Annotated in this window: 54 protein-coding genes (1 of these 54 running past the window's edge); 37 read left to right on the plus strand and 17 right to left on the minus strand. The window is 67.7% G+C overall.

What is annotated here, in order from left to right; genetic code table 11:
* Both gph and rpe read right to left on the minus strand, forming a co-directional pair.
* On the minus strand, positions 1-119 hold the 5' end (the start) of the coding sequence (gene gph, locus BW990_RS03855) for a phosphoglycolate phosphatase (protein ID WP_076445259.1). Its footprint begins 538 nt before the window's first position; only the first 119 of its 657 coding nucleotides appear in the window; its start codon is at positions 117-119; its stop codon lies off the left edge, out of view.
* Positions 119-808 (minus strand): ribulose-phosphate 3-epimerase, encoded by a 690-nt coding sequence (rpe, locus tag BW990_RS03860; protein ID WP_076445261.1) that lies wholly within the window; start codon positions 806-808, stop codon positions 119-121. The genes gph and rpe overlap by 1 nt, the downstream gene beginning before the upstream one ends.
* 385 nt (positions 809-1,193) lie before the next feature.
* Here rpe and aroQ point away from each other — a divergent pair, with 385 nt between their 5' ends.
* From aroQ to BW990_RS03925, 13 genes are all read left to right on the plus strand, one after another.
* Positions 1,194-1,634: a type II 3-dehydroquinate dehydratase gene (aroQ, locus tag BW990_RS03865; RefSeq protein ID WP_076445264.1), complete on the plus strand. Its 441-nt coding sequence runs from the start codon at positions 1,194-1,196 to the stop codon at positions 1,632-1,634.
* Positions 1,635-1,788: 154 nt separating this feature from the next.
* Positions 1,789-2,868 carry a C4-dicarboxylate TRAP transporter substrate-binding protein gene (locus BW990_RS03870; protein WP_076445267.1) on the plus strand — a complete coding sequence of 360 codons (1,080 nt, stop codon included), beginning with the start codon at positions 1,789-1,791 and terminating at the stop codon, positions 2,866-2,868.
* Between the two features lie 85 nt (positions 2,869-2,953).
* Positions 2,954-3,475: a TRAP transporter small permease gene (locus BW990_RS03875; RefSeq protein WP_076445269.1), complete on the plus strand. Its 522-nt coding sequence runs from the start codon at positions 2,954-2,956 to the stop codon at positions 3,473-3,475.
* Between the two features lie 3 nt (positions 3,476-3,478).
* On the plus strand, positions 3,479-4,816 hold the full coding sequence (locus tag BW990_RS03880) for a TRAP transporter large permease (RefSeq protein WP_076445271.1): 1,338 nt from the start codon (positions 3,479-3,481) through the stop codon (positions 4,814-4,816).
* 11 nt (positions 4,817-4,827) lie between these two features.
* The gene (locus BW990_RS03885; protein WP_076445273.1) at positions 4,828-5,658 is read left to right on the plus strand and encodes an IclR family transcriptional regulator; all 831 of its coding nucleotides are present in this window, start codon (positions 4,828-4,830) and stop codon (positions 5,656-5,658) included.
* Positions 5,659-5,694: 36 nt separating this feature from the next.
* Entirely contained in the window at positions 5,695-7,791 is a 2,097-nt protein-coding gene (locus BW990_RS03890; protein ID WP_076445275.1) for a 3-hydroxyacyl-CoA dehydrogenase NAD-binding domain-containing protein, read from the plus strand.
* Positions 7,792-7,803: 12 nt separating this feature from the next.
* Entirely contained in the window at positions 7,804-8,982 is a 1,179-nt protein-coding gene (locus BW990_RS03895; protein WP_076445277.1) for an acetyl-CoA C-acyltransferase, read from the plus strand.
* A gap of 43 nt (positions 8,983-9,025) precedes the next feature.
* Entirely contained in the window at positions 9,026-10,222 is a 1,197-nt protein-coding gene (locus BW990_RS03900; protein ID WP_076445279.1) for an acyl-CoA dehydrogenase family protein, read from the plus strand.
* A gap of 208 nt (positions 10,223-10,430) precedes the next feature.
* Positions 10,431-11,561, plus strand: a complete 1,131-nt coding sequence (locus tag BW990_RS03905; RefSeq protein ID WP_076445281.1) for an acyl-CoA dehydrogenase family protein — start codon at positions 10,431-10,433, stop codon at positions 11,559-11,561.
* A 3-nt stretch (positions 11,562-11,564) separates the two neighbouring features.
* Positions 11,565-11,990, plus strand: coding sequence for a PaaI family thioesterase (locus BW990_RS03910; protein WP_076445283.1), 426 nt, complete (start codon positions 11,565-11,567; stop codon positions 11,988-11,990).
* Positions 11,987-12,775, plus strand: coding sequence for an oxepin-CoA hydrolase, alternative type (locus tag BW990_RS03915; RefSeq protein WP_076445285.1), 789 nt, complete (start codon positions 11,987-11,989; stop codon positions 12,773-12,775). The genes BW990_RS03910 and BW990_RS03915 overlap by 4 nt, the downstream gene beginning before the upstream one ends.
* On the plus strand, positions 12,772-13,761 hold the full coding sequence (locus BW990_RS03920; protein WP_076445287.1) for an NAD(P)H-dependent flavin oxidoreductase: 990 nt from the start codon (positions 12,772-12,774) through the stop codon (positions 13,759-13,761). Before BW990_RS03915 ends, BW990_RS03920 begins: the two co-directional genes overlap by 4 nt.
* A 36-nt stretch (positions 13,762-13,797) precedes the next feature.
* Positions 13,798-15,318, plus strand: a complete 1,521-nt coding sequence (locus tag BW990_RS03925) for a class I adenylate-forming enzyme family protein (RefSeq protein ID WP_076445289.1) — start codon at positions 13,798-13,800, stop codon at positions 15,316-15,318.
* A gap of 64 nt (positions 15,319-15,382) precedes the next feature.
* Here BW990_RS03925 and BW990_RS21735 read toward each other — a convergent pair whose 3' ends face one another.
* Genes BW990_RS21735 through BW990_RS03935 form a run of 3 tightly spaced genes read right to left on the minus strand, consistent with a single transcriptional unit; the run spans position 15,383 to position 17,625 of the window.
* On the minus strand, positions 15,383-15,553 hold the full coding sequence (locus BW990_RS21735) for a hypothetical protein (RefSeq protein ID WP_159441602.1): 171 nt from the start codon (positions 15,551-15,553) through the stop codon (positions 15,383-15,385).
* Positions 15,550-16,680 (minus strand): YeeE/YedE family protein, encoded by a 1,131-nt coding sequence (locus BW990_RS03930; RefSeq protein ID WP_076446316.1) that lies wholly within the window; start codon positions 16,678-16,680, stop codon positions 15,550-15,552. The genes BW990_RS21735 and BW990_RS03930 overlap by 4 nt, the downstream gene beginning before the upstream one ends.
* A gap of 12 nt (positions 16,681-16,692) precedes the next feature.
* Complete coding sequence (locus BW990_RS03935) at positions 16,693-17,625, minus strand: sulfurtransferase (RefSeq protein WP_076445291.1); 933 nt, start codon at positions 17,623-17,625, stop codon at positions 16,693-16,695.
* 367 nt (positions 17,626-17,992) lie between these two features.
* Between BW990_RS03935 and BW990_RS03940 the strand changes: the two genes are divergently transcribed.
* From BW990_RS03940 to BW990_RS03975, 8 genes are all read left to right on the plus strand, one after another.
* Positions 17,993-20,851, plus strand: a complete 2,859-nt coding sequence (locus BW990_RS03940) for a monovalent cation/H+ antiporter subunit A (RefSeq protein ID WP_076445293.1) — start codon at positions 17,993-17,995, stop codon at positions 20,849-20,851.
* A 1-nt stretch (position 20,852) separates the two neighbouring features.
* Positions 20,853-21,221, plus strand: coding sequence for a Na+/H+ antiporter subunit C (locus tag BW990_RS03945; RefSeq protein ID WP_076445295.1), 369 nt, complete (start codon positions 20,853-20,855; stop codon positions 21,219-21,221).
* On the plus strand, positions 21,218-22,915 hold the full coding sequence (locus tag BW990_RS03950) for a monovalent cation/H+ antiporter subunit D (protein ID WP_076445297.1): 1,698 nt from the start codon (positions 21,218-21,220) through the stop codon (positions 22,913-22,915). Before BW990_RS03945 ends, BW990_RS03950 begins: the two co-directional genes overlap by 4 nt.
* Positions 22,916-22,917: 2 nt before the next feature.
* Entirely contained in the window at positions 22,918-23,442 is a 525-nt protein-coding gene (locus BW990_RS03955; RefSeq protein WP_076445299.1) for a Na+/H+ antiporter subunit E, read from the plus strand.
* Positions 23,439-23,726, plus strand: a complete 288-nt coding sequence (locus BW990_RS03960) for a K+/H+ antiporter subunit F (protein WP_076445301.1) — start codon at positions 23,439-23,441, stop codon at positions 23,724-23,726. The genes BW990_RS03955 and BW990_RS03960 overlap by 4 nt, the downstream gene beginning before the upstream one ends.
* Complete coding sequence (locus BW990_RS03965) at positions 23,723-24,085, plus strand: Na+/H+ antiporter subunit G (protein ID WP_076445303.1); 363 nt, start codon at positions 23,723-23,725, stop codon at positions 24,083-24,085. The genes BW990_RS03960 and BW990_RS03965 overlap by 4 nt, the downstream gene beginning before the upstream one ends.
* A 123-nt stretch (positions 24,086-24,208) precedes the next feature.
* A complete protein-coding gene (locus tag BW990_RS03970) occupies positions 24,209-25,156 on the plus strand; it encodes a lipid A-modifier LpxR family protein (RefSeq protein ID WP_083950467.1) in 948 nt (315 codons plus the stop codon).
* 160 nt (positions 25,157-25,316) lie between these two features.
* Entirely contained in the window at positions 25,317-26,381 is a 1,065-nt protein-coding gene (locus tag BW990_RS03975) for a Hint domain-containing protein (RefSeq protein WP_076445307.1), read from the plus strand.
* Positions 26,382-26,464: 83 nt separating this feature from the next.
* On the opposite strand, the gene BW990_RS03980 is transcribed toward BW990_RS03975, so the two are convergent.
* Positions 26,465-26,986, minus strand: a complete 522-nt coding sequence (locus BW990_RS03980) for an SH3 domain-containing protein (RefSeq protein ID WP_076445308.1) — start codon at positions 26,984-26,986, stop codon at positions 26,465-26,467.
* 86 nt (positions 26,987-27,072) lie between these two features.
* Between BW990_RS03980 and BW990_RS03985 the strand changes: the two genes are divergently transcribed.
* Together BW990_RS03985 and ggt are read left to right on the plus strand one after the other, a co-directional pair.
* Positions 27,073-28,059 carry a 2-hydroxyacid dehydrogenase gene (locus BW990_RS03985; protein ID WP_076445310.1) on the plus strand — a complete coding sequence of 329 codons (987 nt, stop codon included), beginning with the start codon at positions 27,073-27,075 and terminating at the stop codon, positions 28,057-28,059.
* 185 nt (positions 28,060-28,244) lie between these two features.
* Positions 28,245-30,035, plus strand: coding sequence for a gamma-glutamyltransferase (ggt, locus tag BW990_RS03990; RefSeq protein ID WP_076445312.1), 1,791 nt, complete (start codon positions 28,245-28,247; stop codon positions 30,033-30,035).
* A gap of 99 nt (positions 30,036-30,134) precedes the next feature.
* Here ggt and BW990_RS03995 read toward each other — a convergent pair whose 3' ends face one another.
* A complete protein-coding gene (locus BW990_RS03995; RefSeq protein WP_234990158.1) occupies positions 30,135-31,451 on the minus strand; it encodes a serine hydrolase domain-containing protein in 1,317 nt (438 codons plus the stop codon).
* Between the two features lies 1 nt (position 31,452).
* Positions 31,453-32,967 carry an alginate export family protein gene (locus BW990_RS04000; RefSeq protein ID WP_083950469.1) on the minus strand — a complete coding sequence of 505 codons (1,515 nt, stop codon included), beginning with the start codon at positions 32,965-32,967 and terminating at the stop codon, positions 31,453-31,455.
* A 359-nt stretch (positions 32,968-33,326) separates the two neighbouring features.
* Between BW990_RS04000 and BW990_RS04005 the strand changes: the two genes are divergently transcribed.
* The gene (locus BW990_RS04005) at positions 33,327-34,130 is read left to right on the plus strand and encodes a class I SAM-dependent methyltransferase (RefSeq protein WP_076445314.1); all 804 of its coding nucleotides are present in this window, start codon (positions 33,327-33,329) and stop codon (positions 34,128-34,130) included.
* Positions 34,131-34,134: 4 nt separating this feature from the next.
* The gene (locus BW990_RS04010; RefSeq protein WP_076445316.1) at positions 34,135-34,659 is read left to right on the plus strand and encodes a cupin domain-containing protein; all 525 of its coding nucleotides are present in this window, start codon (positions 34,135-34,137) and stop codon (positions 34,657-34,659) included.
* 205 nt (positions 34,660-34,864) lie between these two features.
* Here the strand turns inward: BW990_RS04010 and BW990_RS04015 are convergent, their stop codons facing one another.
* A complete protein-coding gene (locus BW990_RS04015) occupies positions 34,865-36,439 on the minus strand; it encodes a 2-isopropylmalate synthase (protein ID WP_076445317.1) in 1,575 nt (524 codons plus the stop codon).
* Between the two features lie 353 nt (positions 36,440-36,792).
* Positions 36,793-37,902, minus strand: coding sequence for a hypothetical protein (locus BW990_RS21225; protein ID WP_143526072.1), 1,110 nt, complete (start codon positions 37,900-37,902; stop codon positions 36,793-36,795).
* Positions 37,903-38,187: 285 nt separating this feature from the next.
* Between BW990_RS21225 and BW990_RS04025 the strand changes: the two genes are divergently transcribed.
* The 5 genes from BW990_RS04025 to rpmB all read left to right on the plus strand — a co-directional run bounded on the left by BW990_RS04025 (position 38,188) and on the right by rpmB (position 44,464).
* Positions 38,188-39,369, plus strand: coding sequence for an aspartate aminotransferase family protein (locus BW990_RS04025; RefSeq protein WP_076445322.1), 1,182 nt, complete (start codon positions 38,188-38,190; stop codon positions 39,367-39,369).
* A 61-nt stretch (positions 39,370-39,430) separates the two neighbouring features.
* A complete protein-coding gene (argF, locus tag BW990_RS04030; protein ID WP_076445324.1) occupies positions 39,431-40,357 on the plus strand; it encodes an ornithine carbamoyltransferase in 927 nt (308 codons plus the stop codon).
* A gap of 43 nt (positions 40,358-40,400) precedes the next feature.
* Complete coding sequence (gene hrpB / locus BW990_RS04035) at positions 40,401-42,836, plus strand: ATP-dependent helicase HrpB (RefSeq protein WP_076446322.1); 2,436 nt, start codon at positions 40,401-40,403, stop codon at positions 42,834-42,836.
* 185 nt (positions 42,837-43,021) lie between these two features.
* Positions 43,022-44,032, plus strand: coding sequence for a methylmalonyl Co-A mutase-associated GTPase MeaB (meaB, locus tag BW990_RS04040; protein WP_076445326.1), 1,011 nt, complete (start codon positions 43,022-43,024; stop codon positions 44,030-44,032).
* Between the two features lie 132 nt (positions 44,033-44,164).
* Complete coding sequence (gene rpmB, locus BW990_RS04045; RefSeq protein WP_076445328.1) at positions 44,165-44,464, plus strand: 50S ribosomal protein L28; 300 nt, start codon at positions 44,165-44,167, stop codon at positions 44,462-44,464.
* Between the two features lie 83 nt (positions 44,465-44,547).
* Here rpmB and BW990_RS04050 read toward each other — a convergent pair whose 3' ends face one another.
* On the minus strand, positions 44,548-45,324 hold the full coding sequence (locus BW990_RS04050; RefSeq protein ID WP_076445331.1) for a DUF2189 domain-containing protein: 777 nt from the start codon (positions 45,322-45,324) through the stop codon (positions 44,548-44,550).
* 171 nt (positions 45,325-45,495) lie between these two features.
* On the opposite strand from BW990_RS04050, the gene BW990_RS04055 reads away from it, so the two are divergent.
* Positions 45,496-45,954: a copper chaperone PCu(A)C gene (locus BW990_RS04055; RefSeq protein ID WP_076445333.1), complete on the plus strand. Its 459-nt coding sequence runs from the start codon at positions 45,496-45,498 to the stop codon at positions 45,952-45,954.
* Here BW990_RS04055 and BW990_RS04060 read toward each other — a convergent pair.
* Complete coding sequence (locus tag BW990_RS04060; protein WP_076445335.1) at positions 45,951-46,655, minus strand: NAD-dependent deacylase; 705 nt, start codon at positions 46,653-46,655, stop codon at positions 45,951-45,953. The two genes, BW990_RS04055 and BW990_RS04060, sit on opposite strands and share 4 nt — an antisense overlap.
* Positions 46,656-46,711: 56 nt before the next feature.
* Between BW990_RS04060 and BW990_RS04065 the strand changes: the two genes are divergently transcribed.
* Positions 46,712-47,170: a low molecular weight protein-tyrosine-phosphatase gene (locus BW990_RS04065; RefSeq protein ID WP_076445337.1), complete on the plus strand. Its 459-nt coding sequence runs from the start codon at positions 46,712-46,714 to the stop codon at positions 47,168-47,170.
* Here BW990_RS04065 and BW990_RS04070 read toward each other — a convergent pair.
* Entirely contained in the window at positions 47,167-47,505 is a 339-nt protein-coding gene (locus tag BW990_RS04070; RefSeq protein WP_076445339.1) for a hypothetical protein, read from the minus strand. The two genes, BW990_RS04065 and BW990_RS04070, sit on opposite strands and share 4 nt — an antisense overlap.
* A 265-nt stretch (positions 47,506-47,770) precedes the next feature.
* Positions 47,771-49,576: a translation elongation factor 4 gene (gene lepA, locus BW990_RS04075; protein ID WP_076445340.1), complete on the minus strand. Its 1,806-nt coding sequence runs from the start codon at positions 49,574-49,576 to the stop codon at positions 47,771-47,773.
* A 157-nt stretch (positions 49,577-49,733) separates the two neighbouring features.
* Between lepA and BW990_RS21740 the strand changes: the two genes are divergently transcribed.
* The 3 genes from BW990_RS21740 to BW990_RS04090 all read left to right on the plus strand — a co-directional run bounded on the left by BW990_RS21740 (position 49,734) and on the right by BW990_RS04090 (position 51,759).
* Entirely contained in the window at positions 49,734-50,990 is a 1,257-nt protein-coding gene (locus BW990_RS21740) for a hypothetical protein (protein WP_159441603.1), read from the plus strand.
* On the plus strand, positions 50,983-51,264 hold the full coding sequence (locus BW990_RS04085) for an acylphosphatase (RefSeq protein WP_076445343.1): 282 nt from the start codon (positions 50,983-50,985) through the stop codon (positions 51,262-51,264). The genes BW990_RS21740 and BW990_RS04085 overlap by 8 nt, the downstream gene beginning before the upstream one ends.
* 141 nt (positions 51,265-51,405) lie before the next feature.
* Positions 51,406-51,759 carry a hypothetical protein gene (locus BW990_RS04090; protein WP_076445345.1) on the plus strand — a complete coding sequence of 118 codons (354 nt, stop codon included), beginning with the start codon at positions 51,406-51,408 and terminating at the stop codon, positions 51,757-51,759.
* A gap of 50 nt (positions 51,760-51,809) precedes the next feature.
* Here BW990_RS04090 and BW990_RS04095 read toward each other — a convergent pair whose 3' ends face one another.
* Complete coding sequence (locus tag BW990_RS04095) at positions 51,810-52,574, minus strand: alpha/beta fold hydrolase (RefSeq protein ID WP_076445347.1); 765 nt, start codon at positions 52,572-52,574, stop codon at positions 51,810-51,812.
* A gap of 129 nt (positions 52,575-52,703) precedes the next feature.
* On the opposite strand from BW990_RS04095, the gene BW990_RS04100 reads away from it, so the two are divergent.
* The gene (locus BW990_RS04100) at positions 52,704-53,078 is read left to right on the plus strand and encodes a hypothetical protein (RefSeq protein WP_083950471.1); all 375 of its coding nucleotides are present in this window, start codon (positions 52,704-52,706) and stop codon (positions 53,076-53,078) included.
* 17 nt (positions 53,079-53,095) lie between these two features.
* On the opposite strand, the gene BW990_RS04105 is transcribed toward BW990_RS04100, so the two are convergent.
* On the minus strand, positions 53,096-53,500 hold the full coding sequence (locus tag BW990_RS04105; protein WP_076445349.1) for a (R)-mandelonitrile lyase: 405 nt from the start codon (positions 53,498-53,500) through the stop codon (positions 53,096-53,098).
* A gap of 255 nt (positions 53,501-53,755) precedes the next feature.
* Positions 53,756-55,051 (minus strand): serine hydroxymethyltransferase, encoded by a 1,296-nt coding sequence (gene glyA / locus BW990_RS04110; protein ID WP_076445350.1) that lies wholly within the window; start codon positions 55,049-55,051, stop codon positions 53,756-53,758.
* 189 nt (positions 55,052-55,240) lie between these two features.
* Here glyA and BW990_RS04115 point away from each other — a divergent pair, with 189 nt between their 5' ends.
* Positions 55,241-56,002 carry an NAD kinase gene (locus BW990_RS04115; RefSeq protein WP_076445352.1) on the plus strand — a complete coding sequence of 254 codons (762 nt, stop codon included), beginning with the start codon at positions 55,241-55,243 and terminating at the stop codon, positions 56,000-56,002.
* Positions 56,003-56,047: the final 45 nt, after the last annotated feature.

A 56,047-nucleotide genomic window follows, 5' to 3' on the forward strand; every position in this document is an offset into this window, starting at 1 on the left:
TCCTCGAGGCTCAGCGCCGCGGCGCCTTCCCCGGCCAGCACCGCATTGGCCACGGCCTGGATGTCGGGCGCCGAATGGACCAGCGTGCCGTCGAGATCGAAGACGATCCGCGCGGGCATCAGGCCCAGACGCCGCTTGCGGCTTCGCGGATGGCGCGGATGTTCCGGCCATAGACCTCCGGGTCGTCGACCGAGCCGCCCTTGAACACCGCGGAGCCCGCCACCAGCACGTCCGCGCCCGCCGCCACGACCTTGGGCGCGGTCTTGGGATCGACCCCGCCATCGATCTCGATATGCACGGGCCGGTCGCCAATAATGGCGTGCAACTCGGCGATCTTGCCGGTCATGTCGATGAAGCTCTGCCCGCCGAAGCCGGGATTCACCGTCATCACGCAGACCAGATCCGCGAGGTCCAGCACATGCGCCACCGCCGAGGCCGGCGTGCCGGGATTGAGCGCGACGCCCGCCTTCATGCCCGCGCCCCGGATCGCCTGCAGGGTGCGGTGGATATGCGGGCCCGCCTCCACATGCGCGGTCAGGATATCCGCGCCCGCCTCGGCATAGGCCTCGATATAGGGATCGACGGGCGCGATCATCAGATGCACGTCCATGACCGTCTTCACGTGGCGGCGGAAGGCCTTCACGGCGGGCGGGCCGAAGGTCAGGTTGGGCACGAAATGCCCGTCCATCACGTCCACATGGACCCAATCGGCGCCCTGATCCTCGATGGCGCGAATCTCGCGTCCGAAATCGGCGAAATCCGCCGACAGGATGGAGGGGGCGATCTTGACGGACCGGCGCTGGGACATCGGGGCATTCCTTTGCGAACGAAATCTGGCGCGCTTCTGCCATGCCGCCGCCTGCCCGTCGAGAGGCGATGGGACCGGCGCCGCGCCCGGACCGTCATGCCCCTGTCATCGAGAGCCGCTAGCAGGCGGACGACGCTGACGCATCCGATGCCGGAGGCTTTGAAAGATGATGCAACTCGATCCGCTGCGCTACGTGCTCAGCTGCTGTTTCGGGGCCTCGCGCTCCGGCCCGATTTCGCGCCTGACGCGCCGCGCCTGGCGTCCCGCGCTGGAGTGAGCCGCGGGCTTTTGCGCCACATCCCAGGGGGGCTGCGCGCGCGGGCCTTGCCCGCAGGCCGCCACGCGCCGCACAAAGGCGCGAGCATTGCGCGTCGGAGCCGCCCTCATGACCCAGACGATCACCCTTTTGAACGGGCCGAACCTGAACCTGCTCGGGCAGCGCCAGCCCGAGATCTACGGCCACGAGACGCTGGCGGACGTGGCGCGCGACTGCACCGCCCTCGCCGAGGCGGGCGGCTTTGCCCTGACCGCGCTGCAATCGAACCACGAGGGCCAGATCGTCGACTGGATCCACGAAGCGCGCCACGCGGCGGCGGGCATCGTCATCAATCCCGGCGCCTATTCGCATACCTCGGTGGCGATCCTCGATGCGCTCAACGCCTATGACGGGCCAGTGATGGAGGTGCATATCTCCAACATTCACAAGCGCGAAAGCTTCCGGCATCACTCCTACGTCTCGGCGCGGGCCGATGCGGTCTTCGCGGGGGCGGGCACCGATGGCTACCGCTTCGCGGTGATGCGGCTGCTGACGCTTCTGAAGGGTTGACACCGCCCGGACGGGTTACGGCCACCGGCAAAGTTTCGCGGCTAGGCAGGGGTTTGGGCAAATCCCCCGCAGACGGGGATTGACCGGTTTCTCGTTTCCTGTATCCATCTAGTGAAATTCAATTCTGCATAGTAAAACTCAGGGAGGAGATACGATGCATTTCATGAAGGCCGCGCTGACCAGTGCAATGATCCTTGGCGGAGGCACCACCGGTGCGCTCACGCTCGGGGCGACCGGTGCCGAGGCACAGCAGCTTTTCGTCGGCGAGGCGGGTCCGAACCGCGGCGCCCGGGGCGAATCGCTCAATTATTTCGCCCAGCAGGTCGAAGAGATGTCGGGCGGCGACGTGTCGCTCAACATCCAGTGGGGCGGGGCGCTCTTCAAGGCCGGTGCGGCGCTGTCGGGCATTTCCGACGGGGTGGCCGACATGGGCACGATCATCGCCGTCTACTTCCCCAAGGAGATGGCCGCCTACCGCGTCGCCGACATGCCGCTCGAGAACGCCGATGCCTGGGTCGGCATGAAGGCCACCGACGAGATCATGCGCTCGAACGAGGCGATCCAGGCCAATCTCGCCGCGCAGAACCTCGTCTATCTCGGCACCTTCACCACCTCGGCGGTGCATATCGGCTGCAAGGGCACCGCGATCCGGTCGGTCGAGGATATCGACGGGCTGAAGATCCGCGGCGTCGGCGCTTACGGCGACACGTTCGGCGATTTCGGCGCGAACATGGTGCCGATGTCGATCTACGACGCCTATCAGGGCCTCGATACCGGGCTCATCGACTGCTCGCAGACCTACAGCTACGCGACCGCCGCGCTGAAGCAGCAGGAAGTCATCGACAGCTACACGCTGCTGAACTGGGGCCAGACCGGCGCGCTCGGCGTCTTCGCCAACAAGCAGATCTTCGACGGGCTGCCCGCCGAAACGCAGCAGGTGCTGCTCGAGGCCGGCCGCAAGATGTCCGACGAGCTGGGCCGCCTGATCACCGCCGATAACGAGGCCGCCATCGAGACGATGAAGGAAGCGGGCGTCGAGATCATCGAACTGCCCGAGGCCGAGCGCGCGAAGCTCGTCTCCGAAGGCGCCAAGTATGTCGACGAATGGGTCGCGCAGATGGGCGAGCTGGGCCTCGACGGCGCCGCCATCCTCGAGGAGTACAAGGGCCTGCTGGCCAAGTACGCCCAAGAGCGCGACGAAATGGGCTACCCCTGGGAGCGCGAGCAGGGCTGAGCCCCGCCGCGCGCCGCGCCCGGTAGCCTCGCCGGGCGTGGCCCCGCCGCCTTTCCATCCCCCGAACTTCCCTGAAGGTGTCACCATGCTGCGCCGTATCGAGCAATTGCTCGTCGATCTGGCTATTGTCTCCGTCCTGGGCCTCGGCTTCCTGATCACCCTGACGGTGGTCCTGCGGGCGGGCTTCAATTCGAACGTGCCGGACGCCATCGTCATGGTCCGCGAACTGATGGTCGCCGCGGTGATCCTGCCGCTGGCCGCGACCACCGCAAACCGCGCCCATATCGTCGTGGAATTCGTGTCGAACCGGATGCCGCCGCGGATGCGCGACAGCCTCATCGTCTTCGGGTCGGTCTTCGGCCTTCTGGCACTGGCGCCGCTCCTTTGGGCGGGCTGGCGCGAGGTCACCCATACCATCGCCTCGGGCGGGTATTTCTTCGGCGATCTGCAGCTGCCGAAATGGCCGGGCCGGGTGATCTTCCTCGTGGGCATTTCCTTCTGCTGGCTGCGCCTCGCCATCATGGTCTGGCGCGACGTGGGCGCGATGCGCGCTGGTCGTCCCCTGCCCGAGACGGGCTACGGCCCCACCGCGAACGGGGAGGGCTGAGCCATGGACGGAACCATCGTCGGACTCGTCGCCTTCGCCGCCGTGATCGTGCTTCTGGGCCTTCGCGTGCCCATCGCCTTCGCGCTTGCGGGCGTTGCCACCGTCGGCACCTTCGTGATCTTTGCCTTCCGCACCGGCAGCTTCATGCCCGAGCGGGCCTTCACGCCGACCTCGAGCCTCGTCTTCTCGAATTCCTTCGACCTCGTGCACAGCTACGATCTGTCGATGATCCCGCTTTTCGTGGCTTTGGGCCACATCGCCTATCGCGCCGAGATCACCACCAAGATCTACCATGCCGCCCGCGTCTGGCTCGCCTCGATCCCGGGCGGGGTCGCGATGGCCTCGGTCGTGGGCTGCGGCGGCTTCTCGGCGATCACCGGATCCTCCATCGCCTGCGCCTCGACAATGGGCCGCATCTGCAGCCCCGAGATGCTGCGCATGGGGTATGACAAGCGCCTCGCCACGGCCTCGGTCGCCGCGGGCGGCACGCTGGGCTCGCTCATTCCGCCCTCGGTGCTGTTCATCATCTACGGCATCTTCACCGAGACCTCGATTTCCGCGCTGTTCCTCGCGGGCATCATCCCGGGCATCCTGTCGCTGCTGGGCTTCCTGCTGGTGATATGGATCTGGGTGCTGCGCGATCCCGCCGCGGCCCCGGCCTTCACCGGCACGATCTCGGGCCGCGAACGCGCGGAGGCCGCGCTCGAAGCCTGGCCCGCGGTTGCCCTCTTCGTCATCATCGTGGGCGGCATCTACGGCGGTATCTTCACCGCCACCGAAGCCGCGGCGGTCTGCGTCTCGGCGGCGATCCTCATCGGCTTCGCGCAGCGCAAGCTGACCTTCGCCGCCCTCTGGGAAAGTCTGCGCGAGACCGTGGTGCAGACCACCTCCATCTTCATCATCGCCGCGGGTGCCAAGATCTTCGTGGCCTTCATCGCGCTCACGGGCGTCGCGGGCGAGATCGTGGGCTTCGTGACCGATGCGAACCTCTCGGTCCTCGTGCTCTTGATTGCCATCGCGATCATCTACCTCGTGCTCGGCATGTTCCTCGACCCGATCGGGATCATGGTGCTGACGCTGCCGCTGATGGTGCCGCTGGTGGAAAGCTATGGCTGGGACCTGATCTGGTTCGGCGTCGTCGTCATCAAGCTGCTGGAGATTGGCCTCATCACGCCGCCGGTGGGTCTCAATGTCTTCGTGATCTCGGGCGTGGTCGGCAAGGAAGTCCCCATCGACCGCATCTTCTCGGGCATCCTGCGCTTCCTGACGGTCGACGTGATCGTGCTGGGCCTCATCATGGCCTTCCCGATATTGTCCCTGCTGATCCCGATGTCGATGTGAGGAGGGAGCCCATGCGCGACGACAGCGATATCCGCATCCTGCCCAAGGACGAGAACGACCGCCGCTTCGCCACGACGCTGGCACGCGGGCTGGCGGTGCTGCGCGCCTTCCGGCCCTCGGACGACGGGCTTGGCAATGCGGAGATCTCCGAACGCACGGGCATCCCGAAATCCACCGTGTCGCGGCTCACCTTCACGCTGCAATCGCTGGGCTATCTGAACCACGCTCGCCGGCACGACCGCTACCGTCCCGGCCCGGCGCTTCTGGCGCTCGGCAATGTCGCGGCCTCGTCCATCTCCTTCGTGGAACTTGCAGGCCCGATCATGCAGCGGCTCGCGGACGAGACCGGCACGCTGTCGCTTCTTTTGGTGCGCGACGACACCAAGCTTCTGATCCTGAAGACCTGGCGGCCCACGGGCGTCTCCTCGCTCTGGCTCGAGACCGGGCACCGGCTGCCCTTCAACGGCACGTCGTCGGGCCATGCGCTGTTGGCGGCGATGACCGAAGAGGTCTTCGAGAAGACCGTCGCCAACGTCGCGGGCGCGCAGGGCCTCACGCCCGAACGCGCGGCCGAGGTGCGCCGCGAGGCCTGGGGCCAGCTGATCGGGCAGGGCTTTTCCATCACCGATCCCGACGAATACTACACCCCCAGCATCCACGCCGTCGCGCGCCCCTTCCACTCGCGCGACCTGTCCGAACCCGTGGTCTTCACCTGCGGCGCGCTGCCCTCGGATCTCAGCGTCGAACGGATGCGCACCGAGGTCGGCCCCAGGCTCAACGCCGCCGTGCAGGAGCTGGAGCGGATCATGGGGCAGGGCTCCGCCATGACGATGCGGGGCTGACGAGATGAATTCACCAATCACGCAGAGAGGTGCGGCATGACCGACATGGTCACTTATGAGCTCGAGGACGGCATCGCCGTCATCACCGTGGCGAACCCGCCGGTCAACGCGCTGGGCCATGCGGTCCGCAAGGGCCTGTGGGACGCGATCGACCGGTTCAACGCCGAGCCCGAGGCAAAGGCCGCGCTGATCCTCGGCGCGGGCAAGATCTTCCTTGGCGGCGCGGATATCTCCGAATTCGGCAAGCCGCCGAAAGACCCGTGGCTGCCCGAGGTCTGCAACCATATCGAGGCGGCAACGAAGCCCGTGGTCTGCGCCATCCAGGGCGCGGCGCTGGGCGGCGGGCTCGAAGTGGCGCTGGGCTGTCATTACCGCGTCGCGCTCAAGGGCGCGAAGCTGGGCCTGCCGGAGGTCAATCTCGGCATCATCCCCGGCGCGGGCGGCACGCAGCGCACGCCGCGCGTGATCGGTGTGAAAGCCGCGCTGGAGATCATCCCGGCAGGCGGCACCGTCTCCGCCGAGCGCGCGGTCGAGATGGGCCTCGCCGACCGGCTGGCGACAGGCGATCCGCGCGCCGCGGGTCTCGCTTTCGCGCAGGAGCTTGTCGCCGAAGGTGCTGCTCCGCGCCCCGTGGGGCAGATGCCGTGCCCCGACCATGACGCCGAGGCGCTCGCGGAGGCGCGCGCGCTCTGGTCGAAGAAGAACCGCGGCGAGGTGGCGCGTCTGGCGTCTATCGACGCGGTCGAGGCCGCGACGCGCCTCGAGATCATGCCCGGCCTCGAGGAAGAGCGCCGCATCTTCTCCGAAATGATGGACACGCCCCAGCGAGCAGGTCTCATCCATGCCTTCTTCATCGAGCGCAAGACCGCGAAAATCCCCGAGATCGCAGGCGTCGATCCGCGCCCCGTCGCAAGGATCGGCGTGATCGGCGGCGGCACGATGGGCGCGGGCATCGCCACCGCGGCCCTGACCCGTGGCCTCGACGTGACGCTGATCGAACGCGACGACGCCTCTGCCGACAAGGCCCGTGCGACCATCGCGAAGAACCTCGACGGGGCCGTGAAGCGCGGCAAGCTGGGTGCGGCGCAGAAGGACGCGATCCTGTCGGACACGTTCCGCACCGCGACCGGCTACGACGCGCTGTCTGACTCCGACCTCGCAATCGAGGCCGTGTTCGAGGACATGGACGTCAAGAAAGCCGTCTTCGCCGAGCTCGACCGCGTCATGAAGCCGGGTGCGATCCTCGCCACGAACACCTCCTATCTTGACGTGAACGAGATCGCGGCCAGCACATCGCGCCCCGCGGACGTGATCGGGCTGCATTTCTTCTCGCCCGCCCATGTGATGAAGCTGCTGGAGGTGGTCGTCGCCGACAAGACCGCGAACGACGTCACTGCCACGGCCTTCGCGCTGGCCAAGACGCTCGGCAAGACCGCCGTGCGGGCAGGCGTCTGCGACGGCTTCATCGGCAACCGCATCCTCGCGAAATATCGCGCGGCGGCGGACCGGATGGTCCTGCAGGGCGCGAGCCCCTACCAGGTCGACCGCGCCATCAAGGCCTTCGGCTGGCCCATGGGCCCCTACGAGATGGGCGACCTCGCGGGCCTCGACATCGGCTACATGACCCGTAAGCGGAAGGCCGCGACCCGCGATCCGCGCGACATCGTGCCGAGCTGGGCCGATGCGCTCTATGATCTGGGCCGTCTCGGCCAGAAGACGGGCCGCGGCTATTACATCTACGAAGAGGGCACGCGCGGCGGCAAGGAAGACCCCGAGGTCGAAGAGCTGGTCGCCAAGGCCCGTGCCGAGGCGGGCATCGACCCCCGCGACTTCACCGACGACGAGATCCAGCGCCGTTACATGGCCGCCCTCGTGAACGAGGCCGCGGACGTGGTCGAGGAAGGCATCGCGCATCGTCCGCTCGATGTGGATGTGACCTTCCTCTACGGCTACGGCTTCCCGCGCTTCCGCGGCGGCCCGATGCACTGGGCCGACCATGTGGGCCTCGCGGGGCTCCTGTCGGATATCGAGGACTACGCGCAGGAAGACGATTTCTTCTGGCAGCCCTCCGCGCTCCTCAAGCGCCTCGTCCAAGACAACGCCACTTTTGCCAGCCTGAACGACAAGGGCTGAGGGAGGACATCCATGAACGATCCCGTCATCGTCTCCGTCGCACGCACGCCCATCGGCAAGGCGGCCCGCGGCAGCTTCAACATCACCCACGGCGCGGACCTTTCGGGCCATGCCGCCGAACACGCCGTGGCGCGGGCGGGCATCGACCCCGCGCTGATCGAGGATTCGATCTGGGGCTGCGGCTATCCGCAGGGCGTCACGGGGCGCAACATCGCCCGGCAGGCGGTCATTCGCGCAGGCCTCCCGGTCAGCATCGCGGGCACCACCGTGAACCGTTTCTGCGCCTCCGGCCTGCAGGCCATCGCCATGGGCGGGCACATGATCGCCGCCGAGGGCGCGAAGGCCGTTCTGGTCGGCGGCGTCGAGTCGATCTCGGGCGTGCAGCCGCCTCCCGACGAGGCCCCGAACAAGTGGATCATGGAGCACAAGCCCGACCTCTACCTGCCGATGATCGACACCGCCGACAACGTCGCCGCGCGCTACGGCATCTCCCGCGCGGCGCAGGACGCGCTGGGCTACCAGTCCCAGATGCGCACCGCCGAGGCGCAGGAGGCGGGCCGCTTCGACGCCGAGATCGCGCCGATGACAGTCACCATGGCCAAGAAGGACAAGGAGACCGGCGAGGTGACCCACCACGAGGTCACCATCGCGCAGGACGAGTGCAACCGTCCCTCCACCACGCTCGAGGCGCTTCAGGGGCTGAAGCCCGTGCGCCAGGGCGAGAACAAGTTCGTCACCGCCGGCAATGCCTCGCAGCTTTCCGACGGCGCGGCGGCGCTGGTGATGATGGACGCGAAAGAGGCCGAACGCGCGGGCGTCGAGCCGCTGGGCCGGTTCCGGGGCTTCGCCGTCGCGGGCTGCGAGCCCGACGAGATGGGCATCGGCCCGGTCTTCGCCGTGCCGCGCCTTCTGGAACGCGCGGGCCTCACCGTCGACGACATCGACCTCTGGGAGCTGAACGAGGCCTTCGCCTCCCAGGCGCTCTACTGCCGCGACACGCTCGGCATCGACAACGACAAGATGAACGTCTCGGGCGGCTCGATCTCGGTCGGCCATCCCTTCGGCATGACCGGTGCGCGCATGGCGGGTCACCTGATGTTCGAGGGCAAGCGCCGCGGCGCGAAGCTCGGCGTCGTCACCATGTGCGTGGGCGGCGGCCAGGGCGCCGCGGGCCTTTTCGAGATTTTCTGAGACGCGCGGACGCGCCTCGCAACCCAATGAAGGAGAGACGACAATGGATCTCACCTATACCGACGACCAGAAAGCCTTCCGCGACGAGGTTCGCGCCTTTCTGGATGAAAAACTCCCCAAGCGCCTGTCGGACAAGGTCGCGGGCGGCAAGCGCCTGACCAAGGAAGATTACGAGGACTGGCACGCCATCCTCAACGCGCAGGGCTGGCTTGGCGTGAACTGGCCGAAAGAGCATGGCGGCACCGGCTGGGACGCCGTGCAGCGGCACATCTTCGAGGAGGAAACCACCCGCGCACACGCCCCCCGCATCGTGCCCTTCGGCCTCAACATGCTGGGGCCGGTGCTGATGAAGTTCGGCTCGAAGGAACAGCAGGCGCATTACCTGCCGCGCATCCTGAACGGCGACGATTGGTGGTGCCAGGGCTATTCCGAACCGGGCGCGGGCTCCGATCTGGCCTCGGTCAAGACCACTGCCGTGCGCGAGGGCGAGCACTACATCGTCAACGGCCAGAAGACCTGGACGACGCTCGGCCAGTACGCGAACATGATCTTCTGCCTCGTGCGCACGTCGAAGGACGGCAAGCCGCAGGAGGGCATCTCCTTCCTTCTGATCGACATGGACACGCCCGGCGTCACCGTGCGCCCCATCGTGCTGATCGACGGAGAGGCCGAGGTGAACGAGGTCTGGTTCGAGGATGTGAAGGTCCCCGCCGAGAACCTCGTGGGCGAGGAGAACAAGGGCTGGACCTATGCCAAGTACCTCCTGACCCATGAGCGCACCAACATCGCGGGTGTCGGCTTCGCCACCTCGGCGCTGGCGAACCTCAAGCGCATCGCGGGGCTCGAGCAATCGGGCGGCAAGCCGCTCATCCAGAACCCGTTCTTCGCCGCCAAGATGGCGCAGGTGGAGATCGACCTGATGGCGATGGCCACGACGAACCTGCGCACCATTGCCGCCGCCGCGGCGGGCAATGCGCCGGGGGCGGAAAGCTCGATGCTGAAGATCAAGGGCACGGTGATCCGCCAGGAGATCAACGCGCTGACCCGTCAGGCGGTCGGACCCTACGCGATGCCCTTCGTGTCCGAGGCGCTGGACGAGGGGGCCAACGTGGAACCCGTCGGCCCCGGCTACGCGCTGCCCGCCACGCAGAGCTATTTCAACAACCGCAAGCTCTCGATCTATGGCGGCTCGAACGAGGTGCAGCGGCAGATCATCTCCAAGGCGATCCTGGAGCTGTGATCCGGACCGCAACACATGACGCGCCCAATCCCGGCACCCTGTGCCGGGCAGCGCCTGCCTGCCCCCCGGCAGGCGCCGTTGACCTCTCAGCAAGCGAGACGGTCGGCACGCTGCGCGGCGTCACGCCAACTTCATCCATGTCGCAAGCGCCCGCCCAGGCAGGCGCTGCCCGGCACAGTCATCCCACGCGAACAGCGAGGACACACACATGAATTTCGACCTCACCGAAGAACGCCAGATGCTGCAGGACGGCCTGCGCCGCTACCTGCGCGAGAACGTCACCCCCGAGGGTCTCAACGAGGCCACCGACAGCGACACAGGTCATTCCGAGAAAGTCTGGGAAGGCCTCACCGAGATGGGCGTCATCGGCGCGCTTTTCTCCGAAGACGATGGCGGCTTCGGCGGCGCGGGCTTCGATCTGACCGTGGTCTTCGAGGAAATGGGCCGCGCGGGCGTCTTCGAGCCGCTGCTCGAGACCGGCGTGCTCGCGGGCGGGCTCATCGCCGCGCTCGGCTCCGACGCCCAGAAGGCCCAGATCGAGGAGATCATCGGCGGCAAGGTCCTGAGCTTTGCCCATTCCGAACCCCGCGCGCGGTATGACCTCAACCACGTCGAGACCAAAGCCACCGGGGGCGGCGACGGCTGGACCCTCTCGGGCACCAAGACCGTCGTCGGTCACGCCGCCATCGCCGAGGCCTTCGTCGTCTCGGCCCGCACCGCGGGCGACGCGGCGGATGAGGACGGCATCTCGCTCTTCATCGTGCCCGCCGATGCGGAGGGTCTCACGATCCGCGACTACCCGCTGAACGGCGGCGGTCGCGCGGGCGAGGTCTTCCTCGAGGACGTGACCGTCCCCGCGGACGCGCTTCTTGGCGAGGCGGGCCAGGCCTTTCCCGCGATCGAGAAGGCCGCCGCACGGGCCACCGCCGCCATTTCCGCCGAGGCGCTGGGCCTGATGGAGACCATCCGCGCGCTGACCGTCGGCTACCTCCAGCAGCGCCGCCAGTTCGGCCAGCCCATCGGCAAGTTCCAGGCGCTGCAGCACCGCATGGCCGATGTGCTGATCGAGATCGAACAGGCGCGCTCCGCCGTCATCAACCTCGCGGGGCACCTCGAAAGCCCGCGCGCGGAGCGCGAGCGGCACGTGAGCGCCACCAAGAACCTCATCGGCCGGGCCGGGCGGCTCGTGGCCGAGGAATCGATCCAGATGCATGGCGGCATCGGCATGACGCAGGAATATGCACTGGGTCACCTCGCCAAGCGCCTGACCATGGTGGATCACCGCTTCGGCGACTCTGATTTCCACCTCGAACGCTTCATCCGGCTGAGCGCGGCCTGAGCCATGACGCTCATCCACGGTGAAACCGGCGCGCAGCGCACGCTCGGCTATGTCCTCGATGTGCGCGGGGGCGATGGCCGCGCGCGCTGCATGCTCGACGTGACCGGGGCCCATGCGAACCGCCACGGCGTGCTGCATGGCGGCATCGCCGGCGTGATCCTCGACAACGCGATGGGCGCCACGGCGAGCCTCACGGTGGACGAGACCGGCCGCGCGCCGTTTCTCACCGTCTCGCTGTCGGTGAATTTCGTGGCGGCGGGGCGCGTGGGCCAGACGCTCACCGCGACTGGGCGGGTCGTGGGCGGCGGGCGGTCGCTGCTCTTCATCGACGGCGAGCTGCGCGACGCGGACGACACGCTCATCGCCACCGCGCATGGCGTCTTCAAGCGTGTCCCGCGCGAGAAACTGCCCGAGGGAGGCGACGCATGAGCCTGGCCTATCTCGAGGAGCGGGGCGACCGGCTGGTGGTCGTGAACGACAACGCGGCCAAGCGCAACGCGCTCTCGCCCGATCTCTACGCCACGCTGGCCGAGGCGGCAGCGCGCGCCGAGGATCCGCGTATCACCTCGGTCACGCTCTGGGGCAAGGGCGGGTTCTTCTGCGCGGGCGGCGATCTGACCATGCTCGCCACACGGCGCGATCTTCCCGAGGACGCGCGCAAAGCGCGGATCGAGGAGCTGCACCGTCTCATCCGCGCGATCCGCGCCTCCCCGGTACCCTGGATCGCCGCCGTCGAAGGCGGGGCCGCCGGGGCCGGGGCCTCCTTCGCCTTCGCCTGCGATTTCGTCCTCGCCGCGCGCGGGGCCAGGTTCACCGCCGCCTATGTCAAGGCGGGCCTCACCCCCGATGGCGGGCTCACATCGACGCTCTCCGAACGCCTGCCGCGCGCGCTCGTCTCCGAGATGCTGCTTTTGGGCACGCCCGTGCCCGCCGAACGGCTGGCCGAGCTCGGCGCGATCAACGGCCTGACCGCCGAGGGCGGCAGCCTTGCCGCCGCGATGGACCTCGCCGACTGCATCGCCGCGGGCCCTGCGGCCACGCAATCCCGCATCAAGCGCCTCATCGCCAGCACCGATCAGCCCTTCGCCGACCAGCTCGACGCCGAGCGCGACGCCATGGCCGCCGCCGTCGCCGCGCCCGAGGCCGCCGAGGGCATCGGCGCGTTCCTCGACAAGCGCCGCCCCGATTTCACCAAGCTCGGAGGCCGCGCATGACCCCCGCCGACCGCGCCCTCGCAACGCCGCTCGCCGCGCGCTTCGACCTGAGCCTGCCGGTTGTCGCGGGCGGGCTCATGTGGCTTGCCGACGCGCAATATTGCGCCGCCGCCGCCCGCGCGGGCGTGCTGCCCTTCATCACCGCCGCGAGCTTTCCCGAACCGGACGACCTGCGCGCCGAGATCGCCCGCTGCCGCGCACTGGCCCCGGGCCGGCCCTTCGGCGTCAACGTCTCGATGCTGCCGAAACTCGTGCCCGGCGAGAAGACCGAGGACGTCTTCCGCCTCGTCATCGACGAGGGCATCGACGTGGTCGAGACCGCGGGCCGCAACCCCGAACCCTACCTGCCCCTGCTGAAAGAGGCGGGCGTCACGGTCATCCACAAGGTCCCCTCCGTCCGCTTTGCCGAGAAGGCCCAAAGCGTGGGCGTCGACGTGGTCTCCATCGTGGGCGCCGAATGCGGCGGCCATCCGGGCATGGACCTCGTGGGCTCCCTCGTGAACATCGCGCTTGCCGAACGCCGCCTCGACATCCCCTTCCTGATCGGCGGCGGCATCGGCGCGGGCAGCCAGATCGTCGCGGCGCTTGCGGGCGGGGCGGCAGGCGTCGTGATCGGCACCCGCTTTCTCGCCGCCCGGGAAGTGCAGGCCCATGACGGCTACAAGCAGGCGCTGGTTGCCGCCAGCGAACGCGACACCGCGCTCACCATGGGCAGCGTCCGCAACACGATCCGCACGCTCCGGAACGAGACGACCGAGATCGTCGCCGAGATGGAGCGCGCCAATCCCGGGATCGGCATCGAAGAGCTGATGCCCTACGTCTCGGGCAAGATCGGGCGGCAGGCCTACCGGACCGGCGATGTCTCGCGCGGCATGCTGTCGGCCGGGCAGTCGCTCGGCCTGCTCGACCGCTCCGAACCCTTCACCGACATCGTGGCCCGCCTCGAGGCCGAAGCGCTGACCGCGCTGGCCCGGCTCAGGCCCTGATCCATTCATGCGCAACCAAAGGGAGGAGGCGCAGACATGAAAGACGTCACCCGGATACACCAGATGGTCGCCCGTCACGCGGCCGAACGGCCGACCGCCCCCGCGATGATCGACGCCGACGGCACCCGGTACGATTGGGCGGGCTATGCCGCCGCCATCGACGCGGCCGCGGCGCTGCTGGCCGCCCAGGGCGTCGGCGCGGGCGACCGCGTCCTCATCGTGGCCGAGAACTGCTTTGCCGTGGCCGCCACGGTCATGGCCTGCTCGGCGCTCGACGCCTGGGCGCTGCCGGTCAATGCCCGTATGTCGCCCGCCGAGATCGACCGCATCGCCGCCCATGCCGAACCGCGCGCCGCGCTCTATACCAGCGCCGTCTCGAAAGAGGCCGCGGCCCATGCCGAGGCCGCAGGCGCGCAGGCCATGGCCACCGCCTTCGGAAATGTGCATGTCGCGGCCCTGCCGGGCGGTGCGCCCGAGCCCGTCGAGGAGGGCCCGGGCCAGGTCGCCGTCATCCTCTACACGACCGGGACCACGGGCGCGCCCAAGGGCGTGATGCTGACCCATGGCAACCTGATCTTCGCCGCCGGGGCCAGCCGCGATCTGCGCAACCTCGTGCCCGACGATCACGTCTACGGCGCGTTGCCGCTCACCCATGTCTTCGGGCTCGCCTCGATGCTCATGGCCTCAGCCATGACCGGCTGCCAGGTGGAGCTCGCCACCCGCTTTTCCGCCGAGGCGCTCTACCAGGCGCTCAAGCGCGGCGCGACCGTGCTGCCCGCCGTGCCGCAGATGCACGCGGTGCTGATGGCCTATGCGGCCCAGCACGGCCATGAGACCCTGGGCTCGGACCGGCTGCGCTACGTCTCCTCGGGGGCGGCGCCGCTCGATCCCGCGTGGAAGCGCAAGGCCGAGGCCTTCTACGGCCTGCCCCTGCAGAACGGCTACGGCATGACCGAGACCACGGCGGGCGTCTCGGGCACCCGCAACGCCATCGGCGATCCCGACACCTCGGTCGGCCCGCCGCTGCCGGGCGTGACCGTCCGGCTCGACGAGAGCGTCGGCAACGAGCCCGGCGTCGGCGAGGTGCTGACCGCCGGTCCGCACATCATGAAGGGCTATTACAAGAATCCCGAGGCCACGGCGCAGGCGCTGACCGCGGACGGGTTCATGCGCACTGGCGATCTGGGGCGTCTCGATGCCGAGGGCCGGCTGCACATCGTCGGGCGCTCGAAAGAGCTCATCATCCGCGGCGGCTTCAACGTCTATCCGCCCGAGGTGGAGGCGGCGCTCAACGACCATCCGGCGGTGGTGCAATCGGCGGTGATCGGGCGCAAGGTCGCGGGCGGCAACGAAGAGGTGCTGGCCTTCTGCCAGATCACCGCACCGGGCGCGGTGGAGGCCGAGACGCTGGGCCGATTCGTGGCCGAGCGGCTGTCGGGGTACAAGCGCCCGTCGCGCATCCTGATCGTCGATGCGCTGCCCGCGGCGGCGACGGGCAAGATCCTCAAGCACAAGCTTCTGGAGACCTTCGCCGAAGCGCTGGACGAGACCGCCTGAGGCCCTGCGATCCGAGGCCGGGCGATGCGGGCGTCGGTCAACCCCGCCGCCCGCCTCGCCTGCATCATCGCGGCAGCGCCGCGCAATGCGCCCCGCCCGCCGCCTGTCCGCTGCCCCAGGCGATGAGCGGCGGCGCGTCGAAACGGTTGAGCCCGCCGCTCTGCACCTGATCGAACAGCAGGAGTCCGAACAGAAGCAGCATGGTCAGCCCGGCGGTCAGTCTGCGGGTTCTCATTTGCGCCCCTCCAGCCCGAGCCGCGGACGCAACCAGACACCGACGAAGGCGCCGCCGAAGGCCGCGACGAACCAGGACCAGCCATGCAGGCTGCCCGTGGAGATGCCCGAAAAGAACGCGCCCACGTTGCAGCCGAAGGCCAGCCGGGAGGAATAGCCCAGAAGAAAGCCCGCGATCACCGTCGCGATCCAGGCGCGCGCGGGCAGATCGGGCAGGCCCTGACCCAGCCCCGACCGCCAGACCGCGACCAGGAAGGCGCCGCCGATGATGCCGAGATTGGTCAGCGACGTGACGTCGGTCAGCAGGCTTTCGGTGACGCGCTCGACATTGCCGGGCGTGCTCCAGAACGCCGATGCGGAGAGATCAGCGCCAAAGGCCGATGCACCCTTCGCCGCCCACAGGCCGAGGCCGTAGACCACGCCCCAGGGCTGCCCCGCGACCAGCAGGTTCAGCACCGCCAGCCCCGCCAGCAGCGCGGCGGCGATCCACAGCCGGCGCGGGATGGCCCGCGTGCCCGGCGCGGCCATCGCCAGAAGCCCGACCGCCACGGCCGCGAGCAGCCCGAGCGTGATGGCGAGCCCGGACATCCCCTCGAAGACGATGACCGGCAGCGTGCCGAGATTGGTCCACCACAGCAGGTGATAGGCGCCCGCGAAACTGCCCAATGCGAAGAAGGGCAGGGCCAGCAGGCTGACCGGGTTGCCCGATCCCGCGTTCACCAGCGTGCCCGAGCCGCAGCCCATCACCACCTGCATCGCCGCGCCGAAGACGAAGGCGCCCGCGATCATCGCGAAGCCGATCGGGGCATGCGCGCCGATCATCGTGCCGCCCGCGCCGTTCAGCACCGGAAAGGCCACCAGCGCCACGAGCCCGATGGACAGAAGCTGCGCCAGCGTCCCGCGCGGATCCCGCTTGGTGATGAGCGCGCGCCACGGCCCCGCGAAGCCGAAGCGGAACCCCTCCAGCACGATGCCGAAGCCGAGCCCGATCAGCAGCAGCAGGCCGAACCGCCCGCCCGCATAGCCCGCGACCAGCAATGTCGCGACCAGCATGGCCGCGACCAGAACGGCCCGGGTCAGAAAGGACGAAACCGGGGCGGTGGCCGCCCCGGCGCTTGTATCCTGCACGCTCGACATGGATCAGAACACGTTCTTGATCTGGATCCACAGATAGCGCAGCGGCCCGGGCACGTTGGCCATCTCGTAGCCCGCATTCGACCAGCCGACCATGCTCTCGGGGAAGAGCTTCACGTTCTCGATCCCCGCCAGTTCCGAAAGCGCGAACCAGTTGGTCGCCGCCCAGTGGCCGGTATTGCAGAACGAGATCAGGTTCTCCGAACCGGTCAGGCCGTTCTCCTCCGCCAGCGATTGCGCGGCGCTCGCGTCGATGATGGTCGGGCCGTTGCCGAACCAGCTGTCATGCACGAAATACTGCGACTGGGGCAGGGTGCCCGGCTGTGCGGCGGCGGGATGCGCCTGCTCGCCGTTCCAGAAGCTTTCGGGCCGCGCATCGAGCAAAAGCGTGTCGCTCTCGCCGGAAATCGCCGCCTGCACGTCCTCGACGCTCGCCGTCCAGCTGTCGTCCCAGCGCACGGTGATGTCCGAGGCCTCGGGCGTCACCGCGTCCTTCGACAGCGCGTAGCCCGCTTCGGTCCAGGCGTTGATGCCGCCGTTCAGGATCGCGATTTCCTCGAAGCCCGAGGATTTCAGCGTCCAGTAGACCCGCGCCGCGGCGCCGAAATCGGTGACGTTGGCACCCTGGTAGGTCACCACCACCGGCCGGTCCGTCTCGAGCCCGAGGCTGCGGAACGTCTCGGTCAGGGCATCGGCGGGCACCATCTGGCCCGGATTGTCCTCGGGGCCGCGGAACAAGCCGTAAGGCGCGTTCACGGCGCCCGCGATATGGCCGCCGCCATAACCCTTGTCGTCGCCGGCGCGGATATCGAGCACCTGCAACTCCGGATCGGACAGTTCGGCCTGCAGATCGGCGGCCGAGATGAGCGGGCCCTCGATCGCGGCGAAGGCGGGCCAGGCCGCGAGGCTGAGCGCGATTGCGGAAAGTGTCGTCTTCATCGGTGTGACCTCATGGTTGAGCGTGGGGCGCCGCAAACCGCGCGCGCTTTGCCGTGGAGGTGGCGCGTTCGGGGCCCTTGGGCAAGGGCCGATCCGCATCGCGCCGCACTGCCCGATAATCGGGCATTTGTCCGACGGGGGAGGGGGCGGAACAACGTTCCGATCGCCGCCGCCGGACCGAAAAACCGTTTTTAAATGACCAATCATTCAATACCACACTTCCTTTTTCGGATCCCGACACCATTTCGTGCTGAAAATCTGCGCCCCGGCGGGGGCCAGCCGGTCCGGTCCGCGGCTTCGGGTTGAGCATCGGTGAAAAACCCCGCACAAGTGGGCGCACCACGATCGGGACCAGTGGGGGGATCACGTGTCGCTCTTTGTCATCGTTGCGCTACCATTTCTCGGGGCCCTGTTGCCGGGCCTCATGTACGGGGCCGGACGCAAGGCCTGCGCGGGAGTTACGCTCGCGGTCACGCTGACCGCGCTGGTGGGGCTTCTGTCCCGGCTCCCGGAGATGTGGCGCGGCGAGACGCTGTATGCACGGGTCGAATGGCTGCCCGCCCTCGGCCTCAATGTCGAGCTCTGGCTCGATCCGCTGGGCTTCTTTTTCGCGCTGCTGATCCTCGGCATCGGCGCGCTGATCATCATGTACGGTCGGCATTACCTGTCGCGCGACGACCATATGGGCGAGTTCTTCACCTACCTGCTGCTGTTCCAGGGCGCGATGGTGGGCATCGTGCTGTCCGACAACATCCTGCTCCTGCTCATCTTCTGGGAGCTGACCTCGCTCTCGTCCTTCCTGCTGATCGGCTATTGGAAACACCTGCCCGAAGGCCGCCAGGGCGCGCGCATGGCGCTGACCGTGACCGGCATGGGCGGGCTCGCGATGATCGGTGGCGCGCTCATCCTCGGCGATATCGCGGGCAGCTACCGGATCTCGGACATCCTGCAGGCGCGCGAGGCGATCCAGGCCAGCCCGCTCTACACGCCCGCGCTGATCCTGATCCTTCTGGGCTGCTTCACCAAATCCGCGCAATTCCCGTTCCATTTCTGGCTGCCGCACGCCATGGCCGCGCCGACGCCGGTCTCGGCCTACCTGCACTCGGCGACCATGGTGAAGGCGGGCATCTTCCTGATGGCGCGGCTCTGGCCGGCGCTCTCGGGCACGCCCGAATGGTTTTACCTCGTCACCGGGGCGGGGCTCATCACCATGGTGCTCGGCGCGGTGATCGCGCTCTTCAAACATGACCTGAAGGCGCTTCTGGCCTTCTCGACCGTGTCGCATCTGGGGCTCATTACGATGCTTCTGGGCACCGGCACCGCCTTCGGCGTGCTGACGGCGGTCTTTCACATTCTCAACCACGCGACCTTCAAGGCCGCGCTCTTCATGTCGGCGGGCATCGTCGACCATGAGGCGCATACCCGCGACATCCGGCGGCTGGGCGGGCTGCGCCACCTGATGCCGGTGACCGCGACCATCGCGATCATCGCGGCGCTGTCGATGGCGGGCATTCCGCTGATGAACGGCTTCATCTCGAAGGAGATGATGCTGAAGGAGGCGCTCTCGACCGAGCTTTACGGACCCTATTGGCTGGTGCCCGCGCTCGCGACCTTCGGCGCGCTCTTCTCGGCGGCCTATTCCTTCCGCTTCATCGGGCATACCTTCCTCGGGCCCAAGCGCGACGATTACCCGGCGCATCCGCACGATCCCAATCCCGGAATGTGGCTGCCGCCCGCCTTCCTCGCGGCTTTGGTGATCGGCATCGGCATCCTGCCTTTCGCGGTGGAGCCCTTCGTGAAATTCGTCACCGGCGCGGTGCTCGGCAATGTGGCCGAGGTGCCCACCTATCACCTCGCGATCTGGCACGGCGTGAACGTGCCGCTGATGATGTCGGCGGTCGCGGTGGTGGGCGGTCTGATCCTGCTGGCGCTGCACCGGCCCTTCCAGGCGGGCTGGGACGCCGCCCCCCGCCCCGAGGCCAAGACCATCTTCGAGGCTGTGATCGCCGGGGCGCTCAGCCTTGCGCGCGTCCTCACGGGCGCCTTCCACGACGGCGCCTTCACCCGCTACGCGGCGATCCTCGCGCTGACCATCGTCGCGGCGGCGGGCCATGCCTGGATGACCGGGCAGACGGCGCAGCCCATGGCGATGGGCGAATGGCCGGGCTTCGCGCCGAGCGCGGGCTGGGTCATGCTGGTCGCGGCGGCCGGTGCGCTGGTCATGTTCCACCACAACCGCCTGATCGCGCTGATCCTGATGGGGATCGTCGGCACGATGGTGTCGGTGGGCTTTGCCTTCTTCTCGGCGCCCGATCTCGCCATGACACAGATCTCGGTCGAGGTGGTGACGATCATCCTGATGCTGCTCGCGCTGAATTTCCTGCCCGATTTCACGCCGAAGGAAAGCACCGCGATGCAGCGGGTCTTCGATGGCGGCGTCGCGGTCCTGGGCGGGCTTGGCGCGGGCCTTCTGGCCTACCACCTGCTCACCGGCTCGGCCATCGCGCCGCCGATTTCGGGCTATCACCTCGAGAATTCCTATCTCGGCGGCGGCGGCACCAACGTCGTCAACGTGATCCTGGTGGATTTCCGGGGCTTCGACACCTTCGGCGAGATCATCGTCCTCGGCATCGCAGCGCTGGTGATCTACGCGCTGACCGAGACGCTGCTCTTCGGTCCGGTGCGCGCCCGGCTGCTCAACCGCACGCCCGACAAGCCGCTTTCCGGCGACCGGCACCCGCTGATGATGGTGGTGATGACCCGGGTCATCATGCCGCTCGCGCTGATGGTCGGCATCTACATCTTCCTGCGTGGCCATAACGAGCCCGGCGGCGGTTTCATCGCGGGCCTCGTCGTCGCCGTTGCGGTGGTGATGCAATACATGGCGTCGGGCTTTGCCTGGGCCTCGGCGCGCCAGCGCTATCCCTATCACGGCATCATCGGGTCGGGCGTTCTGGTCGCGGGCCTGACCGGAATCGGCGCCTGGTTCACCGGCACGGAGTTCCTGACATCCAGCTTCGGCTACGTGAAGCTGCCCGGGCTCGAGGCCTTCGAGGTGGCCTCGGCGCTCTTCTTCGATGTGGGCGTGTTCCTCGCCGTCGTCGGCGCGGTGATGCTGTCGCTCGAAAGTTTCTCGAGGCTCGCGCGGCGGGCCGACATGCCGGATTCGGAGTATCCCATGGATATCGACCCGTCCCGCGACACCCGGACCGAGGGAGGCGCCTGACATGGAAATGCTTGTCGCCAGTGCCATCGGCATCCTGACCGCCGCGGGCCTCTTTCTCGTGATGCGGCTCAGGACCTTCCCGGTCATCCTCGGGATCGGGCTCTTGACCTATGCGGTCAACGTCTTCCTTTTTGCCAGCGGCCGCCTGACCCTCGGCGCGGCCCCGATCCTGCGCGACGGGATCGACACCTATGCCGATCCGCTGCCGCAGGCGCTTGTGCTGACGGCGATCGTGATCTCCTTCGGCATGACCGCCGTGGTCGTGGTGATCGCCCTCGGCGCCTATCTCAGCGGCGATGACGACCGGGTGAACGACACGCTGCCGGATGCGCAGCCCGCGCCCCGCGCGGACGGGGAGGCGCAGAAATGACCCACTGGATCGTCCTGCCCATCATCATCCCGGCGATGCTTGCCTCCTTCGTGATCCTCGCGGCGCGCTATCACCGCGACATCCAGCGCGTGGCCTCGGTCGCGGGCACGCTGGCGAGCCTCGCGGTCTCCATCGGGCTCTTCTGGCAGGCCTTCGACGGCACGCTCTCGATCTACCAGCTCGGCAACTGGGCCGCGCCCTTCGGCATCGTGCTGGTGGCCGACCGGCTCGCCACGACGATGCTGGTGCTGACCGGCATACTGGCCGTGGCGGTGCTGCTCTATGCCATCGGCACCGATTGGGACAAACGCGGGCGGCATTTCCACGCGCTTTTCCAGTTCCAGATCATGGGCATCAACGGCGCGTTCCTGACGGGCGACCTCTTCAACCTCTTCGTCTTCTTCGAGGTGCTGCTCATCGCCTCCTACGGCCTGATGATCCATGGCGGCGGGGCCAAGCGGCTGAAGGCGGGCACGCAATACGTGCTCTACAACCTCTTGGGCTCGACGCTGTTCCTCTTCGCGCTGGGCGCGCTCTATGCCCAGACCGGGACGCTCAACATGGCCGATCTCGCGGCCCGCGTGGCGATGATCCCGGCCGAGGACAGCGCCGGCATCCGCGTCGCCGCGGTGCTTCTGATCCTCGTCTTCGCGATCAAGGCCGCCATCGCGCCGGTGCATTTCTGGCTGCCCTCCTCCTATGCCGAGGCGCCAGGCCCGGTGGCAGCACTCTTCGCGATCATGACCAAGGTGGGCGCCTATTCGATCCTGCGCAGCTACACGCTGATCTTCCCGCCGGACCTGGAACTGACGGCGGGGCTGCACGGCTGGTGGCTCCTGCCGGTGGGCATGATCGGCCTTGCCATCGGCATGATCGGCGTGCTCGGCGCTTGGCGCATGGACCGGCTCGTGGCCTTCTCGGTCATCGGCTCGATGGGCATGGTCACGATCGGCATTTCGGTCTTCACCGAGGCGGGGATCAGCGCGGGGCTCTACTACATCGTGCATTCGACGCTGGCCACGGCGGCGCTCTTCCTGATCGTCGATCTGGTGCTCAGCCATCGCGGCGGCGCGGGGCTGCGGCTTTACGCGTCGATGCCGCTGCCCGGAAACGCGATGATCGCCGGGCTGTTCTTCGTGGCGGCCATTTCGATGACCGGTCTGCCGCCGCTCTCGGGGTTCCTCGGCAAGCTGCTGATCCTCGATGCGACCTATGACAGCCCGCTCGTGGTCTGGGCCTGGGCGATCATCCTCGGCTCCTCGCTCATCGCCGTGGTGGGCTTTGCCCGCGCGGGCAGCATCGTCTTCTGGAAAAGCCGCCAGATCGCGGCGGATCACGACGATCCGCGCACCGAGATGGACAATGTCGAGACCAAGCCCGCGCCCGTCCCGCAAAGCCTGCCGGTCCTGCCGGTGGTGGCCATCGGCGGGCTGGTTGCGCTGATCGTGGCGCATACCGCTTTCGCTGGGCCGATCACCGCGCATTTCCGCGCGACCTCGGCGCAGCTTTTCGACCAGGAGCCCTACATTTCCGTGGTCCTCGGCACCGAGGGCAAGGAGATCAAGGAAGGCGGCAACGCGCTCGGCTACAAGAAGGACAAGGGCGGCAAGTCGGAGGAAGGCTACGGCGCCACCGATGAGGCCACCGAAGACGCCACCGGCGCCGCGACGTCCGGCACAGGGGAGGGACACTGATCATGGCGACATCCGACGATACCGACCGCCCGAGCCTCCTGCGCCGGCTGTTCCCGCATCCGCTCCTGACGATCCTCCTGGTGATCGTCTGGCTGGTGATCGCCAATTCCTTCACCCTGAACAGCCTCGTGCTGGGCACGATCCTCGGAATCCTGATCCCGTTCTTCACCTATCCCTACTGGCCGAACGTGCCGACCGGGTTCCGGGCGGGCAAGATGATCGCCTATATCGGCCTCGTGATCTGGGACATCATCGTGGCCAATATTGCCGTGGCCTGGATCGTGATGACCAAGCGCAATGCCGACATGCGCTCCACCTGGGTGACGATCCCGCTCGATTTGCGCAAGCCCGAGGCGATCACCGTCCTGGCCGGGACGATCACGCTGACGCCGGGCACGGTGTCGGCCGATCTCTCGGACGAGGGCCACAGCCTTCTGGTCCATGCCCTCGACGCCGAAAGCCCCGAAGCCGTGCGCTACGAGATCAAGGAGCGTTACGAACGCCGACTGAAGGAGATTTTCGAATGATCCTGCCCACCGGTCTTTTCGAATGGAGCCTTCTGATCGCGATCCTGTCGGTCTCGGTCAGCCAGGTCATGGCGATGGTCCGCCTTGTGATCGGCCCCGGCAACGGCGACCGCATCCTCGCGCTCGACACGATGGTCATCAACGCCATCGGCCTCATCGTGCTTCTGGGCATCGCGCAGGGCTCCGAGGTCTATTTCGAGGCGGCGCTGATCTTCGCCATGCTGGGCTTCGTGTCGACCGTCGCCTATGCGCGGTTCATCCTGCGGGGGGATATCATCGAATGAGCACGGTTCTGGAAATCCTCACCGCCGTCACGCTGATCATCGGCGCGATCTTCACCCTTGTGGGCTCCTACGGGCTTCTGAAGCTCGACGATCCGATGAAGCGGCTGCACGCGCCCACCAAGGCCGGCACGCTGGGCGTCGGCGCGCTCATCACCGCGTCGATCCTGCATTCCTTCGCCACCGGCGGCAATTCGGTCCACGAGGTGCTGATCGTGGCCTTCCTGTTCGTGACCGCACCGATCTCGGCGCATTTCATCTCTAAGGTGAACATCCACCGCAAGCGCTGCGAGACGCCGCCGCCGCCGCCCGAGGACACGTCCTGGGCGACGCTCGGGCCCAGCGACGGTCCCGCAAGCTAGGCCAAGCCCGGTTGTGGCCCCCGGGCCATGACCGCACGATTGTGCAATTCCCCGCTTGGCGGAGGGGCCATGCTCGCCTAATACTTGCAAAAAACAAGTATATACCTCGAGCGAGCAGGTTCGATGACATCACCAAACCTCTTCCACGCGGCGTGTCGCGCTGTGGCGGCCTTTGCGGTTCTTTTCGGCGCAACCCTTCTGCCGGATGCCGGCGCGGCGCAGGACCGCACGCAGATCGGCTATGGCCGCCTGATCGTGAACGATTCCGCCGGAGAGCTGAAGGACCGCTGGCAGACCGGCAACGTCGTCTCCAGTCGCGTCTGGGGCTATGGCTGGGACGGGCAGGCGCCCGCGCGGCCCGGCGATCTGCTGGAACTGCGCTTCAACGGGCAGATCATCGCCCCGGCGAACCTGCGCGACTTCAACCCCGACGACCGGCTCTATGCGGGCAGCCTGTCGCTGGGGCTGCACACCCATTTCACCCGGGGCGGCACGGAAGTCGCGCTCGGGGGCGATCTGGTGATGACCGGACCGCAGACCCGCCTCGACGATTTCCAGGACATGCTGCACGACCTTCTGAACATCGTGCGCCCGGGTGACGACGTGACCGACGAACAGGTCGAGGACGGGTTCCACCCCACGCTCGTGGCCGAGGCCGGTCGGCAGATCGCCTTCGGCGCCTCCGGCAACCTGCGCCCCTTCACCGAACTGCGCTGGGGGGCCGAGACTCTGGCGCGCGTCGGCGTCGACGTGACCTTCGGACAATTCGGCGTCGGCGAGCTTCTGGCGCGCGATCCGGTGACCGGCACGCGCTACCAGGTGGTCACCAAGGACCCGGTGGGCACCAGCCTCTATCTCGGCGCGGACGTGGCGCAGGTCGCCAGCAGTGTCTACCTGCCCGACGATCGCGGCCCCGACCTCGAGGAGACCCGCACCCGCCTGCGCGCCGGTCTCAACTGGCAGGGCGAGGCCTGGGGCGTGCAATACGGCGTGACCTATCTGAGCGAGGAATTCGAGGGCCAGCCCGAAGGCCAGTTCCTTGGATCGGCGCGGATCAAGTACAATTTCTGATTGTGAAAGTCAGATTTTCCCTGCGAAAATGTTGCAAAACCACAACTGACCTGGGGTCAACAACGCCCCGATTCCCGGTCTGACTGCATTTTTTCTATTCCGATCAAGAGCTTTCTGGTAGTTCTTAACGCAATAAAAAAACAGAGGCAGACATACAGGCATGGGAACGGGCTATCGTGGCACGTTCGTCATCTCCTGGTCGCAAACGGGTATCGATGGGTTGCAGGCGGCACCGCTCGCTTCGCTGACCATCGGGGCGGCATGGTCCTGGCACGGCGAGGCAGTTCGGGTGGATGGTCCGAACTCTCTCCTGATGTTGGATCGGGCGGATGACGACGCATTTCTCCGCAAGCGCGCGGCGCGCATGGTGCGCAAGTTCGTGGGCGCGGCGCTGATCGGCGCCAGGGATCCTTTCGAGGTCGAGGTCGATCACCCGATCACCGACCAGAGCTTCGTCGTCACCGACGGCGTCAAGAGCTTCACCGTCACCGTCATCCACATGGGCTCCGACAGCCCGCCGCTGTTGATGTTCGTGGACGATGTGCCGCCGCGCGACACCGATCTCTGGCTGGTCCATCACAACGTGGACCTGACCGTGACCGATCCGCAATCGCGGCTGGGCTCGGGCGTGATCTGCTTCACCAAGGGCACCCGCATCCGCGTGGCCCATGGCAGCGTCGCCGTCGAGGACCTGCGCGAAGGCGACATGGTCCAGACCAAGGATAACGGACTGCAGGAGATCTGCTGGATCGGTAGTCGCCGGATGACCGGTGCGCGGCTTTTCGCGCTGCCGGCACTCCGGCCGGTGCGGATCCGCGCAGGGGCCTTCGGGGTCGAACGCCCGGACGAGGAATTGCTCGTCTCGCCCCAGCACCGCATCCTCTTCCGCGGCGGCGCCGCGCGGTCGCTCTTCAACACCGAGGAGGTGCTCGTCTCGGCCTGCGATCTGGTCAATGACCGCTCGATCATCGCCGACGGGCAGGTCAAGGAGGTGACCTATATCCACCTGATGTTGCCGCGCCACGAGGTGCTCTTCGCCAACGGCGTCGAATCCGAGAGTTTCCACCCCGGCGAGACGCAGCTCGACACGCTCGATCCCGAAGACCGCGCGCGGCTCCGCAAGCTGGTGCCCTATGTGGAAACGAACCCGATGGGATACGGGGCCACCGCGCGGCGCAATCTCACCGCCTCCGAGGCGGCGATCCTCCTGCACGACGCGGCCTGATCGGGGCCTGATCGCGTCCCGGTCTCAGCCCGATCGCGGCCCGCGCCGCTTTCGGCCCGGCGCGCCCCGAGCCCGCCGCGCGGTCAGTCGCGCAGCTCGTCCCGTCCTACACCCCACAGCGCGGATTTCGGCGCCCAGCCGGAATGTCCCCCGGCCTCGATTTCGCACCAGTCGGGCAGGCATTTGCCAAGCGCCGCGATCACTCCCAGCCCGAACTCCGCCACCCCCGGCGCGTCCGGCACCGGGCGGGCCAGCACGACCAGCCGGTCCTTCTCGACGATGACCGTGCGCGATCCCGACAACAGCGCGTAATGCAGCCAGCCGCCCGCCCCGTCGCGGTCCCGCACGCGGCGCCAATGGCCATATTCCGCGGTGATCTCGAGCGGCATGTCGCGGCGCACATAGACCCAGTCGATCCGGTGCGACAGCGACGGTCCCCGCCGCACGTTGCCCTCCGCCGCCTTCATCGACACGAAGCGCGGCAGTGGCAGGTTCGTTACCGGGCCGCGCCCGTCCGAGGCGGCATCGGCGGCGATCGGCGCGCCGCCCACCACAAGCGCCAGAGCCAAGGCCTTCAAGGATCTCAACATGATGTCTGCCTGCATTTTTTCGGCGGGGTTCTTGTGCCCCGTCCGGAGTTACGACACTCTGCCCCGAAACGCCGATCTTTGGAAGAACCGGGAGGCCGAGCATGCCGTCAAAACGTCTGAGTGTTGTCGTCACGCGACGTTTGCCGGACTCTGTCGAGACGCGCCTGTCGGAGCTTTTCGACGTCCGCCTGCGCGACGACGACACCCCCATGAGCCGGGCCGATCTCGCCGCCGCGATGCAGGAGGCGGACGTGCTCGTGCCCACCGTCACCGACCGGCTCGATGCCGGTCTGATCGGGCAGGCGGGGCCGAACCTCAAGCTCATCGCGAATTACGGCGCGGGCGTCGATCACATCGACGTCGACACCGCCCGGTCGCGCGGCATCCTCGTCTCGAACACGCCCGGCGTCGTGACCGACGACACCGCCGACATGACCATGGCGCTGATGCTCGCCGTGACGCGCCGCATGCCCGAGGGCTTCGCGACGATGCAATCGGGCGCCTGGCAGGGCTGGGCGCCGACGGCGTTCCTGGGCGGTCGCTTGGGCGGCCGCCGTCTCGGCATTCTCGGCATGGGCCGGATCGGGCAGGCGGTCGCCAAGCGCGCGCGGGCCTTCGGCATGCAGGTCCATTACCACAACCGCCGCCGCCTGCGCCCCGAAACCGAGGCCGCGCTCGAGGCCACCTACTGGGACAGCCTCGACCAGATGGCCGCGCGCATGGACGTGCTGTCGATCAACTGCCCGCACACGCCCTCGACCTTCCATCTGATGAATGCCCGGCGGCTGAAGCTGATGAAGCCCGACGCGGTGATCGTGAACACCTCGCGCGGCGAGGTCGTGGACGAGAACGCGCTGGCGCGCATGCTGCGCGCGGGCGAACTCGCCGGGGCGGGGCTCGACGTCTACGAGCACGGCACCGACATCAACCCCGAACTGCGCGATCTGCCCAACGTGGTGCTCCTGCCCCATATGGGCTCGGCCACCCGCGAGGGCCGCGAGGAGATGGGCGAGAAGGTCATCATCAACGTCAAGACCTTCGCCGACGGGCACCGCCCGCCCGATCAGGTCGTGCCGGCGATGCTCTGATCCCTGTGCAGGGCAAAGCGGCAGCGAACCCCCGCGCACAGCCCCGCGCACGCCCCGGCATCCAAATCTAAACGCCTGTTAATAAAAGAAAAAACCTTTCGCATGCAAAAGGTTTTTTCCGCGCGGGCACGGGCAGGGGCCATGCTACGCTAGGCTGCATTCGATTCTGCGAAAGGACCTTTCCCATGTTGCGTTCCTCTCTTTGTCTCGCCGCGTTGTTCCTGCCCGCCACCGTTTTTGCCCAGCAGGCCGCCGATGCCGTCACCACCGAGGCCGCCACGACCACCGATGCCGCGGGCTTCGCCGCGATCTCGCCCGCGGTCGCCGCGGCTCTCGATGCCAAGGCCGCCGGACAGCCCGTCGCGGCGCAGGACTGGATGATCGCCGCCGCCAATCCCCATGCGGTCGCGGCGGGCGCCGATGTGCTGGCCGCAGGCGGCACCGCCGCCGATGCGATGATCGCCGCACAGGTCGTCCTCGGGCTGGTCGAGCCGCAAAGCTCCGGCCTCGGAGGGGGTGCCTTCCTTGTCTGGCACGATGGCGCCTCGGGCGAGATCACCACGCTCGATGGCCGCGAGACCGCGCCGCTCGCCGCCACCCCGACGCTGTTCCAGGACGAGACGGGCGAGCCGTTGGAGTTCTTCGATGCGGTGGTCGGCGGCAAGTCGGTCGGGGTGCCGGGCACGCCCGCGCTGCTGAAGGCCGCGCATGACCGCTGGGGGCAGGCCGAATGGGCCGGGCTTTTCACGCGCGGGATCGAACTGGCCGAGGGCGGCTTCCCGGTCTCGCCGCGCCTCGCGCAGCTCGTGGAAGGCGATGCCGAGCGGCTGTCGCGCTTCGAGGCGACGGCGGCCTATTTCCTGCCCGGCGGCACCGCCATTGCGGCGGGCGACACGCTGGTGAACCTCGATTACGCCGCCGTGCTGCGCCGTCTCGCCGAAGAAGGCCCGGACGCCTTTTATACCGGCGCCATCGCCGAGGATATCGTCGCGACCGTGCAATCGGTGGAGGGCAATGCCGGCGTGATGGAGACGCTCGACCTCGCACTCTACCGCGTGAAGGAACGGCCCGCCGTCTGCGCGCCCTTTCGCGGTGCCGAGGTCTGCGGCATGGGCCCGCCCTCGTCCGGCGCGCTGACCGTGGGGCAGATCCTCGGCATGCTCGACACGCTCGAGCCCGGCGAGCCCATGGCGGCCGAGACCTGGCGGCAGATCGGCGATGCCTCGCGCTTGGCCTTCGCCGACCGGGGCCGCTACATGGCCGACAGCGACTTCGTGCCCATGCCCACCGCGGGGCTTGTGGATCCCGCCTATCTCGCCGAGCGTGCGGCGCTTCTCGCGGGTGACGACGCGCTGCCGGAGGTGGCGCCGGGCAATCCGCAATGGGACCACGCCCAGCTCTGGGCGGATGACGAGAGCCTCGAGTTTCCCTCGACCTCGCATATCTCCATCGTCGACGGGATGGGCAACGCGTTGTCGATGACCACCACGATCGAGAACGGCTTCGGTTCGCGGCTGATGACCAACGGCTTCCTGCTGAACAACGAGCTCACGGATTTCTCCTTCCGCAGCCATGCCGACGGTGTGCCCATCGCCAACCGCGTGGAGCCCGGCAAGCGTCCGCGCTCGTCCATGGCCCCGACCATCGTGCGCCGCGACGGCGCGCCGATCCTTGTCGTGGGCTCGCCGGGCGGCAGCCGGATCATCGGCTACGTGGCGCAGACCGTGCTCGCGCATCTCGACTGGGGGATGGACGTACAGGCGGCGGCGGCCATGCCCCATGGGGTGAACCGCTTCGGCGCCTTCGATCTGGAGGAGGGCACGGCCATGGCCGACCTGCAGCCCGCGCTCGAGGCGATGGGCTACGAGGTCAACATCCGCGACCTGACCTCGGGCATCCACGCGATCTCGGTCGGGCCGGACGGGCTTCTGGGCGGCGCCGATCCCCGCCGCGAAGGCATCGCGCTCGGGCAGTGAGGCCCGCGCGGCCTTGTCGAGCCGCGCCCAACCGCGCGCCGCGGCCCCGGCGGTCACGCCGTCAGCGGCTTTCGGAGCGGAGGGCGCGGCCATGCCCGGTCACCGCGCCATGAGGTATTCGGCCACCGCCTGGTAGGCGGGCAGCGAGGTCGGGTCGATGAAGCCGTTCTGCGCGCGGGGGAACGAGGCCAGCCGGACCAGAACCATCTCGGCGGTCGGGTCGACATAGATCGTCTGACCATGCACGCCGCGCGCCGCATAGGCCCCGTGATCGTTGTGGAACACCCACCATTGGCTCGTGTAGCTGCCGTTCGGGATCGTCGGGAAACCCGCGAATTTCGACGGGTCGCCGCCGGCGGCGATGGTCTCGACCACCTCGGCTGGGAAGAGCCGCTGGCCGTTGATCTCGCCCCGGTCGAGCATCACCTGCCCGAGCCGCCCGAGATCGCGCAGGCCCGCCGTCACGCCGCCCCCGGCAAAGGGCACACCCTTGCCGTCGACGGTCTGATAGGCGTCCTGTTCGGCCCCCATGCGGGTCCAGAGGCGGTCGGAGGCAAGATCGGTCACGGCCTCGCCGGTCACGCGGCTGATGATCCAGCCGAGCATGTCCGAATTGATCGTCTTGTAATGGAAGGCCTCGCCGTGTTCGCCGTCTGGCGGCACCTGCTGAAGGTACTCCCAATAGCCGTCCGGGCCCGAATAATCCGCCGCCTTGGGCAGCGGGCTTGCCGCACGCGAATAGAGCCAGATATCGGCATTCGGGTCGGAATAATCCTCGGAATACTGCACGCCCGTGGTCATATCCATCACCTGCCGCACCGTCGCGGTGGCGAAGGCACTGTCGCCGATCTCCGGGATCACGTCGCGCACCAACGCGGTGTCGTCGAGCACGCCCTCGGCCACGAGGATTTCGCCCAGGAGACCCGTGATCGATTTCGTCATCGACATGATGGCATGCTTGCCGCCTTCCTCGAGACAGCCGAAATAGCGCTCATACACGACCTGTCCCTTGTGCAGGATCAGCATGCCGTCGGTGTAATTGGCGTAGAGGCTCTCTTCCCAGGTCATCGCCTCGCTGGCGTTCAGCGGCGTGAAGGTCAGCGCGTCGATCTCGCGGGCCAGTGCCGCGAATTCCGCCGGCGACGGGTAGGGCAGCGGCACCGGCGCGCCGAGGCCGCGGCTGATTTCCTCGGTGGGCAGGAATTCGCGCAGGTGACAGACCGACCAGCGCAGCTTCGGGAAGCTGAAATAATTGCTGTCGGGCTGGGTGATGAGCTTGTCGGGCGGCGGCGGAAAGCCCTGCATCCAGCCCATGACCTTCGGGTCCGACTCCCGCGCCGAGAGGGGTTCCGATTGCGCCGAAAGCTGCGTTGCCGTGCCGAGGGCGAGCATGGCGGCGAGGGCGATTGCGATCACATCAGAAGTTGACGACGACATTGAGGAATCCTCCGGTCCAAGGCTCTGCGCTCGTGCCGATCACGTTGTCGATCGCCTCTCCGGGAAAGGAGGCGGAGACGCCGGCGGTGAGAAATGTGTTGCGGTTGATGATGCGGCTGTATTCGAGGAACAGATCGTCGGCGAGATGGGCATCGGTGACCCCCGAGACGACGTTCCCGTTCAGATCGACCCGGGTCGCCTGCCCGAACTGAACCGGGCTGTTCAATTCGTTCGCGCGGATATGCGCATAGCGCAGCGTCCAGGTCTCCTGCCGCGTGGGCTGCACCCGCAGCGTCAGCGTCAGCGCGTTCACGTTGGAATTGATGAAGGTCGAGGCGGATTTCGACCCCGTCGCCCAGGCGCTGGGACTGCCCTGGTAATAAAGCGGATCGAACCGTTCGAGCGTGCTCGTGTCCGGGTCGTCGCCGGAAAAGGTCTGGTAGCCCAGGGTCAGGTTCGGCGACCACGGCCTGCCGGCAAAGGTGTAGCCGGCGGTCACGCGCCCGGCCCAGGCCTCGAGGTCGATCCGGTCGTTCCACTGATAGGCAAGCTCTCCGGTGAACGCCCAGTTCTCGAGCGCCCCGACAAACGGGTTCGTCTTCGTGTAGACGCCGAGCGTGCGCGTGCCCTCGCGCGCGCCGGGCGTCACCGTGGGCGCGCCGACACCGCCCGGCGCCGCCTGCGGATAAGGCGAGTCGGAGTGCAGCACATCCACGTAGGTCGCGCCGACATAGCCGCCGCGCGGGTCGTCGACGCGCAGATCGAAGCCCGCCAGTTCGTTGTGCCCGTCCGTGGAGGGCAGTTCGTTCGGATCGAGGAAGAAGGCCGTCCCGGTGACGTTCCCCGAGGACAGGCGCGCGATCGCGGCCCGTTCCCACGCCTTGCGCGGCCCGAATTTCAGCGCGCCACGCTCGAACCCGCTGGTCGCCCCGTTGGCGATCAGCATGCCGGTGCCGAGGGTCAGTTCACGCGCCCCGAGGGAGAGATCATAGGACAATCCCCGGCCCAGATCGCCGCGAAGGGCCAGATAGGCTTCCTCCAGCGTCTCCGCGCCGGTATCGCCGGTGTCGAAGGCATCCGTGCCCCAGGTGTAGGAGGCCACGGCCGAAAGCTTGCCGTAGACCTGCGCGCCGCCGTCGAGCCGGTATTCAAAGCTGAGGCCGGGCTTGATGTAGCCCTCGAGCCAGTGCGTATCGGGATCGAAACCGCTGCCCGGCGCGGTGGTCTCCGCGAGGTCCCAGAAAAGGTTGCTTTCGCTGACCGCGTTCAGACCGAACTGAAGATGGCTGCGTAGCGTGAGCGCCCCGGCCTCATGCAGAAGCATCGGGTCGCGGTCCTGCGCCTGCGCCGTCTGGGCCGCGAGTGAGACGGCCAGCGCCGCCACGGCCAGGACAGCGCCGCGCGCGTTCGGACATCCGCCCCGCAGGGCCGCCTTGGCGCGGCGGCACAGACCGGAACGGGCGCGGTGCGCCGTGGAGGCGGGTTCAAAAGACATGACACCATTAGCAACAATATTTCACGGACAGTCTGAAAAGGTTCGGCGCGCATCTCAAGGCTTTTCGGCCCGAAGCGGGGGCGCCGGCGGGCAGGTGACAAAACGCGGGCAGAAGCGATGGCGGGCCGCGCCCGGGCACGGGGCAGGCGGTGGCAGCCGTGCGGGCATGCGCGACGGATCCTTCGGTGCAGGATCGTGATCCTGCCGCCTTCGGGCGTTCGGATGCGTTGTCGAACCGGAGGGCAGGTCCCGCGCCGCATCAGAGACCCCGGCCAGACCCAGGCGCGGTTTTGTGCTATGCTCGTCCCATGAAGCGTGAGCAGCGCCTCGCGCTTCGCTCTTCCGGGAGGGATCATGACATGCCACCTCACGCGGGTTTCGATGCCTGGAGCGCCGGCCAAAGCTACGATCACTACATGGGCCGGTGGAGCCGGATGGTCGCGACCAGGTTCCTCGACTGGCTCGATCCGCCCCGATCGGCCGACTGGCTGGAGATCGGCTGCGGAACCGGTGCCCTGACCGCGGCGATCCTGCAGGGCCGCGATCCCAACGCCATCCTCGCCACCGACCCGTCGGAGGATTTCATCACCCATGCCCGCGCGGCCATCGCGGACCCTCGGGCCCGGTTCGAGACGGCCACCGCACAGAAGCTGCCTGCGGAGAACGAAAGCGTCGATATCGTCACGTCGGCGCTGGTTCTGAACTTCGTGCCGGACCGCCGTGCAGGCCTTGTGGAGATGCAGCGCGTGCTGCGACCCGGGGGCGTCCTGTCCTTCTACGTCTGGGATTATCCCGGTGGCGGCATAGGCTTCATCGACGCGTTCTGGAAAGCGGCGGCCTCGCTCGATGCGGACGCGGCCGAGCTGGATGAAGGCCGGCGCTTTCCCTTCTGCACGGCAGAAGGGCTGGGCGATTTGTGCGCGGAGGCCGGTCTTTCCGATGCCGAGATTTCCCCGATCGAGATCGTCACCGAGTTTCCCGACTTCGAGGCGTTCTGGCACCCGTTCACCCTGGGGGCCGGCCCGGCGCCCGGCTACTGCATGAGCCTGCCGGACGACCATCGTGACGGCCTGAAGGCGCACCTCGCGGAGGATCTGGATCGAGGCGGCCCGGTGCGGCTGACCGCGCGAGCATGGGCGGTGAAGGCCGCCAGGGGAGATTAGGGCGATGCCGCTTTCCGGTACCGTGAGCCATCTTTCGGCGGCAGCGATCCGGTCGATGGAAGAGGGACGTATCCGGCATCCGCTGAACCCGGCGTCGGACGTGTTCCTCAAACGCCTCGCCCCGGTTTTCGGGCTGCAGCGCCTGGCCTTGTATATCGCGCGCATCCCACCGGGGCAGGAGAGCTTTCTGTATCATCGCCATGAGCGGGACGAGGAGTTTCTCGTGATCCTGTCGGGGCGCGGTCTGGCCCAGATCGGCGAGGATGAGATCGAGGTCGGGCCGGGGGACATCATGGCCTTTCCCGCGCCGCACGGTCCGCCGCACCACCTGACGAACCCGTTCCGCGACGATCTCGTCTACCTGATGGGCGGCGAAAGCTCCGGCTTCGATATCGCGCATTATCCGAGGATCGGTAAGCAGCTGGTCTTTTCGAGGTCGGAGATCCGCCTGGTGGACGTCAAGAGCAGCCCGGAGCTGAGCTTCGACGACTGGCAGAGGCCCATGCCTGAGGAGGACGAGGGCCTCTGAGTGACGCGGGGAGGGCGGCGGCTTCGGGCGGGTGACTTCGGGAAGAACGGAGGCGCGTTGATGCTTTGCGCGGGCAGGTGTCGCGTCTCGCCAGCCCGTGCTGCGCGCCCCAGATGCCGGAGGCGCGAGGAAAAGCGCCCCCGCGCCTCGCGGTCCGGCGTGCAGGATCGCGGAGTGACGGATCTTCGCCGTCACCCCGTATCGCTCAGCTCACATCCTTGTAGCTGATTTCCTTGGCATCCGATCCCGGCCCCGCCTTGTCGCGGCGCACGAGGAGCCGGTTCAGCGCGTTCACATAGGCCTTGGCGGAAGCGACAACCGTGTCGGTATCCGCCGACTGGCCCGTCGCGATCATTCCGTCCTCTTCCAGACGCACGGACACCGTGGCCTGCGCATCGGTGCCTTCGGTCACGGCGTTCACCTGGTAGAGCTGCAGCCGCGCGGTGTTGGGGTGCAGTTCGCGCACCGCCTTGAAGGTCGCATCGACCGGCCCGTCGCCCTGGCAGGTGGCCGACACTTCGCGGCCGTCGATCTCCATCTCGAGCTCCGCCGTCGCGGGCCCACCCGTGCCGCATTGCACCGACAGGTTCACGATGACGAGCCGGTCCTGCTGGCCGTCCGCCGCCGTGGCGGTCACGAGCGCGAGGATGTCCTCGTCGTAGACCTCCTTCTTGCGGTCGGCGAGATCCTTGAAGCGCACGAAGACGTCCTTGAGCTGGTTGTCGCCAAGCTCCACGCCCAGTTGCCGCAGCTTGTCGCGCAAGGCCGCGCGGCCCGAATGCTTGCCCATGACGAGGTTGGTGGCCGCAAGGCCCACATCCTCGGGGCGCATGATCTCGAAGGTCTCGGCGTTCTTCAGCATGCCGTCCTGATGGATGCCGCTCTCATGCGCGAAGGCGTTCTTGCCGACGATGGCCTTGTTGTATTGCACCGGGAAGCCCGACACGGTCGCGACGCGGCGCGAGATATGCATGATCTTCTTCGTATCGATCCCGGTCTCATAAGGCATGATGTCGGAGCGGGTCTTGAGCGCCATCACCACCTCTTCGAGCGCGGTGTTGCCCGCTCGCTCGCCGAGCCCGTTGATGGTGCATTCGATCTGCCGCGCGCCGCCCTCGACCGCGGCCAGCGCGTTGGCCGTCGCCATGCCCAGATCGTTGTGACAATGGGTGGCGAAGATCACCTCGTCGGCGCCGGGCACGTCGGCGATGAGCCGCCGGATCAGATCGGCGCTTTCGCGCGGCGCGGTATAACCCACCGTGTCGGGGATGTTGATCGTGGTGGCGCCCGCCTTGATCGCGATCTCGACGACCCGGGCGAGGTAATCCCACTCGGTCCGCGTGGCGTCCATCGGCGACCATTGCACGTTGTCGCAGAGGTTGCGGGCATGGGTCACCGTCTCGTGGATGCGGTCGGCCATCTCGTCCTGCGTCAGGTTCGGGATGGCGCGGTGCAGCGGCGAGGTGCCGATGAAGGTGTGGATGCGGGGCCGCTCCGCATGGCGCACGGCGTCCCAGCAGCGGTCGATATCGGGCAGCTGCGCGCGCGCGAGGCCGCAGATCACCGCCTGCTTGGAGCGCTTGGCGATCTCGGAGACGGCGCGAAAATCGCCTTCGGAGGCGATGGGGAAGCCCGCCTCGATGATGTCGACGCCCATGTCGTCGAGCAGCTCCGCGATCTCGAGCTTCTCGGCATGGGTCATGGTCGCGCCGGGGGATTGCTCGCCGTCGCGGAGCGTGGTGTCGAAGATCCACACGCGGTCTTTATCGGTCGGGGTCATGGGATGTCTTTCGGATTGTGTCTGCTTGGGGCTTGGTCGGCGCGGGTCCCTATCTCCTCTGAGCGGTCGCGCCGGTCAAGGCACGCTCAGAGGCGGGTAAGCAGAAGGAGCAGGCCGAGCGACGCCGCCGCCCGGACGGGCGCGGTCGCGGAGAGGGTGTGGGTCGGCGTGCTCATGGGGCGAGGGTATAGGCGGGTTGGGGGCGAAAGGGAAGGGGGGATGTTGGGGGGCTTCTCTACCGCCTCGGCTATCGGGCCAGAGCCGACCTTCGTGCCAAGCTCGATAGATGGCCGGTCCCAGTCCGAAGCGGACACGCCCATCGTTGCGTCTCGCCGATTCTGGCTTTGTAACTTCTACTTTGGAGGCGAGTTATAGCGCTTTCTTAGTTCCTCGGTCCAAGTGTTCCATAGGTCGCATTTGGACAAAATTAGGAATCTTGCTACTTGCTGAACGTTATAGACCTCATAGGGCCCGAGACGGTTGGTCTCTGAAGAAAATGCGTGGGCAGTCATTTTGCTGCGTAAGAACTCGCAAAAATTGATCGCGTCCGGCACTGAAAGCTGACGATCTCGAACCTCAACTCCATCCGAATGCTCCGAAAGCTGGTTGAGCATTTCATATATCGGCACTTCGGATTGATTACCACGGGTCACCCAATCAATCATTCTTTCCTGATCAACACCAGAATTTTGTAAACGAGCCTTTAAAGGCTCCAGAACCTTCGGGTTCCATAAAAAAGTCTTTTTTCCAATAGATCGCGGCACCTCCCGACTTGCTTTCACGCCGAGATCAAGTTCTTCGGTGGCTGAATATGCAAGATTTATTGCCACAGACGTTCGCACATGCGAGGCGAAATCGCTGGTGTGTTTTTCAAACATCTGCCCATAACGAGGATGCATTGACCAAGGCGTTACACACTCGGTTTCGTAGCTCTTTGCCAACTTGTGAATGGCATATATAAGCTTCTTATCCTGCCAAGCTGCAGCAGCTATGGCGACAGCGACCGGTAGCGTCTGACGGTAGGTAAACCATTGAAAGAAGCCATCGCGTCGAAAAACGTTCTCAAACGTTATTTGCCTATCTGCTTCTTTGTCAGAAAGCTCGAACCCGCAAGTGGGCGGGTTCTCGTTAAAGGGAAAACCCTCAAGAACGATATTCTCTGCGCAGACGAGTTGAATGATGTTGTCAACTTCGGTTTGCTCTGCCTCCAACAGAAGTAACCTCCCAGGTTCTTGCCCTTTGTGGTGGACGCCAATATCCTTCAACGAACTGGCTTGGGATAATTCGGATAGACCTCTTTCTGAGAAGGCATATCGCATCGATGGGTCGGAAATATCTTTTGAGCGCCAATTCGCAGCAGCGCAAACAGAATGAATCAAATCGATTTCGTCAGGTCTAAAGACAAGAAAGCTACAAAAAACTGGCATAATCCGCTTTCGACAAGGTAGCATAACGGTAACCATTTGGAGCCAGTTGTGTAAAGCGCGTCTCTTGCCCTTTGGGCCGTTCGTCCAAAGCGCAGCGAAAGACCGCTTCCCGCTCATCACGCTTGCCAACTGCCTCAGTCTTGGCTTATGCGAAGGCCATGACGACCCAACACGACACCCGACGAGGCCACTAAGCCTCCGCCCGCCGCTCCGCGCCCCACGCGCAGCGGCCCGTGTATCCGTCCGTCATACCCTCACCACAACTTGACTTGGCCCGGTGCCCTTGGCACCTCTTGGCCTTCCGTTCTCAAGGAGACGACCATGATCCCGTCCGTCCTTCCGACCTATAATCGCGCGCCGCTCACCTTCGTGAAGGGCGAGGGCAGCTGGCTGATCGAGGCGGACGGGCGACGCTTTCTCGATCTCGGCGCGGGCATCGCGGTCAATGCGCTGGGCCATGCCCATCCCGCGCTCGTGGCCGCGCTGACCGAGCAGGCGCATACGCTCTGGCACGTCTCGAACCTCTACCGGATCCCCCAGCAGCAGGCGCTCGCCGATGCGCTGGTGGCGGCGACCTTCGCGGATACCGTCTTCTTCACCAATTCCGGCACGGAAAGCTGCGAACTCGCGGTGAAGATGGCGCGGAAATACTGGTTCGATAAGGGAGAGACCGAGAGGACCGAGATCGTGACCTTCTCGGGCTCGTTCCACGGGCGCTCCTCGGCGGGCATCGCCGCGGCGGGCTCGGAGAAGATGACAAAGGGGTTCGGGCCGCTCCTGCCGGGCTTCACTCACCTGGAATTCGGCGATCACGACGCGCTGCGCGACGCCGTCACCGACAAGATCGCCGCCGTGCTTGTGGAGCCGATCCAGGGCGAGGGCGGCATCCGGCCGGTGCCCGATCATTGCCTGAAGGGCCTGCGGGAGCTTTGCGACGCGACCGGGGCGCTTCTGATCTTCGACGAGGTGCAATGCGGTATGGGCCGCACGGGCAAGCTCTTCGCGCATGAATGGGCGGGCATCACGCCCGACATCATGATGATCGCCAAGGGCATCGGCGGGGGCTTTCCGCTGGGCGCGGTGCTGGCCACGGAAAAGGCCGCGTCGGGCATGGGCGCGGGCACCCATGGTTCGACCTATGGCGGCAACCCGCTGGCCTGCGCGGTGGGGCTCAAGGTGATGGAGATCGTCGCCGACCCGGCCTTCCTCGACGATGTGAACCGCCGCGCGGCGCTGCTGCGCCAGCGGCTCGAGGGGCTCGTTGCCGCGCATCCGGAGGTGTTCGAGAGCGTGCGCGGTGCGGGGCTGATGCTCGGGCTGAAATGCCGCGCGCCGAATGCCGATCTGGTGAAGGCCGGGATCGCCGAGGGCGTGCTGACCGTGCCCGCCGCTGACAACGTGGTGCGCCTGTTGCCGCCGCTCACGCTCTCCGAGGACGAGATCGGCGAGGCGGTCACGCGCCTCGACCGCGCCGCCGCGGCGCTCGAGACCGCGCCCGCCTGACCCTGATATCTTCCGGCCCGCCCGCGCGCCGCGCCCGGCCCCTTGTGAAAAGTCCAAGCCAATGAACCATTTCCTCGATATCCATAAGACCGACCCCACCGCCCTGCGGGGCATGATCGACGCCGCGCGGGCGATCAAGACGGCGCGAAACGGCGCGCCCAAGGCCACGCCCGATGCCGAGCAGCCGCTGGCCGGGCACATGGTGGCGTTGATCTTCGAAAAGCCCTCGACCCGGACGCGGGTGTCCTTCGACGTGGGCGTGCGCCAGATGGGCGGCGAGACCATGGTGCTGTCGGGCGGCGATCTGCAGCTCGGCCATGGCGAGACCATCGCGGACACCGCCCGCGTGCTGTCGCGCTTCGTCGACCTGATCATGATCCGGACCTTCGACGAGAGCGTGCTGACCGAGATGGCGGAGTTCGCCTCCGTGCCGGTGATCAACGGGCTCACCGACCGCACCCATCCCTGCCAGATCATGGCCGACGTGCTGACCTTCGAGGAGCATCGCGGGCCGATTGCGGGCAAGAAGGTGGTCTGGTCGGGCGACGGCAACAATGTCTGCGCGTCCTGGCTGCATGCCGCGGCGCAATTCGGCTTCGACTTCACCTTCACCGGGCCGGTGCAGCTCGATCCCGAGATGGAGTTCGTGGGGCTTGCGCGGAACAAGGGCGCGACCATCACCATCGAGCGCGACCCGGTTAAGGCCGTGGCGGGCGCGGATCTGGTGATCACCGACACCTGGGTGTCGATGCATGACGCGCAGTCGGCCCGTGAGCGGCGGCACAACATGCTGCGCCCCTACCAGGTCAACCGCGACCTGATGGCGGCAGCCAAGCCCGACGCGCTCTTCATGCATTGCCTGCCCGCGCATCGCGAGGAAGAGGTGACCTCCGAGGTCATGGACGGGCCGAACTCGGTGATCTGGGACGAGGCGGAGAACCGGCTGCACGCGCAGAAGGCCATCATGCGGTGGTGCCTCGGGGCGTGAGCGGGGGCAGGATTTTAGATAAAATCCTGGGCCCGTGGCGGCCGTGACGCGCCTGCCCATCGAAGACGCGATCGGCGATCTGGTCGCGGCGTTGCGCGCAGGCGGCCGCGCCGTGCTGCAGGCCCCGCCGGGGGCCGGCAAGACCACGCGGGTGCCGCTGGCAATGCTGGAGGCAGGGCTCACGGAGGGCACCATCCTGATGCTGGAGCCGCGCCGCCTGGCCGCGCGGGCCGCCGCCGAACGCATGGCCGAGACGCTGGGCGAGGCGGTGGGGGCCACGGTGGGTTACCGTATCCGCGGCGAGGCCAAGGTGGGCCGCGCGACGCGGATCGAGGTGGTCACCGAGGGCATCCTCACGCGGCGGCTGCAATCGGACCCGGAGCTGTCGGGCGTCGGCGCGGTGATCTTCGACGAGTTCCACGAACGCTCGCTCAACACCGATCTGGGGCTCGCGCTGTGCCTCGAAGTGGCGGGCGCGCTGCGCGACGACCTGATCCTGTTGCCGATGTCCGCGACGCTCGATGCGGCGCCGGTGGCGGCGCTGATGGGGGCGCCGGTCGTGACCTCCGAGGGGCGCAGCTTTCCGGTCGAGACGCGCTGGCGCGCGGCCCCTCTGCCCAAGGGGCAGCGGCGGGAGGACGCGGTGGTCGAGACGGTGCTGGAGGCCCTGGACGAGACCGAGGGCGGCATGCTGGTCTTCCTGCCGGGCGAGGGGGAGATCCGCCGGGTCGAGGCGCGGCTCAGGGACCGGGTGCCCGCGGGCTGCGTGATCCGGCCGCTCTTCGGCGCGATGGAATTCTCGGCGCAGCGCGCGGCCATCGCGCCCGACATCGCGGCGCGCAAGATAGTGCTCGCCACCGCCATCGCGGAAACCTCGCTGACCATCGAGGATGTGCGCGTCGTCGTGGATGCGGGCCTCGCGCGGCGCGCGCGCTTCGATCCGGGGTCAGGCATGTCGCGGCTGGTCACCGAGCCGGTGTCGAAGGCCGAAGCCGCGCAGCGGGCGGGCCGCGCGGGCCGGGTCGCGCCGGGGGTGGCCCACCGGCTCTGGACCAGGGGCGAGGAGGGGGCGCTGCCGGCCTTTCCGCCGGCGGAGATCGAGGTTGCGGATCTCGCGGGGCTCGCGCTGGAACTGGCGGTCTGGGGGGCGGGTCCCGAGGCGCTGCCCTTCCTGACGGCGCCCGGGGCCGGGCCCTATGCCGAGGCGCAGGCGCTGTTGCGCGCGCTGGGCGCGCTCGATGCGGACCATCGGGTGACCGCGCATGGCCGGCAGATGGCGGCGATGCCGCTGCATCCGCGGCTGGCGCATATGCTGGCGCGGGCGGGGGCCGGCTCGGCGCCCCTGGCGGCGCTTCTCGCCGAGCGCGATCCGTTGCGCGGCGCGCCGGTCGACCTGACGCTGAGGCTCGAGGCGCTGCGCGATGCGCAGGGCTTTGCTGCGCGCCGGGGGCTCGTGCCCCATCGCGGCACGCTCGAGCGGGTGCGCGCCGAGGCCCGGCGCCTGGCGCGCGGCGCGCCCGGGGATCGCGGCCTGAATGCCGCGCAGATGGCGGCGCTGGCCTATCCCGACCGGGTCGGGCTGCGCCGCAAGGGCGATGCGGCGCGCTACGTGCTGTCGGGCGGCAAGGGCGCCGTCATGGCCGATGACGACCCGCTCGCGGGGGCGCGGCTGATCGTGGTCACCGATCTCGACGGCAATCCGCGCGAGGCGCGGATCCGCCAGGCGATCCGGATCGAGGAGGCCGAGCTGCGCGCGATCTTCGCAGATGAGATCGGCTGGATCGAGACCTGCCATTGGTCCAAACGCGAGGGCCGCGTCGTCGCGCGGCGGCAGGAGCGGCTGGGGGCCATCGCGCTGGACGACCGGGTCTGGACCGACGCGCCCGCCGAGGCGGTGGCGCGGGCGATGCTGGAGGGCGTGCGGCATCTGGGATTGCGGCTGTCGGGCAAGGCCGCGCGGTTCGCCGCGCGGGTGGAGATCGCGCGGGCGGGCGGCGCGGATCTTCCGGCGATGGACAGCGAGGCGCTGCTCGAGAGCCTCGAGGATTGGCTGCTGCCGTTTCTCGGCGGCGTCACCGGCGCGGAGGACTGGAAGCGGTACGACCTGCTGCCCGCGCTCGAGGCGCGGCTCGATTACGGGCAGCGCCAGGCGCTCGACCGGGCGGTGCCGGGAGCCTTCACCACGCCGCTCGGGCGGCGCATCCCGATCGATTATTCCGGCGAGGCGCCGGAGATCGCGCTGCGGCTACAGGAGATGTTCGGCCAGGTCGAGCATCCGAAGGTCGGCGGGCAGCCGCTGCGCGTCACGCTCCTGTCGCCGGCGGGCCGGCCGGTGCAGACCACGATGGACCTGCCGGGCTTCTGGAACAGCTCCTATGCCGATGTGCGCAAGGACATGCGCGGGCGGTATCCCAAGCATCCCTGGCCCGAGGATCCGCGGCAGGCCGACCCGACGCTCCGGGCCAAGCGGCGGGAATGAGGGCGCGTCCCGCGCCCTGCGAGAGACGCTGTCTCTCGCGCTCTCTGGAGGTATTTCCGGTCCGGTCGTGACAGGGGCGGGGCGCGCCTGCCGGGCCCGGGCCGCGAGGCTGGACACCGGGCCGGGTGCGGGCCAGAACGGGGCGGGCCGGAACGAGGCCGGCCCAGGGGACAAGCGAGACGGGTATGGAGATCGATGCAATGCAGGCGGGCATCCTCAGGGGCGAGCGGCGCGCGCTGGCCCGGGCGATCACGCTGGTGGAAAGCGGGCGGGCGGATCACCGGGGCGACGCGATCGCGCTTCTGCAGGGGCTGAAGGATGCGGATCACGGACGCGAGGCGCTGCGGATCGGCCTTTCGGGCACGCCCGGGGTGGGCAAGTCCACCTTCATCGAGGCCTTCGGGATGATGCTGACGGGCCGGGGGCTCAAGGTGGCGGTGCTGGCGGTCGATCCCTCCTCGGCGCGGTCGGGGGGCTCGATCCTCGGCGACAAGACGCGGATGGAGCGGCTGGCGCGGGACCCGCGCGCCTTCATCCGGCCCTCGCCCAGCCAGTCGCATCTGGGCGGGGTCGCCCGGCGCACCCGCGAGGCGATCGAGCTTTGCGAGGCGGCGGATTTCGACGTCATCCTGATCGAGACGGTGGGCGTCGGGCAGTCCGAGACCGTGGTGGCCGAGCTGTCGGATCTCTTCGTGCTGCTGCTGGCGCCGGCGGGCGGGGACGAGCTGCAGGGCGTCAAGCGCGGCATCATGGAGATGGCCGACATCATCCTGATCAACAAGGCCGATGGCGATCTGAAGGCCACCGCGACGCGGACCTGCGCGGATTACGCGGGCGCGCTGCGGCTCTTGCGCAAGCGGCCGCAGGACCCCGAGGGGTTTCCCAAGGCGCTGACCGTCTCGGCGATCGAGGAAGCGGGGCTCGCCCAGGCCTGGGACGAGATGCAGGCGCTGGCCGAATGGCGGCGCGAGACCGGGCACTGGGCGGCGCGGCGCGCGCACCAGGCGCGCTACTGGTTCGAGGCGGAAGTGCGCGAGGCGCTGCTCTCGACGCTGAAGCGCGAGCCGGTCAAGGGCGCCATGGCGCGGCTTGCGGGTGCCGTGGAGGCCGGAGACCTGACCGCCGCGGCGGCCGCCGAGGAGCTTCTGACCACTTATCTGCAGCGCCCGCCGCAATCGGGCACGGGCGGGACTTGACGCCATGGGCGCGCTTGCCTAGAGAAGCGCGACGAGATTCCGGGCGCGGCCCCCAAGCGGCGCCCTTTCCCCATTTGGCGGCGGTCTCCGGAATATCCGGCCCATCGCCCTGACATTGACGAGGATGAACCCATGTCGCGCGTGTGCGAACTGACCGGTAAGGGCCCGATGGTTGGCAACAATGTCAGCCACGCCAACAACAAGACCAAGCGGCGTTACCTGCCGAACCTGAACAACGTGACGCTGCAGTCCGAAGCGCTGGGCCGCGGCATCAAGCTGCGCATCTGTTCCGCGGCGCTGCGCACGGTGGATCACCGTGGCGGGCTCGACAAGTTTCTCGAGAAGGCCAAGGACACCGACCTGTCGGCCTCGGCGCTGAAGATCAAGAAAGAGATCGCCAAGCTGCAGACGGCACAGGCCGCGGAGGCCTGATCCGGCCCTGCCGATCCGTCCTTCGGCGAATCGTTTGAACAGCCCCGCGCCTCAGGCCGGGGCTGTTTTCCATCGCGCGCCGGTCATTCGGGACGGATCGCGCGGCGATAGAGGTGCCAGCTCGCATGGCCGAGGATCGGCAGCACCACGAGGAGCCCCAGGAAGAAGGGCACGAGCGCCAGGAAGGTGAGCCCCGCGATCAGCAGCGCCCAGCCCAGCATGACGGCGGGATTGGCGCGCACGGCGCCCACGCTCAGCCGCATGGCGGTGACGAAATCCACCTCCCGGTCGAGCAGCAGCGGCAGGCTGATCGCCGTCAGCGCGAAGAGCAGGAAGGCGAAGGCCGCGCCGAAGCCCAGCTCCGCCAGGATCATGGTCAGGCCCTTGCCGTTGAGATAGGTCGCCAGGTCGTCCGGCGGCCCCGTCAGCGCCGAGGGGCCCATGATGAGCGCGAAGAGCATATGCGCGAAGAACGACCAGAACAGGAAATAGATCACGATCACAGCCCCGGCCCAGGGGATCTGCCGGGTCCGTTCGTTCCAGATCACGCCGAGCACACCGGGGAAGCTGAGGGGCTCGCCGCACTCCAGCCGGCGGCTGACCTCGTAGAGGCCGACCGCGAGGAAGGGCGCGATCAGCGGAAAGCCCAGCGACAGGGTCAGCGTCCAGGTGAAGAGCCCCGCGCCGAGTTGCGCGAGGACCAGCCCCGCAAGCACGTAGACACCCGCGAAGAACAGTCCGTAGACCGGCGCGCGGCGGAAATCGTGCCAGCCGCAGCGCAGGACCGCGCCCAGATCCGCGAAGGACAGGGCGGCGATGCCAAGCCGCGGCGCGGCGGTCGGATCGGATGTGCTGCTCACGGGGTCTCCTGTCGCGCTGTCGCCTGTCGAACCATGTCCGAGGCAGAATGCAGACGCCTTGCTCTGGATCAATCCCGGTCCGGCGGGCGCGTGCTTTCTTCGCGCCCGAAAAGGGGGGGTGAGCGTGCGTGTCGCCTTGCGCCCCGCAGTCAAAGAAGGCATCTGCACCGCATGAAAACAACCGTTCTAATCCCCGCCCTGTTGGCCGCGCTGATCGGCCTGTCGGCTTCTGGTGCCGCCGCCGAGATCGTCGTGCGCGACGCCTATATGCGCAGCACGGCCCCGGACGCCCCCACGGGCGCGGCCTTCATGGCGATCGAGAATACCGGCGATGCGCCGGTGCGTCTGGTCGCCGCCGAGAGCGACATCGCCGCCCGGATCGAGCTGCACGAGCATCGCGAGGACGAGAACGGCATGATGATGATGCGCGAGATCGAAGGCGGGATCGAGATCCCGCCCGGGGCCGTCCATAGCCTGCAGCGCGGCGGCGATCACGTGATGATCATGGGGCTCACTGTGCCGCTGGTGCAGGGCGAGACCCAGCCTCTGGCGTTGCGTTTCGAGGACGGGACCGTGCTCGACCTCGACGTGGTGGTCGACCGCGAGCGCGCGCCGGAGATGGCGCATTAGTCCGGAGCGGACCCGAGGAGGCCGTCGACCCAGGCCGGGACGGCCGCGCTGGCCGCGCCGGTCAGGGTGCGGTCGAAAAGGCCAGAAGCCGCGGTTTCCTCGAGATTGATCTCGAGGGTCTCAATCCCGGCCATCCGCGCCTCTTCGACGAAGCCCGCCGCCGGGTAGACATTGCCCGAGGTGCCGATGGCGACGAAGAGATCGGCCATGCCGAGATGCGCCGCGATGGCATCCATGTGATAGGGCATCTCGCCGAACCAGACGATATCGGGTCGCGCCGTGGGCCGGGCGCAGGCGGGGCAGGCCGCGCCCACGGCCATTTCGCGCGGAGCGTCCCAGCGATGCGCGCAGGCCGCACAGAGGGCACGGGAAAGCTCTCCGTGCATGTGGATGACCGTGGCGCCCGCCGCTTCTTGCAGCCCGTCCACGTTCTGCGTCACGATCACCACCTCGCCCGCATGGTCGCGCTGCAGCCGCGCGAGCGCGGCATGGGCGGCGTTGGGTCGGGCATCGGCGGCCTGCGCGCGGCGGGCATTGTAGAAGCCGTGCACGCGGGCGGGATCGCGGGCGAAGGCCTCGGGCGTGGCCACGTCCTCGATCCGGTGCCTGGTCCAGATCCCGTCCTTGTCGCGGAAGGTGCCGAGCCCGCTTTCGGCGGAGATCCCCGCCCCGGTCAGGATCACGATTTTCTCTGGGCGCATGCTTGTCTCCCCGGGCGGTCTGGCTACCCTCCACGGCACCTGTCGCCGGAGCCGCCATGACCACATCCATCCTTTTCGTCTGTCTCGGGAATATCTGCCGCTCGCCCTCGGCGGAAGGGGTCGTGCGCGCGAAGGCCGCCCGGCGGGGCCTCGATCTGCGGCTCGATTCCGCCGGAACGGGCGACTGGCATGTGGGCAAGCCGCCCTATCCGCCGATGATCGCGGCGGCCGGGGCGCGGGGCTACGACCTGACGGATCTGCGCGCGCGGCAGGTGAACCGGGCGGATTTCGACCGGTTCGATCTGATCGTCGCGATGGATGGCGAGAACCTGTCGGACCTGCGCGCGATGCGGCCCGAAAGTGGTGCCGAGGTGATGCTTTTCACCGATGCGCTGGAGGAGCCCGGCACCGACCACGTGCCCGATCCCTATTACACGCGCGATTTCGAGGGGGCGCTCGACCTCGTAGAGCGGGCGGCGGAGGCGCTGCTGGACCGGATCGCGGGGCGCGCCTAGAGCCGCACCATGATCGCGATTGTGACGGCCTCAATCCATTGGGCGCTGCCGGGATCGGGCAGGGCGGCGATGTCGCCCAGGGTCGCGGCGCGGTCCTCTGGCGGGACGGGGGCTGTTTGCCAGAGCCGTGCTTGGATTTCCAGGTCGGTCAGGAGGGCGGGGCCGGCCTCGGTGACGGCGGATTTGACCGCGGCGCGGCGGGCGTTGTAGGCGGCGTTGCCAATGCCGGTTGTGACCGCTGAGACGGGTAGAAGCATCGGGTTGCCGAGGTGGTTGGGTTCGCTGCTGCAGGCGGAGAGGGCGCACAGGGCGGCGGCGCTGAGATGCTTTGACATGAGAGCCTTCCGCGAGGGTGATTTGGGGAGGCTACCACACGGCCTTGCCGCATCCCATTGCGTGTGAGCGGGTTCTCCGAAGCGCGGACAAGGCAGTTTGCTGCTGTCGCGCTCCCGCACCTGCCCGCGGACAGGCGCGTCCGGCGTTTTCGTATGTGGCAGGCTTGGGCGGGATCAGCGGTGCGTGATGCGCCCTACTCCGACCGGGTGGGCACGCGCGTTTTCACTGAAAACACGCTGCCGCCCACGCGCACTGAAAATGGGTTCAAGAATCCATTTTCAGCGCGGAAATAAACGCTTCCTGCGGGATCTCCACCTTGCCGAACTGGCGCATCTTCTTCTTGCCGGCCTTCTGCTTTTCCAGAAGCTTCTTTTTCCGGGTCGCGTCGCCGCCATAGCACTTCGCGGTCACGTCCTTGCGCATGGCCGAGAGCGTCTCGCGGGCGATGACCTTGCCGCCGATGGCCGCCTGGATCGGGATCTTGAACATGTGGCGCGGGATCAGCTCTTTCAGCTTCTCGCACATGGCGCGGCCCCGCATCTCGGCGCGGTCGCGGTGGACCATCATCGCCAGCGCGTCGACCGGTTCGTCGTTCACCAGGATCGACATCTTCACGAGGTTGTCCTCGCGGTAGCCGATCATCTCGTAATCGAAGCTCGCGTAACCCTTTGTTACCGATTTCAGGCGATCGTAGAAATCGAAAACCACTTCATTGAGAGGGAGGTCGTACACCGTCATCGCCCGCCCGCCCACATAGGTGAGGTCAAGCTGGATGCCGCGCCGCTCCTGGCAGAGCTTCAGCACGTCGCCGAGATATTCGTCGGGCACCATCACCGTCGCCTTGATCCGCGGCTCCTCGATATGGCTGACATAGGTCATGTCGGGCATGTCGGCGGGGTTGTGCAGATCGACCCGCTCGCCGTCCTTGCGGAACAGGTGATAGATCACCGAGGGCGCGGTGGTGATGAGCTCGATATCGTATTCGCGTTCCAGCCGGTCGCGGATCACCTCGAGGTGCAGAAGCCCGAGGAAACCGCAGCGGAACCCGAAGCCGAGCGCGGCGGAGGTTTCCATCTCGTAGGTAAAGGAGGCATCGTTCAGCGCGAGCTTCTCGATGGCGTCGCGCATATCCTCGAAATCGTTCGCATCGACCGGGAAGAGCCCACAGAACACCACCGGGACGGATGGCTTGAAGCCCGGCAGCGGTGTCTCGCAGGGGCGTTTTTCGTGGGTGATCGTGTCGCCGACGCGGGTGTCGCGGACCTGCTTGATCGACGCGTTCAAATAGCCGATCTCGCCGGCCCCGAGGCTTTTCACATGGGTCATGGCGGGGCGGTAGACGCCCACGTCGTCGACGTCATAGGTGCCGCCCGTCTTCATCATGCGGATGCGGTCGCCCTTCTTGAGCGTGCCGTCGATGATCCGCACGATACAGATGACGCCGAGATACTGGTCGTATTTCGAATCGACCAGCATGGCCTTCAGCGGCTTGTCCGGATCGCCCTCGGGTGGGGGCGGCAGGCGGTTGACGATGGCCTCGAGCACGTCGGGGATGCCGACGCCGGTCTTGGCCGAGATGAGGCACGCCTCGGAGGCGTCGATGCCGATCACGTCCTCGATCTGCTCGCGCACCCGGTCGGGCTCGGCGGCGGGCAGGTCGACCTTGTTCAGGACGGGCACGATCTCGTGGTCGGCCTCGATCGCGGTGTAGACATTGGCCAGCGTCTGCGCCTCGACGCCCTGCGTCGCGTCCACCACCAGAAGCGAGCCCTCGACCGCCTGCATCGAGCGGGACACCTCGTAGCCGAAATCCACATGGCCCGGCGTGTCGATGAGGTTCAGCACGTAGGTGTGGCCGTCCTTGGCGGGATAGTCGATGCGGACGGTGTTGGCCTTGATGGTGATGCCGCGCTCGCGCTCGATATCCATCGCGTCGAGCATCTGCTCCTTCATGTCCCGTTCGGCCACCGTTCCGGTGAGCTGGATCAGCCGGTCGGCCAGGGTGGATTTCCCGTGGTCGATATGGGCGACGATGGAGAAATTGCGGATGCGGGACAGGGGTGTGCTCATGACCTCGCGATATGACGCGGAGGCGGTGTCTGGTCAAGGTGGGTTGATGGCGCGGGGCGGTCCGGTAGGGTGGTGTGCGGGATAAGTGGCAGGCGGTGCGATGGCGGTAGAGCGGTTGGAGGACCTCCGGGCTTGGCTTGAGACGCAGCCGCGTGCCGTGTCGGAGCTGATTGCGTGCCGCGCGGCGTTGCGGGTCTGGCCGCTTGTCTTCGGGGCGAAATTGACAGATCGCTTCGATGGACGAGCGCGCCGGACTCTTTCTTTCTTGACAGCAAGATGTATTCTGACTTCGGGGGTAGCGGCCATGTTGCCAACCCCCGAAGTCAGAGCCGCCGCCGCCGCCCCCGCCGCCGCCGCCGCCCCCGCCGCCGACGCCGCCCGCGCCGTCGCCTTCCGCGCCGTCGCCGCCCGCGCGGCTTCCGACGCCGCCAACTCTGCCCAAGCCCGCGCCGCCCGCGTCGCCGCCGACGCCGCCGACTTCGCCGCCGCCGACGCCGCCCGCGCCGCCGCCGCCGCCCGCGCCGCCGTACTTGCCGATACAAAGCTGTCCGAAGCAGACCTCTGGTCCAGCCGGCTCTGGCATGACAAGGCGCCTCCCGATTGGGCGGAGTTGGATGCGCTGGATGGACCGGATGCCGTCCTGGCCGACCCCGCCTTCGACGTCTGGCGCCGGTGGTACTTGGCGGCGCTGCAGGGAACCCCGCTTCCCATTGCGCTTCAGGAAAAGGTCGCACTGATCCCGAACAATGTGTGGGGCGCGGGCCCAGAGGTTGTTGCGGAACGTATCAACGAGATCGAGGAAGATTTACGCGAAGACACGCCGCGGGACTGGCCCGACCATGTGCCGAAACTGGAAACACGAAAGCTCGTGCAGCATATCCACACGCTTTTGGACAATCGGTTCCTCAGCGAGGGCGTGGCGCTCTCTGCTGCACATGGGTTGGAAAACGCCATCGCTCAGTTCTGCCGGAATGCCCCGGCGAACGAGCTGCCCGAGGAGATGCTACCGCTTCGGCGGGTGCCGGATATTCTTATCCGTCTTGCATCCCAGATTCAGATCGCCGCCCAACGCAGTGAAGCGTTACAAAGCAAGGACCAGCGGCTCCGCGACAAGGATATCGAAATCGCGAAATTGTCGGCGACGATTGTTGAACTGAATTCAACTATTGCGACGCTGGAAGGCAACCTCGCCAATGCGCAGGCCGAAGGGCTCGACCGTAATTTCCGCAAGGGTTTCGCGGAAAGCCTCGGCAAGCTGGGGCATCCCGCGACGCTTGGAGGGCTCGCGCTCAGTGTTGCCTATTTCTTCGGCGTCCCGGCCAGCGACGTGACCTTCCAGAACCTGCGGGACTACCTGCGTGGGGTCGAAGAGGCCGAGCCTTTGCCGGATCTGCCGGGTACGTTCGATGTCTGAGACACCCACCACCCGCCGTTTCACCATCGAGGGCCGCGTGCAGGGCGTGGGGTTCCGGGCCTGGACGCAGGGACGGGCGGAGGCCTTGGGGCTGCGCGGCTGGGTGCGCAATCTGCCCGATGGCCGCGTCGAGGCGGTGCTGGGCGGGGCCGAGGACGCAGTGGACGCGATGGCGCGCGCGCTCGGGCAGGGGCCCGTCGCCGCAGCCGTGACGGGCGTGACGGTCGCGCCTGCGGAGGAGGTGCTGCCCCGGGGCGTCGAGATCCGGCGCTGAGGCGCGGCGGTCCATGGGGCGGTGAACGCCGACGGGGATGGGGCGTCCAACGGATCGGTGAATGGACACCCGCCCCCCGATCGGGCATGATCTGCCCCAATCAAAAGGCCGGGAAAATCCGGCGGCAGAACGAGCAGAGACATGACCGGCAGCACAAAATCCCTCGGCTGTGCCCTCGTGGTCGGCCTGACCCTCGCCGGATGCGGCGGCGGTCCCTCCTCCTCGGCGAATGTCACGCGCTTCGCGACGGGGCCCATATATTCGGCCTGCATGGCCTCGGACCGCAAGGCGCGCAGCCGCGCGCTCTGCGGCTGCGTGCAGGCCTCGGCGGATGCGACCCTGTCGGGCGGCGACCAGCGGCGGGCCTCGCGCTTTTTCCGCGACCCGCAGGAAGCGCATGACGTGAAATATTCCAAGACCCCGCGCGACGACGCGTTCTGGGAGCGTTACGAGACCTTCGTGGACCGGTCCGAGCGGTATTGCCAGGGGCTTTGACTTGGCTCTGACTGGGCGCCGACCGGGCTCCGGCTGGGCCCTGACGGGGCTCAGGCCTCGGCGGTCAGGAAGGCGCGCAGGGTCGCCTCGAAGGCCTCGGGCTTTTCGGCGTGCAGCCAATGGCCGGCATCGGCGATCCGGGCGAAGCGCGCGCGCGGGAACAGGTCGCGGATCGGCCCGCGCATCTCGGGCGTGACATAGTCGCTCTTGCCGCCCGACAGGAACAGCGCCGGGCCCTCGAAGCGCCCTTCGGGCGCGGGCCAGCCGAGGATCTTCGGCATTTCCGCGCCGAGCACGTCGAGATTGAGCAGCCAGCGCTTTTCCTTGAGGTCGAGGGACTGGGTGAAGAAGCCCTGCAGCACCGGGTCGTCGACATGGGCGGCCAGCTGTGCCGCGGCGTCCGAGCGTTTCGATACCGCGTCGAGATCGACCGATTTCATCGCGTCGATATAGCCCGACTGGTGATCGTGATCGTAGGCCACCGGCGCCATGTCCGCGGAGACGAGCCGCCGGACCATGTCGGGGCGGGTGAGCGACAGCATCATCGCGGCCTTGCCGCCCATCGAATGCCCGACCACGTCGGCGGGCCGGTCCAGCTCCTCGATCACATGGGCGAGGTCGGCGGCCATGTCCTCGTAGCCGTGGCTGTCGGCCCAGAGCGAGGCGCCGTGATTGCGCTGGTCGACCGCCACCACGTGCCGGATATCCGAGAGCGCGCGGGCGATGCGGGTCCAGTTCTTCGCCTGGCCGTAGAGGCCATGAACGATGACGAGCGGGGGCAGGTCGGAATCGCCGTGACGGATCGTGTTCAGCATGCGCTCAGGAATAACGCCGGCGGGCGCGGCTCGCCAGCGGCTTTTCCCCCGACCGCGCGCCAGCGGCTTTTCCCGCGACCGCACGCCAGCGGCTTTTCCTCGGCTGCGGGGCAGGCTAGATCGTCGCGCATGGCCATGGATCCGACCCTCATTCGCGATATCGGGCGCATCGAGGTGCTGCTCGCCGAGAAGTTCGGCGCCGCCTCGGGGCGTCTCGACCGCCGTGCGAGGAAGGCGGGGCGGAATCTGCCGCGCTGGGTGCGCCGCGATCTCGACCGGCTGGCGGCGGTGCAGACCATGGCGGGTCACCCGAAGCTCGGCCGGATGGTCGATACGCGCAAGAGCCTGAAGGCCGCCGCGCGGACGCGCGACTGGCTCGACGCGGTCGACGTCGCCGACCGGCGCCGCGGCCGGCTTCTGGGGATGCTGGGCGCGCTGTCCTTCAACCTGATCCTGGCCTTCGTGCTGCTGATCGTGGTGCTGCGCTGGCGCGGTCTGGTCTGAGGCGGCGGCCCGGACGCTCAGCCTCGCGGCCCGTTGTAATCCGCATCCGAGACCGGCTCCGCCCAATCGGCGGTCTTGCCGTCCTGCGCCTCGCCCAGGGCGAGGTGGGTCATCGCCACATCCGGTGCCGCGCCGTGCCAGTGCCGTTCGCCTTCGTGGAAATAGGCGGTGTCGCCCGGGCGCAGTTCCCGGACCGGGCCGCCTTCGGATTGCGCGAGGCACAGGCCCTCGGTCACGAAGATCGTCTGGCCGTAGGGATGGGTGTGCCAATTGGTGCGCGCGCCGGGCTCGAAGGTGACGACGAAGCCGCGATGGCGCGCCGGGGCGTCCGGGGCCGCGATGATGTCCATTCGGACATGCCCGGTGAAATACTCGGCGGGGGCGATCTTCGTGGGGCGGGTTCCGGCGCGGGTGATGTCCATGATCTGTCCTTGCGTGATGCGGGGATCAGGATGGCAGATTGCGCGCCGGGGTAAAGAGGCCCGGCCGGCGGGGCGGGCGGGCGGTGCGGGATCGCGTATTTGGAAAGAGGCAAGACAGGGTGCGGTTTGCGCGCCGGGCCGGGTGGCGCGCAGGGGAGCAGGCGGGCCGCGCGTGACTTGCGGGCGACTGTCCACGAGAAAAAAGGCGGCCCCCGCAGAGGCCGCCCCGTTTCGTCGTCGGAATACCCGTCCGGATCAGAGGTCGGGATAGATCGGGAAGCGCGCGCAGAGCGCCTCGACCTCGGCTTTCACCTTGGCTTCGACCGCGGCATTGCCGTCCTCGCCATGGGCGGCGAGCCCGTCCACCACCTCGATGATCCAGTCGGCGATCTGGCGGAACTCGTCCTCGTCGAAGCCGCGCGTGGTGCCCGCGGGGCTGCCGAGGCGGATGCCCGAGGTGACCATCGGCTTTTCGGGATCGAAGGGCACGCCGTTCTTGTTGCAGGTGATGTGGGCGCGGCCGAGCGCCTTTTCGGTCGCGTTGCCCTTCACGCCCTTGGGGCGCAGGTCCACCAGCACGACATGGGTGTCGGTGCCGTGAGTGACAGTGTCGAGCCCGCCCTTGATAAGCTGGTCCGACAGCGCCTGGGCGTTCTTGATGACCTGCTCCTGGTAGGTCTTGAAGCCGGGCTCCAGCGCCTCGCCGAAGGCCACGGCCTTGGCGGCGATCACGTGCATCAGCGGCCCGCCCTGGATGCCGGGGAAGATCGCGGAGTTGAACTTCTTCGCCAGCGCCTCGTCATCGGTGAGGATCATGCCGCCGCGGGGGCCGCGCAGGGTCTTGTGCGTGGTGGTCGTGGCCACGTGCGCATGCGGGAAGGGCGAGGGGTAAAGGCCGGTGGCCACGAGGCCCGCGAAATGCGCCATGTCGACGAGGAGGTAAGCACCGACCGTATCGGCGATCTCGCGCATCCTGGCGAAGTCGATCTGGCGCGGGATGGCCGAGCCGCCGGCGATGATCATCTTCGGCTTGTGCTCGGCGGTGAGCGCCGCGATCTCGTCGTAATCGATGAGGTTGTCCTGCTTGCGCACGCCGTATTGCACCGCGTTGAACCACTTGCCCGACTGGTTGGGCTTGGCGCCATGCGTGAGGTGCCCGCCCGCATCGAGGCTCATGCCGAGGATCGTGTCGCCGGGCTGCAGAAGCGCGGTGAACACGCCCTGGTTGGCCTGCGAGCCCGAATTGGGCTGCACGTTGGCGAAGCCGCAGCCGAAGAGCTTGCAGGCGCGTTCGATGGCGAGGTTCTCGGCCACGTCGACCCAGTCGCAGCCGCCGTAATAGCGCCGGCCCGGATAGCCTTCGGCGTATTTGTTGGTCATCACCGAGCCCTGCGCCTCCATCACCGCGCGGGAGACGATGTTTTCCGAGGCGATGAGTTCGATCTCGTCGCGCTGTCGGCCGAGTTCGCCTTTCATGGCGGCGGCGATCTCGGGATCGCGGGAGGTGAGGCTCTCGGTGAAGAAACCGTTGTCACGATGGGGCGCGTTCATGGGACATGTCCTTTCGCAGCGGGGCCGCGCGGAAAGCGGCGACCTGAAATCACCGCCCATCTACAGGCAAATGCGCCCGGCTCAAAGCCCGGATGCGGCAGTTTGAGACAATATGACGTCGCCCGCTGGCGCTCGGGCGGTGCATGTGCTTGGCTCGCGTTAAGAAACGGCAGGACAGGACGGGGTCGCATGGGGCTCAGGATCGCTTTCGCGGCATCGAACGCGCCCATCGCGCAATCGGCCAAGGCGGCGCTGTCGCGGCGCTACGGCGATCATGCGGAGGCGCAGGCCGACGTGATCGTGGCGCTGGGCGGCGACGGTTTCATGCTGCAGACGCTGCACCGCACACAGGGGCTGCCGGCGCCGGTCTACGGCATGAACCGCGGCACCGTGGGCTTCCTGATGAACGAATATTCCGAACACGGGCTCGCCGAACGGCTGGAGGCCGCCGAGGAGGCGACGATCAATCCGCTGGCGATGACGGCCACGCGCGTCGACGGCACCGTGCACGAGGCGCTGGCGATCAACGAGGTGTCGCTGTTGCGGCAGGGGCCGCAGGCGGCGCGGCTGCGGATCTCGGTCGACGGGCGGCTGCGCATGGCCGAGCTTGTCTGCGACGGCGCGCTGGTGGCCACACCCGCGGGCTCGACCGCCTACAATTATTCCGCCCATGGCCCGATCCTGCCCATCGGCTCGGACGTGCTTGCGCTGACGGCGATGGCGGCCTTCCGGCCGCGGCGCTGGCGCGGCGCGCTTCTGCCCAAGACCGCGCATGTGTGTTTCGAGGTGCTCGACGCGGACAAGCGCCCGGTGATGGCCGAGGCCGACAGCCGCGCGGTCCGCGACGTGGTGCAGGTCGATATCCGCTCCGCCCCGGAGATCGCCCACCGGGTGCTGTTCGACCCGGGCCACGGCCTCGAAGAACGGCTGATCCGCGAACAATTCGTCTGAGACGGAAGGCCGGGGCCTGATCCGACGGGGCAAGCTGCGGGGCGC

The organism is Roseivivax lentus (assembly GCF_900156805.1).
Classification (GTDB): Bacteria; Pseudomonadota; Alphaproteobacteria; order Rhodobacterales; family Rhodobacteraceae; genus Roseivivax; species Roseivivax lentus.

Coding starts and splice junctions, on each gene's coding strand:
- rpe (WP_076445261.1), bottom strand. CDS start 808: ATGTCCCAGCGCCGGTCCGTCAAGATCGCCCCCTCCATCCTGTCGGCG.
- aroQ (WP_076445264.1), top strand. CDS start 1,194: ATGACCCAGACGATCACCCTTTTGAACGGGCCGAACCTGAACCTGCTC.
- BW990_RS03870 (WP_076445267.1), top strand. CDS start 1,789: ATGCATTTCATGAAGGCCGCGCTGACCAGTGCAATGATCCTTGGCGGA.
- BW990_RS03875 (WP_076445269.1), top strand. CDS start 2,954: ATGCTGCGCCGTATCGAGCAATTGCTCGTCGATCTGGCTATTGTCTCC.
- BW990_RS03880 (WP_076445271.1), top strand. CDS start 3,479: ATGGACGGAACCATCGTCGGACTCGTCGCCTTCGCCGCCGTGATCGTG.
- BW990_RS03885 (WP_076445273.1), top strand. CDS start 4,828: ATGCGCGACGACAGCGATATCCGCATCCTGCCCAAGGACGAGAACGAC.
- BW990_RS03890 (WP_076445275.1), top strand. CDS start 5,695: ATGACCGACATGGTCACTTATGAGCTCGAGGACGGCATCGCCGTCATC.
- BW990_RS03895 (WP_076445277.1), top strand. CDS start 7,804: ATGAACGATCCCGTCATCGTCTCCGTCGCACGCACGCCCATCGGCAAG.
- BW990_RS03900 (WP_076445279.1), top strand. CDS start 9,026: ATGGATCTCACCTATACCGACGACCAGAAAGCCTTCCGCGACGAGGTT.
- BW990_RS03905 (WP_076445281.1), top strand. CDS start 10,431: ATGAATTTCGACCTCACCGAAGAACGCCAGATGCTGCAGGACGGCCTG.
- BW990_RS03910 (WP_076445283.1), top strand. CDS start 11,565: ATGACGCTCATCCACGGTGAAACCGGCGCGCAGCGCACGCTCGGCTAT.
- BW990_RS03915 (WP_076445285.1), top strand. CDS start 11,987: ATGAGCCTGGCCTATCTCGAGGAGCGGGGCGACCGGCTGGTGGTCGTG.
- BW990_RS03920 (WP_076445287.1), top strand. CDS start 12,772: ATGACCCCCGCCGACCGCGCCCTCGCAACGCCGCTCGCCGCGCGCTTC.
- BW990_RS03925 (WP_076445289.1), top strand. CDS start 13,798: ATGAAAGACGTCACCCGGATACACCAGATGGTCGCCCGTCACGCGGCC.
- BW990_RS21735 (WP_159441602.1), bottom strand. CDS start 15,553: ATGAGAACCCGCAGACTGACCGCCGGGCTGACCATGCTGCTTCTGTTC.
- BW990_RS03935 (WP_076445291.1), bottom strand. CDS start 17,625: ATGAAGACGACACTTTCCGCAATCGCGCTCAGCCTCGCGGCCTGGCCC.
- BW990_RS03945 (WP_076445295.1), top strand. CDS start 20,853: ATGGAAATGCTTGTCGCCAGTGCCATCGGCATCCTGACCGCCGCGGGC.
- BW990_RS03950 (WP_076445297.1), top strand. CDS start 21,218: ATGACCCACTGGATCGTCCTGCCCATCATCATCCCGGCGATGCTTGCC.
- BW990_RS03955 (WP_076445299.1), top strand. CDS start 22,918: ATGGCGACATCCGACGATACCGACCGCCCGAGCCTCCTGCGCCGGCTG.
- BW990_RS03960 (WP_076445301.1), top strand. CDS start 23,439: ATGATCCTGCCCACCGGTCTTTTCGAATGGAGCCTTCTGATCGCGATC.
- BW990_RS03965 (WP_076445303.1), top strand. CDS start 23,723: ATGAGCACGGTTCTGGAAATCCTCACCGCCGTCACGCTGATCATCGGC.
- BW990_RS03970 (WP_083950467.1), top strand. CDS start 24,209: ATGACATCACCAAACCTCTTCCACGCGGCGTGTCGCGCTGTGGCGGCC.
- BW990_RS03975 (WP_076445307.1), top strand. CDS start 25,317: ATGGGAACGGGCTATCGTGGCACGTTCGTCATCTCCTGGTCGCAAACG.
- BW990_RS03980 (WP_076445308.1), bottom strand. CDS start 26,986: ATGCAGGCAGACATCATGTTGAGATCCTTGAAGGCCTTGGCTCTGGCG.
- BW990_RS03985 (WP_076445310.1), top strand. CDS start 27,073: ATGCCGTCAAAACGTCTGAGTGTTGTCGTCACGCGACGTTTGCCGGAC.
- ggt (WP_076445312.1), top strand. CDS start 28,245: ATGTTGCGTTCCTCTCTTTGTCTCGCCGCGTTGTTCCTGCCCGCCACC.
- BW990_RS04000 (WP_083950469.1), bottom strand. CDS start 32,967: ATGTCTTTTGAACCCGCCTCCACGGCGCACCGCGCCCGTTCCGGTCTG.
- BW990_RS04005 (WP_076445314.1), top strand. CDS start 33,327: ATGCCACCTCACGCGGGTTTCGATGCCTGGAGCGCCGGCCAAAGCTAC.
- BW990_RS04010 (WP_076445316.1), top strand. CDS start 34,135: ATGCCGCTTTCCGGTACCGTGAGCCATCTTTCGGCGGCAGCGATCCGG.
- BW990_RS04015 (WP_076445317.1), bottom strand. CDS start 36,439: ATGACCCCGACCGATAAAGACCGCGTGTGGATCTTCGACACCACGCTC.
- BW990_RS21225 (WP_143526072.1), bottom strand. CDS start 37,902: ATGGTTACCGTTATGCTACCTTGTCGAAAGCGGATTATGCCAGTTTTT.
- BW990_RS04025 (WP_076445322.1), top strand. CDS start 38,188: ATGATCCCGTCCGTCCTTCCGACCTATAATCGCGCGCCGCTCACCTTC.
- argF (WP_076445324.1), top strand. CDS start 39,431: ATGAACCATTTCCTCGATATCCATAAGACCGACCCCACCGCCCTGCGG.
- meaB (WP_076445326.1), top strand. CDS start 43,022: ATGGAGATCGATGCAATGCAGGCGGGCATCCTCAGGGGCGAGCGGCGC.
- rpmB (WP_076445328.1), top strand. CDS start 44,165: ATGTCGCGCGTGTGCGAACTGACCGGTAAGGGCCCGATGGTTGGCAAC.
- BW990_RS04055 (WP_076445333.1), top strand. CDS start 45,496: ATGAAAACAACCGTTCTAATCCCCGCCCTGTTGGCCGCGCTGATCGGC.
- BW990_RS04060 (WP_076445335.1), bottom strand. CDS start 46,655: ATGCGCCCAGAGAAAATCGTGATCCTGACCGGGGCGGGGATCTCCGCC.
- BW990_RS04065 (WP_076445337.1), top strand. CDS start 46,712: ATGACCACATCCATCCTTTTCGTCTGTCTCGGGAATATCTGCCGCTCG.
- BW990_RS04070 (WP_076445339.1), bottom strand. CDS start 47,505: ATGTCAAAGCATCTCAGCGCCGCCGCCCTGTGCGCCCTCTCCGCCTGC.
- lepA (WP_076445340.1), bottom strand. CDS start 49,576: ATGAGCACACCCCTGTCCCGCATCCGCAATTTCTCCATCGTCGCCCAT.
- BW990_RS04085 (WP_076445343.1), top strand. CDS start 50,983: ATGTCTGAGACACCCACCACCCGCCGTTTCACCATCGAGGGCCGCGTG.
- BW990_RS04090 (WP_076445345.1), top strand. CDS start 51,406: ATGACCGGCAGCACAAAATCCCTCGGCTGTGCCCTCGTGGTCGGCCTG.
- BW990_RS04095 (WP_076445347.1), bottom strand. CDS start 52,574: ATGCTGAACACGATCCGTCACGGCGATTCCGACCTGCCCCCGCTCGTC.
- BW990_RS04100 (WP_083950471.1), top strand. CDS start 52,704: ATGGCCATGGATCCGACCCTCATTCGCGATATCGGGCGCATCGAGGTG.
- BW990_RS04105 (WP_076445349.1), bottom strand. CDS start 53,500: ATGGACATCACCCGCGCCGGAACCCGCCCCACGAAGATCGCCCCCGCC.
- glyA (WP_076445350.1), bottom strand. CDS start 55,051: ATGAACGCGCCCCATCGTGACAACGGTTTCTTCACCGAGAGCCTCACC.
- BW990_RS04115 (WP_076445352.1), top strand. CDS start 55,241: ATGGGGCTCAGGATCGCTTTCGCGGCATCGAACGCGCCCATCGCGCAA.